The 57,671-nt window shown below is 39.2% G+C and carries 45 protein-coding genes, 2 pseudogenes and 2 CRISPR repeat arrays (1 of these 49 running past the window's edge); of the genes and pseudogenes, 20 read left to right on the top strand and 27 right to left on the bottom strand.

Annotation, left to right across the window (positions count from 1 at the left end; all coding sequences use genetic code 11):
- The 6 genes in view from RMZ95_RS02860 to RMZ95_RS02835 are tightly spaced (at most 4 nt apart) and all read right to left on the bottom strand, a layout consistent with a single transcriptional unit that may run on beyond the window.
- Window positions 1-698, bottom strand: the 5' end (the start) of a protein-coding gene (locus tag RMZ95_RS02860; RefSeq protein WP_322685722.1) for a hypothetical protein. The gene continues 841 nt to the left of window position 1, outside the view; the window shows 698 of its 1,539 coding nt (coding positions 1-698); the start codon lies at window positions 696-698; the stop codon falls past the left edge of the window.
- A 2-nt stretch (window positions 699-700) separates the two neighbouring features.
- Window positions 701-2,311, bottom strand: a complete 1,611-nt coding sequence (locus RMZ95_RS02855; RefSeq protein WP_322685723.1) for a hypothetical protein — start codon at window positions 2,309-2,311, stop codon at window positions 701-703.
- A complete protein-coding gene (locus RMZ95_RS02850; protein ID WP_196521746.1) occupies window positions 2,304-2,714 on the bottom strand; it encodes a hypothetical protein in 411 nt (136 codons plus the stop codon). The genes RMZ95_RS02855 and RMZ95_RS02850 overlap by 8 nt, the downstream gene beginning before the upstream one ends.
- A 4-nt stretch (window positions 2,715-2,718) precedes the next feature.
- Window positions 2,719-3,555 carry a type III-B CRISPR module RAMP protein Cmr4 gene (gene cmr4 / locus RMZ95_RS02845; RefSeq protein ID WP_322685724.1) on the bottom strand — a complete coding sequence of 279 codons (837 nt, stop codon included), beginning with the start codon at window positions 3,553-3,555 and terminating at the stop codon, window positions 2,719-2,721.
- A gap of 4 nt (window positions 3,556-3,559) precedes the next feature.
- Window positions 3,560-4,552 (bottom strand): CRISPR-associated protein, encoded by a 993-nt coding sequence (locus RMZ95_RS02840; protein WP_322685725.1) that lies wholly within the window; start codon window positions 4,550-4,552, stop codon window positions 3,560-3,562.
- Complete coding sequence (locus RMZ95_RS02835) at window positions 4,537-6,102, bottom strand: Cas10/Cmr2 second palm domain-containing protein (RefSeq protein WP_322685726.1); 1,566 nt, start codon at window positions 6,100-6,102, stop codon at window positions 4,537-4,539. Before RMZ95_RS02835 ends, RMZ95_RS02840 begins: the two co-directional genes overlap by 16 nt.
- Before the next feature lie 636 nt (window positions 6,103-6,738).
- A CRISPR array of direct repeats spans window positions 6,739-7,563; the repeat unit is 36 nt; unit sequence CCCTACCGATTGGGTTAAATCGGAATTAATGGAAAC.
- Between the two features lie 148 nt (window positions 7,564-7,711).
- Between RMZ95_RS02835 and RMZ95_RS02830 the strand changes: the two genes are divergently transcribed.
- The 4 genes from RMZ95_RS02830 (at window position 7,712) to cas2 (ending at window position 13,104) form a co-directional block, all read left to right on the top strand.
- Window positions 7,712-9,784 (top strand): WYL domain-containing protein, encoded by a 2,073-nt coding sequence (locus RMZ95_RS02830; RefSeq protein WP_322685727.1) that lies wholly within the window; start codon window positions 7,712-7,714, stop codon window positions 9,782-9,784.
- 65 nt (window positions 9,785-9,849) lie between these two features.
- Window positions 9,850-11,226: a CRISPR direct-repeat array (repeat unit 36 nt; unit sequence GTTTCCATTAATTCCACTTCTCGTTGGAGAAGCGAC).
- 296 nt (window positions 11,227-11,522) lie between these two features.
- Window positions 11,523-11,786, top strand: coding sequence for a CRISPR-associated protein Csx18 (gene csx18 / locus RMZ95_RS02825; protein WP_322685728.1), 264 nt, complete (start codon window positions 11,523-11,525; stop codon window positions 11,784-11,786).
- A gap of 46 nt (window positions 11,787-11,832) precedes the next feature.
- Window positions 11,833-12,825: a CRISPR-associated endonuclease Cas1 gene (gene cas1, locus RMZ95_RS02820; protein ID WP_322685729.1), complete on the top strand. Its 993-nt coding sequence runs from the start codon at window positions 11,833-11,835 to the stop codon at window positions 12,823-12,825.
- A complete protein-coding gene (cas2, locus tag RMZ95_RS02815) occupies window positions 12,826-13,104 on the top strand; it encodes a CRISPR-associated endonuclease Cas2 (protein ID WP_322685730.1) in 279 nt (92 codons plus the stop codon).
- A 386-nt stretch (window positions 13,105-13,490) separates the two neighbouring features.
- Here cas2 and RMZ95_RS02810 read toward each other — a convergent pair whose 3' ends face one another.
- Window positions 13,491-13,754 (bottom strand): helix-turn-helix transcriptional regulator, encoded by a 264-nt coding sequence (locus tag RMZ95_RS02810; protein WP_322685731.1) that lies wholly within the window; start codon window positions 13,752-13,754, stop codon window positions 13,491-13,493.
- Window positions 13,755-13,850: 96 nt separating this feature from the next.
- Between RMZ95_RS02810 and RMZ95_RS02805 the strand changes: the two genes are divergently transcribed.
- The 7 genes from RMZ95_RS02805 (at window position 13,851) to cas5 (ending at window position 20,664) form a co-directional block, all read left to right on the top strand.
- Complete coding sequence (locus RMZ95_RS02805) at window positions 13,851-14,162, top strand: hypothetical protein (RefSeq protein ID WP_322685732.1); 312 nt, start codon at window positions 13,851-13,853, stop codon at window positions 14,160-14,162.
- Window positions 14,155-14,439, top strand: a complete 285-nt coding sequence (locus RMZ95_RS02800) for a helix-turn-helix domain-containing protein (RefSeq protein ID WP_322685733.1) — start codon at window positions 14,155-14,157, stop codon at window positions 14,437-14,439. Before RMZ95_RS02805 ends, RMZ95_RS02800 begins: the two co-directional genes overlap by 8 nt.
- Window positions 14,440-14,621: 182 nt before the next feature.
- Complete coding sequence (locus RMZ95_RS02795) at window positions 14,622-15,845, top strand: hypothetical protein (protein ID WP_322685734.1); 1,224 nt, start codon at window positions 14,622-14,624, stop codon at window positions 15,843-15,845.
- 899 nt (window positions 15,846-16,744) lie between these two features.
- A complete protein-coding gene (gene cas6 / locus RMZ95_RS02790) occupies window positions 16,745-17,437 on the top strand; it encodes a type I-MYXAN CRISPR-associated protein Cas6/Cmx6 (protein ID WP_322685735.1) in 693 nt (230 codons plus the stop codon).
- A gap of 63 nt (window positions 17,438-17,500) precedes the next feature.
- Entirely contained in the window at window positions 17,501-19,033 is a 1,533-nt protein-coding gene (cas8a1, locus tag RMZ95_RS02785) for a type I-MYXAN CRISPR-associated Cas8a1/Cmx1 (protein WP_322685736.1), read from the top strand.
- Between the two features lie 22 nt (window positions 19,034-19,055).
- The gene (locus RMZ95_RS02780; RefSeq protein WP_322685737.1) at window positions 19,056-20,027 is read left to right on the top strand and encodes a DevR family CRISPR-associated autoregulator; all 972 of its coding nucleotides are present in this window, start codon (window positions 19,056-19,058) and stop codon (window positions 20,025-20,027) included.
- 4 nt (window positions 20,028-20,031) lie between these two features.
- Window positions 20,032-20,664, top strand: a complete 633-nt coding sequence (gene cas5, locus RMZ95_RS02775) for a type I-MYXAN CRISPR-associated protein Cas5/Cmx5/DevS (protein ID WP_322685738.1) — start codon at window positions 20,032-20,034, stop codon at window positions 20,662-20,664.
- Between the two features lie 571 nt (window positions 20,665-21,235).
- On the opposite strand, the gene RMZ95_RS02770 is transcribed toward cas5, so the two are convergent.
- The 5 genes and pseudogenes from RMZ95_RS02770 to RMZ95_RS02750 all read right to left on the bottom strand — a co-directional run.
- Window positions 21,236-22,195: a TnsD family Tn7-like transposition protein gene (locus RMZ95_RS02770; protein ID WP_322685739.1), complete on the bottom strand. Its 960-nt coding sequence runs from the start codon at window positions 22,193-22,195 to the stop codon at window positions 21,236-21,238.
- A gap of 5 nt (window positions 22,196-22,200) precedes the next feature.
- Window positions 22,201-23,946, bottom strand: coding sequence for an ATP-binding protein (locus RMZ95_RS02765; RefSeq protein ID WP_322685740.1), 1,746 nt, complete (start codon window positions 23,944-23,946; stop codon window positions 22,201-22,203).
- On the bottom strand, window positions 23,930-26,197 hold the full coding sequence (locus tag RMZ95_RS02760; protein WP_322685741.1) for a DNA-binding protein: 2,268 nt from the start codon (window positions 26,195-26,197) through the stop codon (window positions 23,930-23,932). The genes RMZ95_RS02765 and RMZ95_RS02760 overlap by 17 nt, the downstream gene beginning before the upstream one ends.
- 63 nt (window positions 26,198-26,260) lie before the next feature.
- Window positions 26,261-27,070 (bottom strand): TnsA endonuclease C-terminal domain-containing protein, encoded by an 810-nt coding sequence (locus tag RMZ95_RS02755; protein WP_322685742.1) that lies wholly within the window; start codon window positions 27,068-27,070, stop codon window positions 26,261-26,263.
- Window positions 27,071-27,849: 779 nt separating this feature from the next.
- Window positions 27,850-28,116: pseudogene (locus RMZ95_RS02750) on the bottom strand (magnesium chelatase domain-containing protein); the annotation flags it as partial.
- A gap of 114 nt (window positions 28,117-28,230) precedes the next feature.
- On the opposite strand from RMZ95_RS02750, the pseudogene RMZ95_RS02745 reads away from it, so the two are divergent.
- Window positions 28,231-28,758, top strand: a pseudogene (locus RMZ95_RS02745) (TRAP transporter large permease subunit); the annotation flags it as partial.
- A gap of 398 nt (window positions 28,759-29,156) precedes the next feature.
- Here the strand turns inward: RMZ95_RS02745 and RMZ95_RS02740 are convergent.
- From RMZ95_RS02740 to RMZ95_RS02710, 7 genes are all read right to left on the bottom strand, one after another.
- Window positions 29,157-29,645, bottom strand: a complete 489-nt coding sequence (locus tag RMZ95_RS02740; RefSeq protein ID WP_322685797.1) for a type II toxin-antitoxin system VapC family toxin — start codon at window positions 29,643-29,645, stop codon at window positions 29,157-29,159.
- 94 nt (window positions 29,646-29,739) lie between these two features.
- The gene (locus tag RMZ95_RS02735; protein ID WP_322685743.1) at window positions 29,740-29,874 is read right to left on the bottom strand and encodes a hypothetical protein; all 135 of its coding nucleotides are present in this window, start codon (window positions 29,872-29,874) and stop codon (window positions 29,740-29,742) included.
- Between the two features lie 165 nt (window positions 29,875-30,039).
- Complete coding sequence (locus RMZ95_RS02730; protein WP_322685744.1) at window positions 30,040-31,266, bottom strand: pentapeptide repeat-containing protein; 1,227 nt, start codon at window positions 31,264-31,266, stop codon at window positions 30,040-30,042.
- Window positions 31,267-31,845: 579 nt separating this feature from the next.
- Window positions 31,846-33,813, bottom strand: coding sequence for a response regulator (locus tag RMZ95_RS02725; protein WP_322685745.1), 1,968 nt, complete (start codon window positions 33,811-33,813; stop codon window positions 31,846-31,848).
- Window positions 33,813-34,289 (bottom strand): response regulator, encoded by a 477-nt coding sequence (locus RMZ95_RS02720; RefSeq protein ID WP_322685746.1) that lies wholly within the window; start codon window positions 34,287-34,289, stop codon window positions 33,813-33,815. The genes RMZ95_RS02725 and RMZ95_RS02720 overlap by 1 nt, the downstream gene beginning before the upstream one ends.
- Window positions 34,286-37,420, bottom strand: a complete 3,135-nt coding sequence (locus RMZ95_RS02715; protein WP_322685747.1) for a PAS domain S-box protein — start codon at window positions 37,418-37,420, stop codon at window positions 34,286-34,288. Before RMZ95_RS02715 ends, RMZ95_RS02720 begins: the two co-directional genes overlap by 4 nt.
- 4 nt (window positions 37,421-37,424) lie before the next feature.
- Window positions 37,425-37,664, bottom strand: coding sequence for a helix-turn-helix transcriptional regulator (locus RMZ95_RS02710; protein WP_322685748.1), 240 nt, complete (start codon window positions 37,662-37,664; stop codon window positions 37,425-37,427).
- A gap of 40 nt (window positions 37,665-37,704) precedes the next feature.
- Here RMZ95_RS02710 and RMZ95_RS02705 point away from each other — a divergent pair, with 40 nt between their 5' ends.
- Window positions 37,705-38,010: a hypothetical protein gene (locus tag RMZ95_RS02705; protein ID WP_322685749.1), complete on the top strand. Its 306-nt coding sequence runs from the start codon at window positions 37,705-37,707 to the stop codon at window positions 38,008-38,010.
- Between the two features lie 494 nt (window positions 38,011-38,504).
- Here RMZ95_RS02705 and RMZ95_RS02700 read toward each other — a convergent pair whose 3' ends face one another.
- Window positions 38,505-39,980: a pentapeptide repeat-containing protein gene (locus RMZ95_RS02700; protein WP_322685750.1), complete on the bottom strand. Its 1,476-nt coding sequence runs from the start codon at window positions 39,978-39,980 to the stop codon at window positions 38,505-38,507.
- 359 nt (window positions 39,981-40,339) lie between these two features.
- Window positions 40,340-41,050: a pentapeptide repeat-containing protein gene (locus RMZ95_RS02695; protein WP_322685751.1), complete on the bottom strand. Its 711-nt coding sequence runs from the start codon at window positions 41,048-41,050 to the stop codon at window positions 40,340-40,342.
- Window positions 41,051-41,307: 257 nt separating this feature from the next.
- On the opposite strand from RMZ95_RS02695, the gene RMZ95_RS02690 reads away from it, so the two are divergent.
- Window positions 41,308-42,522 carry an FAD-dependent oxidoreductase gene (locus RMZ95_RS02690; protein ID WP_322685752.1) on the top strand — a complete coding sequence of 405 codons (1,215 nt, stop codon included), beginning with the start codon at window positions 41,308-41,310 and terminating at the stop codon, window positions 42,520-42,522.
- Between the two features lie 244 nt (window positions 42,523-42,766).
- On the opposite strand, the gene RMZ95_RS02685 is transcribed toward RMZ95_RS02690, so the two are convergent.
- Window positions 42,767-44,587, bottom strand: a complete 1,821-nt coding sequence (locus tag RMZ95_RS02685; RefSeq protein ID WP_322685753.1) for a tetratricopeptide repeat protein — start codon at window positions 44,585-44,587, stop codon at window positions 42,767-42,769.
- A gap of 165 nt (window positions 44,588-44,752) precedes the next feature.
- Between RMZ95_RS02685 and RMZ95_RS02680 the strand changes: the two genes are divergently transcribed.
- Window positions 44,753-45,067, top strand: a complete 315-nt coding sequence (locus tag RMZ95_RS02680; protein WP_322672695.1) for a hypothetical protein — start codon at window positions 44,753-44,755, stop codon at window positions 45,065-45,067.
- 322 nt (window positions 45,068-45,389) lie between these two features.
- On the opposite strand, the gene RMZ95_RS02675 is transcribed toward RMZ95_RS02680, so the two are convergent.
- Window positions 45,390-48,560, bottom strand: a complete 3,171-nt coding sequence (locus RMZ95_RS02675; protein WP_322685754.1) for a plasmid replication protein, CyRepA1 family — start codon at window positions 48,558-48,560, stop codon at window positions 45,390-45,392.
- Window positions 48,561-49,135: 575 nt separating this feature from the next.
- Between RMZ95_RS02675 and RMZ95_RS02670 the strand changes: the two genes are divergently transcribed.
- The 3 genes from RMZ95_RS02670 (at window position 49,136) to RMZ95_RS02660 (ending at window position 50,994) form a co-directional block, all read left to right on the top strand.
- Window positions 49,136-49,648: a hypothetical protein gene (locus RMZ95_RS02670; RefSeq protein WP_322685755.1), complete on the top strand. Its 513-nt coding sequence runs from the start codon at window positions 49,136-49,138 to the stop codon at window positions 49,646-49,648.
- Window positions 49,649-49,725: 77 nt separating this feature from the next.
- The gene (locus RMZ95_RS02665) at window positions 49,726-49,908 is read left to right on the top strand and encodes a hypothetical protein (RefSeq protein WP_322685756.1); all 183 of its coding nucleotides are present in this window, start codon (window positions 49,726-49,728) and stop codon (window positions 49,906-49,908) included.
- Window positions 49,909-50,193: 285 nt separating this feature from the next.
- Window positions 50,194-50,994: a hypothetical protein gene (locus tag RMZ95_RS02660; RefSeq protein WP_322685757.1), complete on the top strand. Its 801-nt coding sequence runs from the start codon at window positions 50,194-50,196 to the stop codon at window positions 50,992-50,994.
- 862 nt (window positions 50,995-51,856) lie between these two features.
- Here RMZ95_RS02660 and bchB read toward each other — a convergent pair.
- Window positions 51,857-53,383 carry a ferredoxin:protochlorophyllide reductase (ATP-dependent) subunit B gene (gene bchB / locus RMZ95_RS02655; protein WP_322685758.1) on the bottom strand — a complete coding sequence of 509 codons (1,527 nt, stop codon included), beginning with the start codon at window positions 53,381-53,383 and terminating at the stop codon, window positions 51,857-51,859.
- 546 nt (window positions 53,384-53,929) lie between these two features.
- Between bchB and RMZ95_RS02650 the strand changes: the two genes are divergently transcribed.
- Entirely contained in the window at window positions 53,930-54,619 is a 690-nt protein-coding gene (locus RMZ95_RS02650; RefSeq protein WP_322685759.1) for a Uma2 family endonuclease, read from the top strand.
- A gap of 268 nt (window positions 54,620-54,887) precedes the next feature.
- On the opposite strand, the gene RMZ95_RS02645 is transcribed toward RMZ95_RS02650, so the two are convergent.
- The 3 genes from RMZ95_RS02645 to RMZ95_RS02635 form a co-directional block, all read right to left on the bottom strand.
- The gene (locus tag RMZ95_RS02645) at window positions 54,888-55,265 is read right to left on the bottom strand and encodes a DUF2358 domain-containing protein (RefSeq protein WP_322685760.1); all 378 of its coding nucleotides are present in this window, start codon (window positions 55,263-55,265) and stop codon (window positions 54,888-54,890) included.
- A gap of 53 nt (window positions 55,266-55,318) precedes the next feature.
- Window positions 55,319-55,882, bottom strand: coding sequence for a hypothetical protein (locus RMZ95_RS02640; protein ID WP_322672688.1), 564 nt, complete (start codon window positions 55,880-55,882; stop codon window positions 55,319-55,321).
- Window positions 55,883-56,045: 163 nt separating this feature from the next.
- A complete protein-coding gene (locus RMZ95_RS02635) occupies window positions 56,046-56,720 on the bottom strand; it encodes a HupE/UreJ family protein (RefSeq protein WP_322685761.1) in 675 nt (224 codons plus the stop codon).
- A gap of 193 nt (window positions 56,721-56,913) precedes the next feature.
- On the opposite strand from RMZ95_RS02635, the gene RMZ95_RS02630 reads away from it, so the two are divergent.
- Window positions 56,914-57,671: DUF416 family protein (locus RMZ95_RS02630; RefSeq protein ID WP_409882136.1), on the top strand; the 758-nt coding region annotated here is incomplete at its 3' end.

Genomic DNA, 57,671 nt, shown 5'->3' with positions numbered 1-57,671 from the left:
TTAGAGCTTTCAATAGCTTCTGATTTAGATTTATGTTCATAATTTTCATCAAAATATTCATTACTAACTAAAAACTTAACTTTCTGAAATCTGCCTAAGCTAACGAATTGTACAGCAGAAGATATCGCTGGTGTTCCAGCTTGATGACTAACATAAACAGATTTTAGTGGATTAAAGTCTAACTTGCGGAATGCTTCTTCTACCAAAAAAAGGGTTTCATTCCAATTATCTATACCTTTATCATCAGTTTTTGGTGCAAGATATAAAAATTCTAATTGACAGTCAAATTTTCCTTGCAAATACCACTCTAATAGAGGCTTAAGTGTACAAGTGTCTTGCCAGTAGGGGCATTTCTCAAAAATTATTTTGTCTTGATTGAATATTTGAGATTGGTCTGTGAGCAGAATTATAATTTTTTCCGGCTTGATACTTTGCTCTACGAAATATTGATAATAAGTATCAAGCAGTGGAAACTTTAAATCTAACTCGTAATAATCAGGCTGATTTTCATATACTAGACCTAAAACCCTAGCAGGTATTGTATATCCAGCCTCTTTATTATAGGGGTCTTTTTGGGTAGGTGAAGCAAACTCTGTACACTCCAAATCATATCTGACTTCATCATATAAATTTCCCCAACTTTTATTATGCTTGAGGAGGACATCGCTATTACCCGTTGTGATAATCCAAATACTCATATTTACACCCCCCAAAGTTTGGTAAATCCGCTGGTTGCTAAGAAAGCTAAAAATTCTTCTGTTCTCTCATCTTTTTTATCAGGGAAAATGGTGAGTAGCTCTATAAAATCTTTTCCCTTACGCTTCATTTCTCCTTCTTTGTTTTTGATATAGCGCGGGTACATACGATGCCAAATTCTACCAATTTGACTCATCTTACCTGTAAGATTTGAGCCTTTAATTGATTTGCTTCCTTGGTAATTACCGTGAAACCATCTCACGGCTAAACTATCATCTTCATCTTCTGCAATCCTTCCCCAAACTTGAACTTTCTGTGGATGGAATGATTCGCGCCAAGAAGTTAATTTATTAATTGGGGTTTTATCTTTTAATTTCAGCCAGTTATTTACAGTCTTATGAATATCATTCAGGATATTAGTAATGTGACTGAGGCTGTTTACTGGAAAATAATATTGATTTGATTGCTTGGGGAATTCCCAATGACAACCTATCATGGGTTTACCATTTAAATACTCTGGAAAGAATAGGCGATGGTCAATTCGTCGCCAAGATTTACCAAAGCCACCAAGCAGCATAGCAAATCTTAAAATTTGTGTTGCTAATGTTTTTAATTCTTTTTTATATTCTTTTGAGGTATTACCCATGCTAAGAATATTTAAAGTTCCTGCATTTAATTCATAAATAGGCATGGTTACATTCCCATACCGATATACATCCATTTCTAAATCAACAGCATTAAAAGCAATTCCTAACTGCCCGACAACAGCACCATTTCTCCCTGCAAATCCGCCCCAAAGTTCTCTAGTTAATTCTTCGGCTGTATTTTCATCAGTAATGCCACTAAATAACCGCAGGGTGTGACCACGTAAAGCAGCTTTAAAAATATTGGGACGAAACTCGCCTGTTTTATCAATTAATTGTGAGGCTAATCCTTGTCCACGCAGATTAACAGAGACTAATTTAGTTTCTGGGTGATTTATCGGTTGACCATAACCAGCACTAACTCTAGAACCAATACCTCGTTCAATAGCTTTATCCCAAATACTCCAGATAATCTCCCATTCACTAGCTTCTAGTGCTTCGGTGCTAGAAATGCCAAATATTAAGGTAGGTTGATAGAGAGATATCTGAATAAATGCTGAGTGGCTACCGTTATTTTTAATTTGCCAATCTTGTTGAGGATGAACTACATCAATTAATGGTTCTTCAGCCCACGTTGCATCTTTAGGATAACCCCCATGAAAGCGAAGAATTCCTGGTATGGCATCGTTGCTAGTTAGTTTACCACCGCAATACCTTACACCCTGTTCTGAGGTACAAGCACGTAAAAAAGCACCTTTCATGCTTGCGCCTGGGTAAAATGGAAATCCTTTAGCGGCGATGACTGGCCGAATTATATCTTCGTCTTGCCCACTGTTAGAAACAAAGCGCCAAGTTATTTTATATTCTTTTGTTTTAACATTGGTGTTAAATGTGGGAGGGTCAATTGCAGAACCTTCTACCCACTCATCAACCCATCTCTCAGACTGTTCGGGATTTCTGATATATTGAATCTGCCCGCGCCCTGAGATTTGCGCTTGAAACATTAATGGAACTTCATTACTATTATTCATCTGCAAATCCTGATTTTTTGTAGCGCTGAGTCCACCAAACCAAACTGTCACAGAATTGAGTAAGCACAGCTAAACAAATTCTTTGATCTTCAATGGGAAGTTCCCATAATTTGGCGGCGAACTGCTGAATTTTTGGAGTGTCATTATTGCTGACATCTTCTTGAGGAAGCTTAATTCCAGCCAGTTGCATGATTTTGACAAAGCTTTTCCATGTATCGCGCCAATATTCGCCTTTGGCTTTTTCTTTGTCTAAAAGTCGCAATTGCTCTCCCCAAAACCTCTCTAAGCCGTAAGCTACAGTTATTCGCATTTTGTGAGATTGACCAATAACGCCTTTTTGGTCGCGGTGTTTGAGGACTAGGCGTTGTGCTTCTTGGTCTAAGTCGTAAGATTTCCAAGTCATATATTCATACCCCATTTAAAGTTAAACTACAGTGACCAAAACCAATGGATTCTAAACCGCCAAGATAAATATCTGTGCTTTGAGTACCATTTAATGGTTCCCATTGCTTCCCTGATTTATCATCTTTGATAGCGATAGGAAAGACTAAAATAGTTCCTTCTGGTAAGGCTTCAGTGTTAAAGAAGCCACCACCATCGACAACCTTTTGATCAGGTTTTAAGCGCACGCGACTTTGACGATATAGAGCCATGTCATGAATCATGGAAATATCACTATCGTCTACTATTACTGCTGGCTTTTCTTTTCCTGATGGGAACCAAGGGGATAAGTCTACGATTTTGTTGATAGTCAAAAATCCTAAATTGAAAAACAGGGTCTTTTTACCTTGGGATTCTCGTGCTTTTAAGTTCTTGGAGCCTGTATAGGGGTCTGGTATATCTATTTCTTTGAGAGATTTACCATTAAATTTGACAGTATCGCCAGCAATTCTTTGGTAGCGTTGGAGTAAACGTGGACTAGTTACCCACACAATTGGTTGACCGGGACAAAAGACTGGTAGCCAAAGAATAGAAGCGTATTCAAATTTGATAATAGACTCGTTATTAATTTCTGATTGTTCTGAACCTGCTTCATTGCCATACCAATAATTTGCTGCTTGTTCTCCATCTAGCAGACGCATTTCTGAACGCAGGCGACCGCGAATCGAACTACCGGGAAGAATACCTGTTTGAGTAAATTGGTCGCGGAAGATGAGGTTTAAATTACCGCTTTCTTCTCCAGCAGTTGCACCGACGTGCAGAGGTGCTAAAGTTTCAATAACTCCATAAGCTTTTTTGTACATTTTTTTAGGCGACTCCTTTAATTTCTGTTGGCAAACATAAACCGCATCCTACACGTTTAAGGCTGTAACCTTCTTTGGGAAACCATGCTTCATCCCATGACCACCAAGGTTTATTTAAAGGTTCTGCAAGCACATAAACACTACCAGCTGGAACCGCGTAACGTCCCCTTCCTAAATTCCCTTTGGCGCGGTAACGGTAGGGTACTGGTTTATCTGTTAGCATTTCTACGGTTTCAGGGAAGCTTTCATGTTGAGGATGGCGGTGAGAGAAACGGTTAGAACCCCATGTAGCTGGTGTAATTAAGGCAAAGGTGCGTTCTATTGGCTGATTTAATAGATTTAAAAATTTCTTATTTTTGATTGACTCACATTCTATTTCGACAACATGATTTTCACCACCAAAACGATACCAGCCGTTTTCTATAGGATACGTTGATAGATAAACTAAACAGGTATCGTCTGCCATTTGGACAGAATTTTCTAGAAAAAGTCCATCGGAGTTTTCTACACACCGTTCAGTTGATTTAATTTTGGGATGCAAAAAAGAAACGTATTTCCAAGGATTATCAGCAACAGATTTATAGTCATTAGTCCTGATTGCTTTAGCTGGAGTTCCCCAAGAATCGATTGTTTGCCAACGATAATCTGGTTCTAGTTTCTCACTCTTATTTTCTAGCTCCCATTTACCATCCTTTAATTGCCACTCATCAACGGCTTTTTTGGCAATTATTTTATGCCAAGGGATAGGAATATAAAAATTTTGTCTTTCGTTGTATTTCGCCCAAAATGGGCCTGCAACGCATAGATTAGTACTCAACTCACTTTGAGGAAACTTTTCTGTTGTCTTATTAACGCTAAACATTAAGCCTGAGAGTGTCGCAGCTTCTGGCGGGAATTTAGCACCAGAACGACCCACTAGATTTTCTGGTGAAAGAAATGCACCTGCACTTCCATACATTAATCCCAAGGGACGAATAGTGATTAGGTATTTGAACATAAATGCCAGCCTACTTTAATTAAATTGCTAATCCAATCAATTGTGGCTTTTGCTCTGTCATAAGGAGCATCTTCATCATCAAAACCCACAAGATGTTTAGCACGTTCATAATTTAGTAATTCTTTGCCTTCACCTGGAAAGTAAATGTCAAAGAATTCAATAGCGAATTTTTCGACAAAGCTCTTTTTATCAAGATTAAAAGCACGTCGGGATTCTAATTGAGCTAAATCTTGATAAATGTGACTCCAGTTGGCTTTTTCCTCTCTGTCTTGATACTTGGTCAAAATATTTAAATAATCCCAAGGACAAGTCCACTGCACATATTGACCACTGTTAAAGACAAGTCGGATGGTGACTCGCCCACGCCCTGAAGATTTAGCTAGCTTTTCTGCCTCACGACAATGTTGTAAAATATCTCTTTGAGGGACGCTAGAACCTGCCCAAACAAATCCGACGCTTAAGCCTATCTTTTGATCATGTCTTTCCCAAATTTGGGGTAATGTGATTAACCATGCAAAAGCTTGCTGGGCTGTAATCGGTTCTTGATCTTTGTCTCGATAAATTACGCCTAAAAAATCGTCTCCACCTGCATAAACTACCCGACCGATTTCTTGGGGGAAGTCTTCGGTAAAGTGTTCCCCCCAGTGACGCATCGCTTGACTAAAATTTTTCAGTTCGTCATCACCATTTTCTAAGTCTGCTAATTCCTTTAGGTGTTTCCCAACTTCATCGCCATCACCCATAAACCAACCTGTCCAGCGTCCTTTACCTTGCTCATTTTTGGCTTCGGGGCCTCGATAAATTTCGCTGAAGCTTTCTAGTTTAGACATCCCTAAATTGTTGGCAATCTCTGGCAGGGTGACTAAACGTTTCACTAATTCAGGAACACTTAATTTTTCATTGAGTGCAAAAAACTTACCCTCTGGTTCTGCATCTTGAGAACGATTTTCTAATACACAAGCAAGGCGTTTATAGAAGGTTTTAATATCGTCTTTTTCTATAGTCCACTGGCGATTTTTAGGATTTCGCTCTTCTCCACCTAATCCGGGAAATGCAATTCCATCCGTACCTGTTAAACTAGAACTCTCCCCAATCCAGTTGACGGCAGTCCACCCACGGGAAAGTTTACGGGTTTCTAAATCATCCATCGCTGCTTGAATACTATCGCCTTCTCCCCAAAAAATTTCCCAGGCGTGGTTTCCCCAGTTTGCCCACTCCCTCTCCCAGTGGTATTTATAGTCAGGTAATTTCTCCTCTATCCAGCATCGACATTCCTTCAACATTCCCTTCCACACGGACAATAAGGTTTTTTCTACCTCTGATTTTGAAAATTCTCCTTTAATAAGAATGCGATTTGGCATTCCTTTTTGGAGGTTAGGGATTGCTGGGGAAATGACTGTTGTAGTTTTTTCAGCTTCTTTTACTAGCTGCTGGCTGAGATAGGAGAGAATCAGAGATGCACCATACAAGTCTCGGAGTTTACGGGATTTCTCGATAAACCCTTGCACCGGAGCAAAGGTTATTGCTGTATATTTGGCCACGTTTACCATAGTTACTGGATGCGGTCTTGTCTAAATTACAGTAAGAAATTGAACTTGTACTCAGTAGTTATACTTTGTAATAATTCTTGTTTTGTCAATTAATCGCTTAATTTTCAGAGGTAAGCTAGGAATAAAATAAGCCAATTAAGCACATATAGTATTTAAGGTTTTGTGCAAGTTTGGAGTTATGTAGCACTAGGGGAATTACTGTGACATTTACATCTTCTCGGAAAAATTGAGAATGTAAATACCTTTTCATGCGAATGACGAAATATTTTTTGGATGTCTGAGTAAGATTTAATTGTGTACCCTGTTAAGGTATTGCATTTTTGTGAGATGATTTATGTCACGCAGAGGCGCAGACGTAAAGAGAGGATAAGGAGTTTTAGATTTCAATACATTAATTGCATCGCTTGTTTATGCAACGCCACTATTAACTCTTAACGGGAAGTTTGAGATGTTCATCTACACACCTCGCCGAATCGCCGAAACCCTATATTTTTCGTTGAGGTGTGTCGATGCCTTACATAACAAGGGTTTGAGGTGTGTATTTTACTTAATTTCACATAAGATATATACTCTTTTTCAGAGGTGTGTCGATTTGTTGGCTGAAAGCCTTACGGGGCAAAGCCTCCTAGACGAACTCCCTACCGATTGGGTTAAATCGGAATTAATGGAAACTTTGCCTTTGCTTCAATTATTACTTTTTGGAAAACCCCTACCGATTGGGTTAAATCGGAATTAATGGAAACGGTTTATACTTTGGATTTGGAATTGTTATCCAGATTTTTCCCTACCGATTGGGTTAAATCGGAATTAATGGAAACATCTTGATCGGGATCGAGAATTAGTTTATACAAAATGCCCTACCGATTGGGTTAAATCGGAATTAATGGAAACAGTTTTAGGCTGAATAGGCCTAACAGACTTTTTGCCCTACCGATTGGGTTAAATCGGAATTAATGGAAACTTTCTTCAGGGGTTTTTGTGCCCCCTGTTAAACCCTACCGATTGGGTTAAATCGGAATTAATGGAAACCTACTGTTGTTTCGGCAAAAGCAATACCAGACATCCCCTACCGATTGGGTTAAATCGGAATTAATGGAAACGCTAATAGAATTCTCTTGTCCATGATTCTCCATTTTTTCCCTACCGATTGGGTTAAATCGGAATTAATGGAAACTTATAGTAGATAGGCATCTATCAACTTCACTATTAACCCTACCGATTGGGTTAAATCGGAATTAATGGAAACGGTATGTTCCGCTTGTAGTCCTTGACCTTTAAGAGACCCTACCGATTGGGTTAAATCGGAATTAATGGAAACGACATACCTGAATTTGGTGTAAAAACGCAAGAGACCCCTACCGATTGGGTTAAATCGGAATTAATGGAAACTTAAAGAAGGCTTTGAGAGGTTCTGCGATAATATGGCCCCTACGGTTGGGTTAAATCGGAATTAATAGAAAAACAATCCGATTACTTCGCTTTTCTATTTGAGAAGCAGATATTAATTAAACCCTTAATTAATACCGTCGTCATTCGCTTGAAAAGCCTAGACAACAAACAAATAACAGTTAAAAGTTAAAGTAGACAAACTTTTATCCTTGAACTCTTGATGATCTGTCACTTCCTCATCGGCATCCCCGGTAGTGGGAAAACCACATTCGCGGTCGAGTTAGCAAAACTAGGGAATTATCGTATTATCTCCACTGATACAATTCGCCAAAACCTCTATGGCGATGCAAGTATCCAGGGTGAGTGGAGTCAGATAGAAGAAAAAGTAATTTTTGAGATTGCTGATGCAATAGCTCAAGGTGATTCTATAATCTATGACGCTACCAATGCCAAGCGTGTATGGCGGATGGATTTGTTAAAAAAGCTAAATTCATCTGTTGCTTGCCTTGCAGAGCATGGGGAAGAGGTTTTGTGGATGGGGTGGTATTTGCAAACTCCTTTGGCAACTTGCAAAGCTTGGAATCAACAGCGCACCCGACAAGTTCCAGACACGATCATTGAGAATATGCACAAATCTCTCCAAGACTTTCCTCCAGTAGCAGTAGAGGGATTTGCATCTGTCAAAGAAATCGATGTCACCTCTTCCAAGTTCGACATTCAACAAATTCCAACCCAAATCCAACAGCTTCCTCGTACCCTTACTAACCGCGCTAATCGTAATCGCCACATTACTTTACACGGTTATAGTAAGCTGCTGGATTTTGAGCGCTTAATGCATTTAATTTCTCTAATTATTCGCTATCCAGGAATTGGAAATCTGCAAACCACTAACCACAGTTTGCTGGAAAGCATTTTGGGTAATGTTCCTCTGTTTGCAAGTTCTTTAGAGGAAGTTACCGCTTTCATGGATAAATTATGCGGTACTATTTATGCTAATAAAAATGCCATCGAATCTGATTTACACTGGCTACAACAAAATTCCCTCATTGGAGCCAATAGTATTGCCCCTTCTTCTGGCATTACCGTATCACCCGATCGCTCAATTACTCTATCGACTTTTGTAACTCATGCTTATTCTGACTGCGACAGCTTTCGGAGGTTGATACAAATCATTCGCTTGATTCTCCACCACCCATTTTTGCAAGATACAGGAAAGGGAAGTCTACAAACGCTCGTGTCTGCACTCAGAGAAAATGGGATTATCGATGGCGATGGTTTAGATATTGTCCGCAAGGACATAGAAAAGGTTCTCAAGCCTTATAAAATATTGCCAGAATTTCCCTTGAGAGATGGGTATTTTGCAGGGACAGCGATTTTATCAACACATGAATTAACTAAAGTGTTTGATGTTCTCCAGTCTCAGGCTAAAAGCCTTGATGATCCTGTAGCACTGGAGATTTATGAAATATTTGCCACGCGGATGCTAAAAAGTAAGTTAGGGCTAAATCATGTGTATCCTGTCAGGGCGATTGCTAATCGTAGTATGATTGACCCAAAGTTTTTACCAACCGATGCTCTGTCTAGGAATTTAGAGCAATTGGAAGAGGCAATAGCTAAAGGGCAATTACTGGAATTAAATCGCTTTTCTGGCGGCGGTAAGTTTGTTCTTGATGAAGAAAGTTTTTTTTTAGCATTTCCTTTGCAAATCGTTTTTTGTAACCAAGCGTGGTATTTAGGTTTTGAGTGTGAAAGTGGAAAGTATGCAGGACTGTTCCGGTTTGAGCGTTTGGATAGATTGTTCATAGGTCAATTTCAAGGAAGATTCCGTTCTAAAGAGAAACAGGAAAAATCATTACAGAAATTACAGAAGCTTTCTGCTGCTAGTGCAGGTATTTTTTTGGGGTATAGTGTGAGTGACCAACGTCAGTTTCTCAGCCACGATAAACAAGAACGTTCTCAGGCTTGTGTGACAGTGGAACTGTGGTTTAACGACGCTATGTTCCGATTTATCGCTGAAGGCACTAAGAGATTCCCTGCAAGACAAATGAATATGTCTCCACCTGTTGAGGGCGGAAGATTAATGTTACCTAAGTCAATTTTCTGTCTGAAAAAAACCACAAGTAAACAGTTTCCCAATCGCTTCCGGGTGGTACTGCCTACATGGTACTTGGATGATGTGGAGTTTCTGCGGTGGATTGTCGGTTTTGGCGGTAATGTTAAGGTAGTGCAGCCAGAGGAATTGGTAGCTAAGGTTAAGGGAATTGGTGAGGCGATTCTTAAAGTTTATGAGTAGTAATAAATAAAAATATATATTCCAAAATACTTTTAAAGGTCAGGATATTACATCTCGACCTTTTTGTTTAGAAAAATTCCATTTCTCGTTGGAGAAGCGACGAGCGTGGGGCGGATGGTCATGGCAGTCCTTTCCATGTTGTTTCCATTAATTGCACTTCTCGTTGGAGAAGCGACTCAAAACCCAGATTATCTCGTAGAACTAGAGGCGCGTTTCCATTAATTCCACTTCTCGTTGGAGAAGCGACTCTAGAGTCACCCGCTAGGAGCAAGTATCTAGAGTTTGAGTTTCCATTAATTCCACTTCTCGTTGGAGAAGCGACTAGTAAATAAACCTCAGAAGGCCGCAGAAACTTTAGTAGTTTCCATTAATTCCACTTCTCGTTGGAGAAGCGACTTACTTTAAATGCTGCCCTATATGGAGCGTACACTGCTGTTTCCATTAATTGCACTTCTCGTTGGAGAAGCGACTACCTCCAGGGAGAATAAAGGATTATTTGGCTGGTTAGTTTCCATTAATTCCACTTCTCGTTGGAGAAGCGACCTTACCTAAATACCGGAGATATCCACATGGGTCTTTTAAAGTTTCCATTAATTCCACTTCTCGTTGGAGAAGCGACTTACCTCTCTTATATCAATGATCACCATTGAAGGAGTACCACTACGTTTCCATTAATTCCACTTCTCGTTGGAGAAGCGACCGTAAGAGTTGCACCTGAAAAAGTCCGTACTTTTGGTTTCCATTAATTCCACTTCTCGTTGGAGAAGCGACCCCCCTCCCCACCACCCGCTTCCGAGGGGGAGGTGGGTGGTGTTTCCATTAATTCCACTTCTCGTTGGAGAAGCGACTGGCGTAATCAAATGCTAGGGGATTATCATTTGGTGTTTCCATTAATTCCACTTCTCGTTGGAGAAGCGACACGATAACCGAGGCTACGAGAAACTGACCTCAATACCGTTTCCATTAATTCCACTTCTCGTTGGAGAAGCGACCTTTGTATTCTTCTTTTGTAGCTCCTTTGGTTTCTAGAAGTTTCCATTAATTCCACTTCTCGTTGGAGAAGCGACTCTACAGAAGACCTATACCTGGAACCTACAAATAGAGAAGTTTCCATTAATTCCACTTCTCGTTGGAGAAGCGACCTGTAAAAGGATTACGTGATGATTGGCAGTTAATTCGTTTCCATTAATTCCACTTCTCGTTGGAGAAGCGACTTTTATTAAATCTACCTATTCCAAGTTAGTAACGTACCTGTTTCCATTAATTCCACTTCTCGTTGGAGAAGCGACGACTATTGTTATATTGGAGGGCGAGACGGATACGTTGTTTCCATTAATTCCACTTCTCGTTGGAGAAGCGACTTGTAAAGGTTATGAAGCCTGCTTAATAAAACAAATAAGTGATGAGTTTCCATTAATTCCACTTCTCGTTGGAGAAGCGACCCCTCTTATTTAAACCCTTATGGTGTCTGATGTCCAGATGCCCTTTGCGACGGGGTCGGTGAATAAAGAAATTTTTACCTTTACAAGGGAATATAAAAACTCTGAAATCCTTGTACAGAGGGACATCGGCAGGGTCAATGAGAACATAAGCATTTCCCAGTTTTGCCGACCCCGCCGCAGAGAAAGTAAAAAACTTAGTAAATTTGTCATTCGCATGAAACCACTAGCACGATCTCAAACCAGCACTTACTTTTGAGGTGTAGAGAAAACAGAAACAACTATCAAACATCATATTTATGTATATCTCTTCCCGCGCTGCATTAATCCGTAATCTTGGGATAGCCTTACTCAACGGTGCTATCACTCTAATTATCCTGTTAATAGCACCTTTGGGGCTAACAGCAGTAATCATCAATACAATCTTGATCGCCGTCGCCAGCTTTGTCAACGCTACAGTAGGTGATGCTGTAGTGAATTTTTTGCAACCATCCCAAATTAAAACCTTGCAAGCTGAAATCATTACCCAACAGTCACAAATGACCAAAGAAAGTAAAAAATAACTAGCAATATTTTAACCGTTTTCCTTTGATATTATCTTAAAATTTTATGCGGACACTGTACGTCTCCCGACAAGGTTGTTATATCAGTCTCAAAGCAGAAACCCTAATCATTAAACAAGGAGAAACTATTCATGGCGAAGTACAATTACCATTACTGGAACAAATACTAATATTTGGTAAATCTCAAATCACTACTCAGGCGATTCGTACTTGTCTATGGCGAGATATCCCCATCGCTTATTTATCCCGCATGGGATACTGCTATGGTCGGCTCATGCCAATTGAACGAGGATATCGTCAATTATCTCGTTATCAGCAACAATTAACAGCAATCGAACGCTTGTTAGCAGCTAGAAAAATTGTCCAAGCCAAACTGAAAAATAGCCGCACATTTTTACAGAGACAACAACGGCGTAACCCTTCCGGAACGGCTGAAATTGCCATCAAAAGTTTAGAAGTTTTGGGACAAAAATCAGGAGAAGCTGAAACGATAGAGCGATTGATGGGATTAGAAGGGGCTGGTGCAGCACAGTATTTTTCAGCCTTCGGTGAATGTTTGAATCATCCTGATTTTGTATTTTTAGCGCGTAGCCGCCGTCCTCCAGGAAATCCGGTGAACGCGATGCTGAGTTTTGGCTACCAAATCCTATGGAATCACCTGTTGACAATAATTGAACTCCAAGGACTAGACCCTTACTACGCTTGTCTACATCAAGGCACAGAACGCCATGCTGCTCTTGCTTCCGATTTAATTGAAGAATTTCGCGCCCCAATTATTGATTCTCTGGTACTTTGGTTAATCAATAGCAAAGTCATGGATACTCAAAACGATTTTGAATATCATGATGGAGGTTGCTATCTGAATAACTCTGGTCGCCCAAAATATATTAAATATTTTTTACAACGCTTGTCAGAAGAAGTACAAAATTCTCAGGGAGAAAAACAACCTCGTTGGGATTTAATGACACAGCAAATTAAATCTTTTAAAGAATTCGTTTATCAGCCTAGCAAACTCTATAAGCCTTATGAAATTCGTTGAATGCTATTTTATGTAATAGTATATGACATACCTTGCGATAAAAGACGCAAAAAAGTGTCTGATTTATTAGAAGGATATGGTCAACGAGTGCAATATTCAGTATTTGAATGTGTTCTTGACCAAAATAAATATAATGAACTGCGAAAAAGACTCCATAAACAAGTGAAAGTTTCAGAAGACAGCGTGCGGTTTTATCCCCTCAGCCGACACACGTTTAACCAAATTGAAACTTGGGGAGAACCACCAGTTACAGAACTCCCAGGTTCAACTATTATCTGATTTACTCCTCTTCGCTCACTCTGAAGAGAAGGAAAGTTCGTCTCCATGATTACCATATTCAGTGGGTATTATTTACGGTACTACAGGCGACAAAATCATTAATTGACGTAATCAAAATAAACTGTCAATGGAACCACTGGAATACTGCCGTTTGTACATTAAAAGCCCAAAGCCACCAGAAAAAAGAGGATATACAGGTGCATACGAACGCCGATCGGGACTAAAGGTCTTGAAATTTCAACATCATCGTAGCTGAATGCAAGCCTTAGCGCACCAAGAAGCAATGACCGTTTGTTCCTGATGAATTGGCACTTTATTGGATAGCCTACTCAAATGTATAAGGGTCTGAGTTTTATGATGAATCATGAAATGCAGTATGCAACTGCTCAACAATCCTTCCCTGGTTCATTCTCAACCTGAATGCCGTAATTAATGAACATTGCCGGAATGGATATGTCTAGGGCGTTTGCTAGCTTTTCCATAGTTTCTAACGAAGGATTCAACTCACCTCTTTCCAGGTTGGATATGTAAGTACGATGAAGTTCAGCCCGTTCTGCTAGTTGCTCTTGAGAAAGATCCAGTTCACGCCTACGTCGTCTGACCGCTTTGCCAAAGCGCTGTTTAATACTTAGTTCATTTTTTTCGCTCACTGCACAATGTTCAAAAAGTGCAGAGTATAAGTCTACATATTATAAATAACTCTTTGTAGTGTATAAATAACATTAGAGATTGGTACAAAAAATTTTATGCCTGAAATACCCCTTCAAATACCGCCAGTTGCTTTACCAGAGCTTATTCCCAGCGAATTACCCCAGCAGAAATTTCATCTCGGTGAATGGGTACGATGGTTTCAAGTACCCAACGGCGATTTTGGTCGCATCATTGGAGTCTTATACACCCAACAAGCTAGTTGTATTGCCACTGGCTTACATTACTTGGTTCTTTTAGATGAGCGCAGTCCCTCTCGTGAAATTTGCATCTGCGACTTCGCTTTCGAGGATGATATCGAACCTTTAGATAATTCATCCTTGGAAGGGCTTCAGGGCAATCATGTCTGAAGCTCAACAACATCAGCAGTTACTAGAACTGCATAACCAAATGTTCATGTCCCCTCAAGATTTTAGCTATCGTTGGGGATTGGGTTACGAAGAATTAGCAAAAATCTGTGCCATCTCTAAATCTACGGCTTATCACTGGTTGGGTGGACAAGCCAGCCGTCGAGAAGCTGGATTACCTTACCAGAGAATTATGGCTGTGGCTGATTTTCTTTTCACCAACGCCGAAGTAATTAATCCTCTCTTGGAACAGTGGCATAATCCTCAACACCCGAATTAATCTTTCAGTTTTTGCAAATTGACAAAACTTTTCTTCATCTCCTTGACTGACATAAAAAATAGGTAGTAGGGTGCAATTTATCGTCACCAGCCTAGCCCTGCTCCATGAACCGTTCCACCAATGATTCCTATTACTTGCCCTCCAGTATTGAGTTGACCCAAAGCCATGTCTTGATTCATCGCATGGCAATCCCTCTCAAAAATGCAATCAGCTACTTACAACAATTTCCCCAGTCAGAATACGAGGATATTTGCCGGGATGCTTTTGAGTTAGGATTTCTTTGCTTGCAAACTGCTCAAACTCGTCATGGCAACGAATTAATTAAGCAGCAGATGGAATCCTTGTTGGTGGAGTTTCAGCAGGCAGTCAAGGTAATTGCAGAGTCTTTCCAGCAGGAATTAATTAATCAAGTAGGGACAGAGAATGGTCAATTATTAGCTCCCCTCCAAAATCAAATTAATCTGACATCAGCCATTCTCACTGAAAAACTCAATAGCGTCAGCACTTTGCTCACACTCGAAATTGATCCCGCCAGAGAAACTTCTGTTGTCGGCCGCTTTTTGAATTCATTACGTCAACTCTTAGATGCCAAACGCTCTGATTCTATTCAAGGCGCATTTAAAGCAGCATTAATAAATGCCACAAAGGAAAATGGTACTCTAGCTGCGGCAGTTAAAAATGTGGTTTCTGAGTCTGTCAAACCATTAACCGAACAAGTGGAAAAGCTGACCAGAGAAATTCGAGATCAACAGGTGACACAACAAGTACTTGAGCAGACAACTGCAAAAGGCATCAACTTTGAAGAATTAGTTGTTGTCGAACTACGAAATTGGGCAAAGTTGAGTGGTGTAGAGGTGGAGCATATTGGTCGTGATGGGGATACTGGCGATATTCTCCTAAAGTTCACCAGTAAATCGTTAGCTGTAATTGAACTGTCAATAGTGATTGAAGCTAGGAAACGACCCTCAAAGCCTTTTGGTCGCCAAGCAATCACTCAACATTTACAGTCAGCAATGGTGCGGCGTTCTGCAAACTCGGCAATTTTCTTAAGTTATTCCCGCGAGGGATTAGCCCAGGAAATCGGTGATTGGGCAGAAGGAGTTTCTGAGTCAGGTTATTGGATCGCCACAACCCATCCATTTTTAATCATTGCTATCCGCTTTTTGGTGATCCAGCAAAGGTTAAATAAATTACGTAGCTTTGAATCAGAACTGGATGTAACTGCTGTTGAACAACAAATTCAGCAGATCCGCACAGCTTTGAGACGTATCAGGACTATCAAAAAATCCCTAGCAGAAGTCAGTAAGAGTGTAAGTACTATTCAAACTGAGGCAGATGCTTTGAACGCAGATATACAATCAGCATTAAAATCAGTTGAACAAACACTGAGTATAAAGTTAACTTAGGCTAATTTAATAGACTGTAACAATCTTAATACTTAAGACAGGAAAATAATGCAACTTTTCTGATAGTACTATCAAATTGAGATTGCTTAAATGCTTATTGAATAAGTATCTGATGTCAGTAGTGTAAATTTAAATCATTTATTACTTTGCAAAATGCATAATTATTGCTTTTTGTCAAACTTTTGTTTTTAATACTTGATAAAAACTTGATAAAAAAATTATTTGATTGCAGTAAGTCGTTTCAATATTGAAAAATGTGCATTTTATAAAATTTCGTTCAGATGGTTGATAACTTTATATTGTTATGAGTAAAAATAAAAAAATATAAGAAAATATAACAGCTTAAGCCTTAAAAGGCTTATACGAAAATACTTATAGATGTATAAGCTAATAGCTTACGTAAGCTACTGTGTAAAGCAAACTATTTGAAAAAATATTAATAATGGGCTATATTGTTTTATCACTAAAACGCTATACTTAAGGTGTATTTATTATTGCTAACTTATTTAATAAAGTTCAGTAAAAATTCTCATTTAAATAAAGTATAGCTGTTCTAATTTGTTATTAATCTAAAGAACACAGGAATATCTTGATGCCTGAATATTTTCAACCAACCTCTTACATAGTAGACATATCTTGTATGGATATTTGTCTAGTTGATAATAATAATGGTCAGATTGTACGTCCTTGGGTCACAGTAGCAATAAATCCTGTTTGTCGTACTGTATATATGAGCTGGATAAGCCTAGAGCCGCCAGGGATAGAAGAAAGAAATTGAACATTGGCTAAGAAATTAAAAATGTAATATGCATTTAATATATCTGTTATCAGATAAATTGAAATATGCCAGCTTAGTCTGGAGGAAAAAATGCTTTTAAAAATTTAAAAAAGGAAAATATATGACAATAGGTTACGGTCTAACTGTTGATAAACCTTGTACAGAAACTTTAGCCTGCACCAATATAAAAGAACTTTTAACCTGCCAGCTTCAGCTTATATATGCAGATTTAAGTTTTAGAACAATTGGTCAGATTATAGCAATAGATCATTGCTATCACTTGTATTCTGGAATTTCTAAGTTTCAACCTAAACTCCATGATTCAAAAATAGTAAGAATTTGTCGTATTACAGGTAATCCCGATCAGTTTGGTAAACTTTATCTCAATCAAAATTCGAGATTACGGATTCGCCTACCTGTGGATAAAATACCATTATTTTATTCGCTAGCAGGAAAATCACTCAGAATTGGTGAAAATACTATTAGATTAGGCATTCCTCAAATTGAGCTACTTCAGCCTACAGAAAAATTACGCTCACGCATTGTATTTATCAAAGGTTGCCAAGAACCCAAGAGCTTTTTAAAAGTAGCACAGCGCCAAATAGAACAACTAGGGATTAAAGGAACCGTTAATATTCAAACTAATCTTGATGGAACTCCAAAACGTAGAACTATTAAAGTTAAAGAATCTACTTTAGTGGGATTTGGATTAGAAGTAAAGCATCTTAGTGAGGAAGATTCATTAATATTACAAGCATATAGTATTGGTGGAAAGCATACAATGGGATGTGGGTTTTTCGTCCCACTCAAATAAGTATTAAAAATTAGAAAAAATTTAATTTTATCTCAAAAAAATGTTTTACGAAAGCATCATAGTATGGCTATAACGAAAAGTTCACTTAAATCAAGAATACAATTAAATCTGAGCGATCCAAGCATGACTATATTACACAATGCTGGATTAGCAGGATTATGGATGACACTAGGACAACTAGAAAAACTATATCCTGAATCTACAAAGCGTCCTAGTAATTTAACTTGGTCGCGGACTCCTCATTCTATAAGTCTCGACTGGGATGGAGAAGAAGATTTCATAGTTTTAGACTGGTTACTTAAACAATCATTTAAAATTAGTGATGAGGGTTTAATTGACCTGCCTGGGGTAAATTCTCAACCAGGGAATATTCTAACCAAAATAATTAAGCATCTAGGAATAACAGGAACATTTCTTCAGCATAACAAGTTTTTTAAATCCGCTGGGAACGTATCTACAGTGCTAACAGTTGATGAAATGGAAGCTGTTGTCCATTATAAAAAGGTAGATGAATATGCACACCAAGTTTTCGCAAAACACCTATGCAACAAACAAGGTCAGCTTTTAAAAGAGCCAATAGGTATAGTAGGTTGGCTTTATCCGGGAGCAGTAATTCGTCATGAGGTTTTTCGTGAAAAAACTAAGTTTTATGAAAAACCGGAACTGGCTTTAGCACTGTTATTTGCTCCTGTTGCTTGTCAGTATTTCGTTTTGGGATCTCACTTGGAACGGGAAAAGCCCCATTTTATCTTAGTAATACCCCAAGTAGCTGACTTAGAAGCTTATGCTCAATATTGTTGGAATTTAACTGACTTAGATTATAACTACTTTTATGCATCTAGTTTGGGAGATGCAGGATTAAGATTCTTGACTTATGAAGCAAATGTACAACAGACTGCATTTGATCCAGTAGAACGATGCCAGGTAATATTATTTGGAAAGGCTGCTTGGTCAAAGCAGCAAAAAACTCGTACAGAAACAGCATTTTTGCAGGCAAGTGAAACAGTTAATTCAGTTTATAAACTTAGTTGTATATTTTTTCCAAACTACCAAAATTTTAAATCTAAAAATGAAACACCTATTATTGCAAATATGCTTAGAGGAATAATTGCAGACAATTTAGCAAACAGCCTGCCTTGGTGGTTTAATTTATCTACAAAGCTTCAAGATAATCATTTATTGGAACTCAGTAATGATGATAATCAAGGAATCTACAAAATGATATCTAATTCCCAATGGGATGTAGAAACTCAAAAACTCTTCATCAAATGTGTTCATGAAACATTAAAAATAAGATATGCGAAAATTTATGCTCGAACTAAGCAAGATGAATATGTTCAAATTGAAAGAGAAAATGCACGCATTCTATCTCAATTAGGACGTTGCACAAATGCTGCAAACTTCCGAAAATTTATTGCAGAGTTTTGGGGTAAAGCAGGGCATAATCAAATTTTACAAGCAAATTTAGATGAAATACTATCCATAACTTCAGGAATAATGGATTGGAAAATAGCGAAGGATTTAACTTTTATTGCTCTTGCTAGTTATCCAAAAAGCAAAATCGCAGAATTAAATATATCGGAAGTGTGTGATTAATAATCGATTTAGGAGAATTTAAATGTTTCATTTGTTCAGCAATATTTTGACTAGTTACGGAACCGCAGCTAATAATCGTGGGGAAAATGAGGGTAATGTAACTCCCTTACAAAAATTAGATTGGAAAGGTGAAGTTTATACTACAGTTTCATCTGAGGCTATTCGTTGGGCATTACGGTACTCCTGGCAAAACGTTGGGTATGCAGTGAATCGACGTTGGGATGAAAATGCTCAACCAGTAGCGGATCATGTTTGGCAAGACCTCAACTTTGATGATATTCGCTTCATTGATGATGATGTTTTGGGATTTATGCAGGCAGAAGCAGCAAAAATGGAAGCGTCAGATGAGTCTGGAGGCGATGCCGAGGAAGTATCTCAAGATGATAATAAAAAAAATTCTAAAGGTAAGGATGAGCAAACTTCTCGACGTAAAGGCAAGCAAAAGCCTAAAGGTAAAATAACTGCTAGACGAGGTGTATTAGAAGTTACTCGTGCAATATCAACGATTCCCTACAGTGGAAATATTACCTTTAATAGTGCTAGTGGGCTAAAAGGACGAAATTCTCTTTATGCCACAGAGATTCATGCTACTCGTTATCAATATGGTTTTGCATTGACACCCAATAGCCTTAAAGATAAATCTCGCATCCTTGCTGTCTTAGACGGCTTGATTTCGATTGGTGAAGTGGCGGGAAATCATGCTCGTTTTTTATATGATTTCTCACCTGAAAGTATTGTAATGCGATGGACACATGATTCTTCCCCTCGTTTTTTATATTGCTTTGAAGAAGATGAACTAAGAAATATCACAGTTCCAGATTTAGTTCGACGTGTCGAAGCTGGAGATATTGATCCAAAAGAATTATGGATAGGAGGAGCTATATCCAAGACTCTAGAAGATTTAGGAGCAAATGTCTTTCCAGGAGTGAAAGCCGTAGTAGAAGCATTAAAACAGGTTATAGCAGAAGATTTGCAGTTGGCTTTGAGGAGCTAAGAACATGACGACAATTGCTTTGAAAGTTGAAGTACCTGTGGCTTGCTTTCGCCAATCTCGTGCCAGAGAGTATGTTGAAACTTATCCAGTGCCACCACCATCAACAGTGTATGGGATGTTGCTTTCTATGATTGGCGAGATGAATCGTTATAGGCACTGTGGAACTCAGTTAGCAATTGCACTCCTCTCTGAACCTAAAAAATCTACAGTAATTCGGAAGTTTCACCGATTCAAAAAACTGGATATACACGATCCTAGCAACATTAAACCTGATTATCAGGAATTATTGACGAATATCGAATTTGTTGTTTGGATTATTGCAGGTACAGATAAATCAAAACCAACTTTGCCAGAACGTCTACATTTTGCATTGACTAACCCTGCTTCTATCAATCGTTTTGGTGGACTGTGCTTGGGAGAGAGCCGCGATCTAGTTAATTCTGTTAGCTTCTTTTCTGAAAAATATGAAGGCGAGTCGTTTGAGTGGTTAGTTCAAAATGAAGAGGGTTTGCTAACTCTACCTTATTGGGTTGACCACGTTGGGTCACAGGGAACACGATGGCAGCGTTATATGCTGCAAAAATCCTTGGGGAGGCAACCACCTGAATTATCGTGGACTGTAATCCAGACAGCTTAGATAATATTCATCTCCAATTACATCTCATGTTACCTTGCCCAATACGGAAAAATTTTTCAGAGGTGTATTGTTTCAATTAACAAGAGAGTATGTCAAACATTTTTTGCAAGTATGCCTGTTTGTAGAGTCAGGACAAGAGGATAAAGCATCTGTGTTCCTTGCTAAATGGAGTATTCAGCAGTTTCAAGCTGATTTAAGGAGCTTGCAATCTCTTGAAACACTAACAGGATAAGCTTTTTTAGCTTGAGATAAAGGGTTAAACCATTTCACTGTGTCAATTTCGAGATGTTTTGCGGCAGGTGCTTGTAATCTTACCTGGAGGTAGCTATGAATCAATAAGTTTAGGGATTACCCTGCTTCAATATTAGATTGCCTTTAGGCGTTGATCACACTCAAAGAATCAAAATAAAGGCTCGATACTTGAATGATGCCTCAATATTAGATTGCCTTTAGGCGTTTAAAAACGAAATATTGTGATTAATTTCACTCCTGCTGATTTAGCTTTTCAATATAAGATGTCTTTAGGCGTTTTAGCATAATAATTGTTAGTTTTTCAACAAAGAGCTAACAATTATTGTGCTTTAAAAAAATCTTCAATAGAATTAGCCAAAAATTTGATCAATAAGATATGCATCACACGGTCTATTATTGGATTAAGGTCACAGGCAAGTAGACAATTACTCAAATATTTGTCTGGGTTTTTTATTCTTTTTGGATTAATGGCTTCTAAAAAATCTTGTCCGTAATATGCCAACACTGCGTTATAAAATTCTTGCTCATGAAATATAAATTTATCTTTAGAGAATACGGTTATAAAGTTTTTATTAGTTAAATAGGTCTTATACTGGCTACGAAGCCAGGATAAACCTTGAAAAGTGAAATTATTATTAATCAGCCATTCAATATCATTAGCAAATACTAATAGCTTTTGTAGAGTTTCATCATTGTAAATTGTTGTGCTGGTGTTAAGTGGGCAGTTCTTCTCACTTGGAGTATGATAATGTATTTCTTTAGTTTCTATTGGGACTAAACTATTATTTAAAGGTATTCGATGAATGGGACAAGCAATTACACCAGGGATTTGGTGAAATCTATGCCAATAAGGTTCTCCATACTTTTGTGTATCTTCTTCTATACAGTAAAGACAAAATTTTAAAAATGTTTTTGCTTCTTCTTTATTATTTCGAGGATATTTTAATATTTCAGAAAGGGAAACATTAGCTTTTTGCTCCATATAATTTTTGAGTAGCAATGCTTCCTGTGGAGGTAAAAAACTTGCATAAAATGGGTATAAGGTATGATGATAAATTAAATCATTTATATTTAGCTCGTAGAATAAATGCAAACGTATTTCTCTGACTAAATGATTTAGATTGCAGGGTAAAATGACTCTGTACATTTGATGCGATGCATATCCAAATAATTCCATATCTGATTGCTGAAAGCTTTTGTAAGCGTTTCTAATATGATATCTAGCAATCACACTATATAAAAGTTCGTCAGGATAAATTAGAGGAAAACCATTCAGCATAATTATTACTGAATTTTAGTTATATCATCTGAGATAAATTTATTAAGTGTCTCCAATCCTTCATCCGATTGAGAATTTTCACTTAAATTTTGCTTTTTATTTGTTTTTTTTGCTGCTTGCCGTTTTTTATTAGTTGCTGGTTTTGAACTAGACTTCCTCTGTATGCTTTCTTGGGATTTACTTGTCTTTACTGAATCACCATCCAAAGCAAGAATTTGAGCATTTTTGATTAATGTCAAAATATCGTCATCTTCCTTGCTGGAGTTTACAACTTTTTCCGCATATTCTATAGCTTTATGAAAATCTAACCCTAACTTTTCAGTTCTCAGTAGTTCCGCTGTTATCGCACTTACCTTTGGTAAAATGCTTTCTCTGCCCTGCTGCCTCCGTACCGAGTCACGAATTTCTTGTTGTTGTCTCCCTATTAGTTCAGATATACACTTTTCTCTATAATTTGTGACATATTCATCAAGTAGTGCAATGTCTCTATACTTTTCAATATCTTCTTGCTTTCCTGAACGAATAGCATCCAGCATAGGCTGGACTAAAATCAAGCCTTCTGCGGCAACGTTATTGATCAATTCTACGGTAATCTCTTCTTCACCACCAATCGCTATTGCTTTCCACTGAACCATTTTGTAAAGCTTAATGGTAATATCAATAATCCCCTGACTACAATTATAAAAAGTATCATAAAATTCTTTTTCAAATTTAACAGATGTCTTTGTCCATTGATAAAGCCACAATCCTGTTATAAGGTAATAAAAATCCGTTTTCTTCCAGGAATCATCTTGTTTATTAGTTACTCTAGTTAGTCTATGCCACTCAATACATTCTCCTCCTCTTCGTGCATTTCTAAAATTCCCCATTAGAATCGGCTTGGCTTCTGGTGTCCCAATGCGAATTATAGGTACTCCTATAGTGTTGCTCAAATCAACTAAGTAATTTAATATATCGTTTTCATTTGTTTTTGTATTTGCAAGATTTTGCATTTCATCAATAACTAATACTCCTAAATTAATAGTGTTAGCTACTTGGGCAAGTTCAGCCAGCATATAATCTACAGAGTTTCTTGGGACAGCATATTTTTGGTATTTTTCATCTTTTAAGATTCTGCTTAAAGCAAAAAATATATCGCTACATAATCCCTTCAAAGAGCCAATGGGAGAACAGTCAACTTTGACCCAAACAACCTGATAAATACTATAGTTTGGGTGAACGATTACCTGTGGATAAAGAGAAAGTATACGCTTAATATCTGTTGACTTACCAATCCCTGAAGGGCCGATTAATGTTAAAGCTGAAGCCGATATGCGAAGACTGATATATTTTAATATGTTTCTTCCATCACCGTCTTGCACAGCTTCATTAATTTCTCTTGAACGCTTTGCATATTCTGAAACCAAAGGATTACGGTGTAAATAGCCCCGCATAATTAATGTAGAGACTAAACGATATAATGATACAGTTTTACCTAATGGCTCAAAATAAAAATCAGATAATCTTTCAACACAATGAAACCTATCATGTGCTTCCCATATTATCTCTTCATCAGATAAATCAGGTTCCAAAGTTACTTTGTTAAGAAATTCTTGATTAGAAATAATTTCAGGAAGGGTTTGTATTAAGGGATTTAGATTATATTCTGTATGTTTATGTTCCCTATATCGTGCTATAGCTACTAATCCACCATTAGGCAGGGCTTTCCAATCCCATTCATGATATATTTTAAAATTAACTGCTTCGTCCACGTTTACGCCCCTCCCGATTTTGCTCAAGAATATTACTATAATCTGGTACTAATAACGTGTTAGAATTTGTATCTTCACTTTGTACTTCATCTTTGGAATCGGAAGTAGATTCGCTTTCTGTTCTTTGTAGCTCAAACCCTTCATGTTCTCTTCTTTGATTTTGTTCATTTTTTCTCTTCTGCCCAATTTTAGCTATCTGCTGTGTTTTAGTAATAGTACTATCTTGGTCTAGTTTGAAATTATCTTCAGCAGTATTAACAATATTTTCGATATCTACAGTAACATCAATTTCTTTTTGTAATTCTTCTCCTTGTGTTTCCTGTTTTTCTAAATCTTCTTTAGTAAGCTTATAATCAATGTCATAAAAGCTTTTATTACTGTATATTTCTTCTGGATCTATAAGCGAACACTTTTCAAAGCTTCTACCATCTCGAGAAGGTAAATAAATAAAATTAGGTTTTCTGATATCGTAAGAAACAGTTATAGATTTTTCTTCTTGAGTAAGTAAACCACTTCTTGCTTTCGTAAACCATTGTTCTTTTTCTGCTTTTTCACAAGTGTAGTACAAATAATTACCTTTAAGTTTGAACAAATTATTCAATTTCCCATTTAGTTTGATACCTTGGGAAGTGATAGTTGCCTTGATAATGGGTAACAGATTGAGTTTAACCACATCTTCATCATAAGATTTCAACCTGCCAGAACGATTTGCAATTCCCCATTTCCATAGTTCTGTCGGTATAGGAAGTACATCATCAGCGATCATATCTGTATCTCTTTGATATCTATTATGACGACGATTGTTATGTGAAATAATCAGATTAATAACAATTCCAGTAAAACTATCAATATTTAGTCTGCTTCTAAGACGGTAATCTATTCCTGTCATTTGCTTTAGTTCTTGATCAACAAAACCCGGTATAAATGGTTTAGTTTCATGATGTAAAATATGAAAGCGACTTTCTACTAGCCCCTTCCAATCCCCTCGCTTAGATGCTGCATTTTCAATGCGAATATATAAATTAGGGCTTAATGTATCCTCTGGTGGCATTCCTATTAGTTCACCTCGGTCGCCTAAAATACAATCTCCAAGCTCCTTACAAGGCCATTGCTCCTCAGAAATTTCAATACCATATTCTTTGCAGAATTTAACTTTATCAGTTACTACATTAGCTAGAGCCATCATTGCTCCTATCCAAGATGGGCCTTCCAAACCAACATATACACCTACTATCATCTGGCTAAAAACATCAATAACTACATAGATAACAGGCCTCCCTATTATCCAATTGATGTTATAAACAGAACGTAAATAAAAATCTACTACAGTAGCGTCAATCTGATACCTGGAACCTGGGCCAGGGGTTTCGCTTTTTGACGTTCCTAAAATTGGCCTATGTTTTAAAGCATAAGTCTTAGAGCCTTTTCTAGATATAATACTTGTTTTAACATCCTTTTCAAATTCAATATTATACCAATATTTAAACTGTGTATATGTAGGCTGTTGACTTCTCGGTATTAAATTGAATTTCAATTTTCCGTTCTCAATATAATCTTGATAAGTATAAAAATCTTTTAATGTTAGTTTATATGCTTGATTGAGAGATATATTTTTTTTGTTTTTATAGTAGCTATCTATTCCTATCAAGATGCATCTTCTATCTTCTTCCGTAATATTTATGCCTTCACCAATTTCATTAATGTGTTTATAAGTTCTAGGTTTTCCTCTTTTAGCTTCACTATATGCTTTAGTTTTACCTCTCCCACCACAATTAATATAATCAGGAATTAGAGAATTTTTAGTTTTACCTCTTTGCCAGAATTTTCTTAAGTATCCATAAATGGTTTTAGGAATTAATTTATTGTTCTCTTCTCTTGCGTTATATTTACCGATGGCATCCTGAACTAATGACCCACGAGCTTTTCTCTCATAAATTAATGGTTCCTCTAGAACAAGCTCCGAAATAATATTCCATGCTTTATCTCTAATTACTTTTTCAGTATCCCGTAAATCTTCCTCACGAATTACCCGTGCCCAGGGATCTACTCTTTGTTTAAAAGCTAATCTATTAGAAATTTCTTCTACAATTTCGGAAACTTTCTTTAGTTTTGGTAATCCTTTATTTGTATTAACATCTATTAAAAAAGCAATAGTATAATCTTCATCAATCCAAAGAATTCTTTCTAATACTTTATTCCCTGAATCTGATTCCCATTCAATTAAATCGTTAACATATAGGTTTTCTTCCATTTAATTACCTCCTATGTATTGCTGTATTAATTGTTTTAATAATTGCAATTAATATATTATATTTTAAAAAATAATTTTTTTAATTAATTGAGTTGAAGGAGATTTAAAAATTTGAGTTTCAAACATATCCATAATTACTTCTTTTTTAGCAACTAAATACTTAAACAAGTAAAGCGATGTTCCAAGTTCTATATCATTTTCTTTGTCTAGCCTAGTTGTTATTTTGGTTACAGTACTATCATTATCTCTCAGCATTAATTTTAAAACTTTTGCTAGTTCTAGTAGCTCTGAAATATTCAAATCCCTGGTTGGTTCTAGCCAGTATGCATTGTGAACCCACTCTACATTTTTAGCAAACACTTTTGATATTACTTGCTCTGTAACCAATTGCCATTCAATTCCTTTAGCAGCCCAATAGCGTTGTTCCAATAACAACCTATTGCGAACAGATCGTTTATTTAACTGTTGGTGAGACTTAACTGCACGAGCAACATTGACTTCTTGCCCATGAAGGTTCATCGTAAGCATGAAATCAGTTGTGTAAATATAAGGAACTTTAGTTTTTGGATCTCTGAAGTTTTGCATTCCCTGTTCCTTTGCTATTGTCATAGCCAGTTCTACATCGAACATAGGAAATTGTTCTCTGATATCTAATACTTGATCCCAGAACTCATACATATAAAATGCATATCTTTCGAGGTCTGAGTGGAAATGATGCACTCTACCAGTTTTCCAACCAGGTTCTCTAGCAGACCGGCCACTAGAGGATTGATCTCTTACTGTTAGCCAAGGTTTATACTGTTTGCCAACACCCAGCCCACGTTGATTGTTCAATCTGCGATCAATCGTGCTTAAAGTCCATCCTTTACTCATAAAATAAAGCCCATCTAAAAAAAAGCAATTTCTAATACTTTTCCTTATATCGTAAAGCTTTTAGGCTTATTGTTTAACTTTTTAATTTTGTCACCGCACGAGTAGAGAGCGTCTGAATCACTACTATCGGGACTTAAACATTTTTGAGGCAAAAACAAGCCTCAAATCCATGCAGAGCAAGGAAAATACACCAAAGGCTCAAAAATGCTTGAAACTTAGATATATAAATCAACTAGGCTTAACGACGCCAAACTCCCTCTGCATAGAGGTTTGATGGTTTTTTTCCTGGCTACTTTTTGTCTAAGCCCCATTAGTAGTGTTACTGTTTATTTGCGATCGCTCCAATCCCTAGCTTGTTGATGCTGTTGTTCTATGGGCTGCAATTCTTAAGGCTTTTAAGGTTTATGAGTGCAATTTACTGCGACTTCAAATCCTTCCCATCTCTTACCATCGGTTTTGACAAGGTGGCGGCAGGCAAGTTTTTACTTTCCCTTATAAGGGAAAGCTTTTAGACTTATTATCCAACTTTTAGAATTATTATCCAAGTTGGTTATCTCGTCACAGTTGTTCTATAAGCTGCAATTATTAAGGCTTTTAAGGTTTATGAGTGCAATTTACTGCGACTTAAAATCCTTCCATTTTCCTATCGGTTTTGAAAAAGTGGCGGCAGGCAAGTTTTAATTTTCCCTTATATGGAAAAGCTTTTAGACTTATTATCCAACTTTTTGTTTATTATCCAACTTTTAAAATTATTATCCAACTTTTTTATCTCATCACACCAAAATTCCTACACTAATAGGCAAATCGAAACAGGGGCCTTCTTTGCGCAAATCTGCCGGAGTTAAATTAATTACTATCTTTCGCATCGGAAAGGCAAAGCCAGTATTTTTCAAAGTTGCTTTGACTCTTTCTCTTGACTCTTGAATCGCTGAATCTGGAAGTCCCAAGACAACAATTCCCGGTAATCCCCCTGACACATCGACTTCTACGCCTACTTTGACGGCATCGATGCCCACAATTGATGCACTCCAGACTCTAGCAAGCATTGCTTATATAATAGTAAACCTTTAGGATCTCTAGCAGATGAGTTGGTAAATTGGCATTAGTGAAACCACATAGATGATTTTTCTCAATTACAGCAATTTTCATCCACATTTGATTGTGGTGGTGCGATCGCACTGGCGGCTGCTAATCGTAAACTTACCTTAGAATATCTGCGTCAAGTTTGTGATACTACTTTGTGAATCACCAGCATGGTAGTTTTTATCCTATTTGGTTCCACAGCTTTTAGTTTAGTCTGTCGAGGGTTAAATAGCGATCGCTTTATGTTCGATGTTCTCGCCAATCTCCCCGGTGGTAAAACTGGCTTTTTGGTTGTCAGCATAGCAGTAGTATTTATCCTCGGCTTTTTCGAGATTGCCTTTATTGTCGTATCATTGTTTACACTAGTTGCCCAAAACTTAGGTATTGACTTGATTTGGTATGGTGTAGTTTTGGGAGCAAATTTGCAAGCATCTTTCCTCACACCTCTTTTTGGCTTTGCGCTGTTTTACCTGCGTGGTGTCACCCCACCAGAAGTTACGACAAAGGATATCTATCGCGGTGTAATACCGTTTATTTTGTTGCAACTATTGGTGGTGTTAATTATTGTTTTTCCAGGATTGGTATCAGCTCTAAAGCCTTGGTGAATTATCTAAAATATACTGCTCCTGGTTTTGTTTACAGCAAGGAAAAGGTCATATTGTCTTGCTCTCATAGTATAATGGTATTTTGACCGTCTTGTGTGGCGATCGCGCAATATCAAGAAACGCGATAATGTTTAAAAAGTCAGATTCCCCAGTAGTATCAAAGCTGAACTGACTCGCACAAAGATGCTCTACGCTAAAGTAGACACGCTCTCAGTTTGCGTCGGGTGCAGTGATTTGTTAGACCGACGTTTGATCGGAAGTTTTACAACTTTACGCCCATGAGCAATCTGTTTCTTTCGTAGATCGTTAAAGATTGCGTTCAGGTCATAGTTAAATGAGCTAGCGTATTCCTCTCTGTACTTGTGAATTTCCTCTAAAATTTCGTTTTTATACATAGATTATTCTCCTGTAAAATCGTATCCCATTAACTCATAGGGTGTACAGATGACTGGTAATTCATATCCAAGTTCAGAGCTAATTTGTGATAGCTTTCTCTGGATTTGGGCGTTTGCCATATGCTTACAGTTCCATGTTAACAGGTAGTCTAAACCGTAAACTGTTGCTAATGAGATATGCAAAGCATCATTAGAGGCTTTTGGTGGTAGGTTGCTTTGTTGCAAAAACTCTTGTGCAAGCTCTATCGCTTCTTCTGTGAGATCGAGAAACGTTAAGGACTCTAACAAATTCAGCCTTTGATCCGCGATCGCTGCATCTCCCCTAGCCGCTTCATCTTCTACAATCTCAGAAGCATAAAGGACAAAAGAACCGCGACGAATATTCCACCAATCTTGCGTGATTTTCATGTTTGCTGCCAGAATCAAGTTATCTGTCGATCTGGCAGTCAAGTATCCCAAAATACTAGTTTCAATATAGACGGTTTCGCTCAGAGAAATCTCTAGAATTTATTTATCCCTCATCCTACAGCGTTTAATTCTCCTTCTGAGGGTCTTGGATTTTCTTCTGTCAACCCAATCTATAAGATCAGCGATCGCTCAGTGGCAAAACTACCATAACCTTATAATAAAGAGGGGATTTACCAGCTTGGCTACAGGAAACTAGACTAGCAGCAGTTGCAGTGGCGATCGCAGCTGTGTTAAAAACCTCTCGCCGTTTCATAATTGTTTGTGATTTAAATTGCGAAAAATTTAGGCTGATAGAGAATATTTATCAGGTTTTTAGCAATTTTTTAGCTTTGGGTACTAAATTAAACACGATAGGGACGCATAACTATGCGTCCCTATCTTGTAATCTAGTTTTAGATGGTGAAATTTTAGCTTGTTATTACCGCCAGTGTTGGGGTATTTTCAAGTTTTCCGGTAGGATTGTTGTGCGATCGCCAATTGCTTGTTCAATCTGCTGTGATTCTACATTTTCCGAGCCGCTCAAGTTGGCTCCACAGAGGTTAGCTTCTTGAAAATTAGCTTCTTGGAGGTTAGCTGTACTAAGTAATGCACTTTCTAGATTAGCGCCAGCAAGTTTTGCCCCTTGCAAGTTACTGCCAATCAAGTTTGTATCTTGGAGATTGCTACCCTCAAAGTTAACTTCTTCTAAGTTGGCATCACAAAGGATTGCTCCTTCCAAGTTGGCATCACAAAGAACTGCTCCTTCCAAGTTGGCATCACAAAGAACTGCCCCTTCCAAGTTGGCATCGTAAAGGATGGCTTGGGAAAGGTTCGCTTTTCTAAGAACTGCGCCTTGGAGATTGGCTTCTGGGAGGATTGCTTTTTGCAGGTTGGCTTCATAAAAGATTGAGCCACAAAGACAGGTAACAGATAAGTCTGCTTCAGAAAGGTTTACTTTGGTAAAATTGACCCATTGCAAGTTAGCTCCGACAAAAATTGCTTTAGAGAGGTTAGCATCTGTTAAGTCTGCCTTGCTAAGGTCTGTATTGCGTAAATCAAGTTTCTGATTGACTGGATCTTTAGATGAATCGCGTCTGCCAATGACAGTTAAGGCTGTTTGAATATCTGTAGGAAGTTTTGATGATTGTAGTGACTCATCCTCATATTCCCTATTTACTGGGGCATTCTCGCGGATAAAAGCAGCAAGGATTTCCATGATTGTCCAATGATCTTTCGGGGAATCTTTGGCAATTCGTTCTAAAGCATAAATTGCCGCAAATCGCGTTTCAATCTTTTCATTTCCCAGTTGTTCAATCGCTTTAGAAAAACGTTCAGAAACAATTTCTTGGGGAGTTAGTTGTGTCTGATTGATACAATTTACGATATTGTTATCCCAAGCTACTGTTCCAGTTAGTAGTTGCGTTAACAAGCTGTGATTCTCATCTAGAGAGAGTTTAGAGGTATAGTAAGCATTAAGAATTAATGCCAATCCCCCAATAATTATGGCAATTGTTGTTAATGCTTGAGAGATGTATTCAATTTTTTCTTGATTTGAAAATCCTTGAATACTTTCAAAAAATAATATAATTAGAGTGAATGATAAAATAAATATAACCGAGACAAATGCCAACAAAGTCGTGAGTCCATTGGTCTTTATGAAAGACATGTCATAAGTCTTCATATCCGACTCCTTACGGAAATAAATTTAGGTTGATTCTAAGAGTATCCGTAAAGTTATGATAGAGTACAAACACGGATAAAATTGGCGAACTATTAAATCCACTATATAAAAATTATCTATATAACAATCCCGAATCATTTGTGAGGAACAAGACCCTTGACTTTCTAGAGAAGCCAGGGAGGTGATTATTCACGAATGATTAGATATCTGATGAAATTAAATATGCTGTATCCAGAAACCTTGTAGAGACTTAGTACTGCTACATCTCTACACTCTTTTTCACTCAGATTTATTTGATAAAATTTTCAGGTATTTAGCCCACGATCCAGACAGGGAATGAAAAGTAGTGTAGTTCAATTACTTGAAAAATACTGTCAATAGGGTGATATAAATTTTTGACAAGAGAATAAACTTTTTATATCAACACGCTGTTGGGGCACAACATTTTTCTGTATTACCCGGAGTATTCCAGACAATTAAAAAGACCATATTACTTGTGAAGAATAGTTTAAAATCTGTAACCTGAAGCCAGTTCAATTACTCAGATCGATCGCCAATCCTAACTTAAGTAGATTGGACTAAGTTAGAAATCGCCACGAGCAATTCCTCTGGTGCTACAGGCTTAACGATGTGCTGTTGAAATCCTGCTCTTAGTGCGTACTGCTGATTGATTTCGCCTGCATAAGCAGTCAGAGCGATCGCAGGTATCTTTTTTCCCCCGACTTTTGCTTCTAGAGTTCGCACTTGTTGCATCAGCATATAGCCGTTCATTTCTGGCATTCCAATATCGCTGAGTAAGATATCTGGCTTTGACTGGGTTAGCGCTTGTAATGCTTCATCTCCTGATGCTACTGCGGTGACGATCGCGCCAAACTGTTCCAGTACAAAACTAAAAAAGTCGCGGGTATCATCATTGTCATCCACAACCAGCACTTGTAAACCCATCAGGGGAGAGGAGGGAAAAGCGGTAGTTGAGGAATCAGTATTTGTGTCATTTTCGCTCGTCGTACTGTCTTCGATCAACGGCAACCTAACTGTGAAAATCGCTCCTTTGTCCTCACCAGGACTTTTTGCCCCAACCGTTCCGCCGTGCATCTCAATTAAGTGACGAGCGATCGCTAAACCTAACCCTAATCCACCAAACCTTCTAGTTGTTGTACTGTCACCCTGACGGAAATAGTCAAATACATGAGGTAAAAAATTAGGATCAATGCCCTTACCTGTATCGCTGACGGTAATCTGCGCTTGAGCGTCGATGCGCTCCAATCGCACATTTATTTTTCCCTTAGTCTCAGTAAACTTGACAGCATTCGATAAAAGATTCCAGAAAACTTGCTGTAAGCGGGCTGGATCGCCCAAAACTTTCCCCACATTTGGATCGAGCATCGTCTCAATCTGAATAGTTTTAGCCTCTACTGCTAAATGCACTGTTTCCATTGCGGCTTCAATGGTGGATACCAGATCGACTGGGATCGTGTTGAGGCTAAGTTTGCCTTGGAGGATGCGAGAAACATCTAGTAAGTCTTCAATTAGTTGAGCTTGTAATTTGGCATTGCGCTCAATAGTTTTCAGTGCTTTGTTGAGTCCTGCCTCATCAAATTTCCGGCTCTGCAATAGTTTTGCCCAACCAAGAATCGGATTCAAGGGCGATCGCAATTCATGAGAAAGTACTGCCAAAAACTCATCTTTGATTCGGTTAGCAGCCTCAGCTTCCGCCCTAGCTGTTTGCTCAAGTTGCAAAAGGCGATCGCGTTCTGATTCGCTGCGTTTGCGATCGGTGATATCAGTTAGCATGGCGATCGCACCCAAGCACTCACCTCGTTCGTTCAAAATCGCTCTGGCAGAAATCAGTGTCCAGATGTACGAACCATCTTGGCAACGCAATCGCCCTTCTTTGAGATCGCTCCCTTCTCCTTTGAACCACTCCAGTTTTGCTTCATCGGCGATATCATCAGCCAGATCCATAAAATCAAATATAGAACGACCGAGTATTTCTGCTGCCGGATAACCCAACATCTGAGATATCCGCTGATTCACAAACTCTGTTCGAGTTTTGGAGTCAATCATCCAGATTCCTTCATAAGAGGTATCAACAATTCGGCGATACTTGGCTTCACTCTTTTGTAAAGACTCCTCTGCTTGCTTGCGCTTACGCCGCTCCTTAGCTTCCCGCAATGCGCGTTGCACCGAGGGAACTAACCGCCCTAGTCGTTGCTTTAATACATAATCGGTTGCACCGTTCTTCAAAGCTTCGATCGCTAATTCTTCACCCAGCACGGCAGAGACAAAAATAAAAGGAATCTCAGGACAAAGATTCCGGGCAATTTCCAAGGCAGAAATTCCATCAAAAGAGGGCAAGGCATAATCGGCAAGAATTAAATCGAAAGTTTCTGTTTCTAAGGCAGCTAAGAAATCAGCACCGGTTTCGACTCGGATCAGTTCGCAATTAATTCCCCCTTCGGTTAATATCATTTGAGCAAGCTCTGCATCTAACAGGCTGTCTTCCAAAAGGAGAAAACGGAGAACATTCATCAGTTGCTCTCCTTTTGAAGATGAGGAGCCGGAGGTAAAGCCCCAACTGGAGGCTGATTGATCACTGCCCAAAACAAGCCAACACCTTTAATAGAATCGGCAAAATCACGGTAATCTACTGGTTTGACAATATAAGCATTGACCCCTAACTCGTAGCAGCGAACTAGGTCAGGCTCTTCGCGAGAAGAAGTCAGTACCACCACTGGAATTACTCGCATTACTGGGTCAGATTTGAGTTGTGCCAGCACTTCTAGTCCATCAACTTTAGGCAGTTTCAAATCGAGCAACACTACAACAGGATACCCTTCCATTCGCAACCGGAACAACCCCCGGCGATAAAGATAATCTAGTGCTTCTTCGCCATCACGTACCACCACTACTTCATTGGCGAGATGGTTTTCTGACAAGGCGGCTAGGATTAACTCTGCATCGTTGGCACTGTCTTCAATTAGCAAAATTCGCTTCAGTTCTTTCATTCACTCTCCTTGTTGGACAATTTAGGCAGCGAGAAATAAAAAGTGGCGCCACTGTCAACTACAGCCTCTGCCCAAACTCGACCATTATGCCGATGAATAATGCGTTGCACGTTTGCCAATCCAACACCAGTGCCTTCAAATTGTGGGTCGCTATGCAGGCGTTGAAATACTCCAAATAGCTTGTGGACATATTGCATATTAAAGCCTACGCCGTTATCTTGTACAAAAAAGATAACTTCGTTTTCGTTGTCAATACTGCCAACAGTAATTTCTGCTGGGTTTCGAGTCTGGCTATATTTTACGGCATTGCCTATCAAGTTGCGAAGCACCAGTCGCAGCATGGAGGGATCGCCCTGCGCTTCTGGTAATGGGTCTATGTGCCAATGGATTGTCCGTCCTGAAGTTTCTGCAATTAAATCGCGTTTTACCTCATGTACCAATTCCTCCATATTTAAGTTGATGTAGCGCATTTCGGTGCGCCCCATCCGAGAAAATGTCAGCAATTCATCGATCAGTATCCCTGCCTGTTTGGCAGTGTCGGCAATTATTTTCAAATAGCGCTGACTTGTTTGATCTAGGCTTGTTGAGCTATGGCGCTTCTGAAGCAATTCGACAAATCCGGCGATGTGGCGCAGTGGTGCCCGTAAGTCGTGAGAAACTGAGTAAGAGAAGGATTCGAGTTCTTTATTAGCGGCTTCGAGTTGGGCAGTGCGCTCTTGAATTCGCTGCTCTAGCATTTCGTTGAGTTGTTGCAGGGCGGCTTCGGCAACTTTGCGATCGTGAATGTCGCTGGCGATGCCCACCCATTTGATAATCTGTCCGCTTGGATCTCGAAATGGTAAACCCCGGACAATATGCCAACGATAGCTACCATCAGAAACTTGACGAAAGCGAATTTCTATTTCGTAGCTGGTGGCGTTAGCAACAGCCTGCATCGAACTTTTAAAGACGCGATCGCGGTCATCGGCGTGAATGGCATAAATCCAGCCATAGCCTGTAGTCTGCTCCATTGTCAGTCCGGTGAAATCCAACCAGTGTTGATTGCAATAGGTAATACCACCATCGCGATTGCCCATCCAAATAGCTTGCGGTGACACCTCCGTTAAAATTCGGTATCGCTCCTCGCTGTCACGTAGCGCTTTTTCTGCTAACTTGCGATCGTGGATATCAACACAAGAGCCGATATAGCCGAGAAATTCTCCTGTTGGTGTCAAGCGTGGCACACCAGTATCCAAAAGCCAACGGTATTCGCCATCAAAGCGTCTGAGGCGATATTCCATTGTAAATTTTTGTCGGGCATCAAAGGCATTGATGTATGTATCTAAGCAACGCTGAAAATCATCGGGATGTACACCTTCAGCCCACCCATTGCCCATCTCTTGCTCCAGAGTCCGCCCGGTAAAATCTAGCCAGAATTTATTAAAGTAGTTACAAAGTGTGTCAGTGCCGGACATCCACACCAGTATGGGAGTGGTGTCTGCCATCTGACGAAAGCGCGATTCACTTTCGCGTAACGCTGCTTCTGCTTGGTTGCGATCGCGTAGTGCAGCTTGCTGTTCGCTGATGTCAGTGACCAACGCCGCATACCCTTCAACAATTCCCTGTCTATTAAACTGGGGAACGTAAATGGCATTAATGTAACGCGTGCCACCATCTTTATAAGGAACTTGACTTTCAAATGTTACCTGCTCTCCTGCCAGTACTTGTTCCACATAAGGACGAAGCACTTCATAAGCGGATTCACCCAAAACTTGCCAAAGATGCTTTCCATAAACTTCTGCCGTTGAATGCCCAAACCAATCTTGATAGGCTCGGTTGTTGAAGCGGTAGCGTTGTTCTGAATCTACAAAGGTAATCAGAACTGGCAGCGTATCTGTAATTAAACGAAGTTCTGTTTCTCGTTGGCGCAGTGCTTCTTCTATGAGCTTACGGTTGGTGATATCGCGCCAACAATCTATTGCACCAATAATCTCACCTTGGGAATCTCGAATTGGTACGACATTGGCGATCGCTGTAATTGTAGTACCATCTGGACGTTCAATGATACATTCTTCATCGCGGATCGTTTCACCATAGCGCGTTGCACGATATAAAGGTAGTTGCTCTAAGGTGAGGGGCGTTACACCATCAGCCAAGAATAGACTGTAAAGCTGAACATAAGATTCAGAAGACATACCAATGAGAGATTCATTCGGTCTGCCCAAAAGTTTTTGCGCGAGTTTGCTGTTAGCGATAATTGGGAAATCAGGGGGGCCACCAGCGATCGTAATTCCCTCTGGGACGTGTTCTAGAAGCATTTGCAAAATGCTCTGGGCTTCTTCTGCTTGGCGGGAGCGATGCTGGGCTTCTGCTTGGGCTTGTTTGCGTTCGCTTAAGTCAAGTACAAAACCAATGATTGTCCGATCTCCCTGTTTAGCAAAACCAACTAGAACGGGAACTAAAGAGCCGTCTTTGCGGATGTATTCCTGCTCAAAGGGCTTACAACTCCCAGTTATTGTTAGTTCTTGAATTGCTCGCTCGCTTACCTCAATATATTGGAGTGGAACGATCTCGCCCCAGCGGATACGACCAGAGCGCAAATCCTCATGGGTATAATTGAGCATTTTGAGAAAGGCATCATTGGCTTCAACGATTAAGCCGTTCAGATTAGCCACAATCATCCCAATAATATTGGACTCGGTTAAGCGACTAAACCGAGCTTCACTTTCGTATAGTGACTTCAGGCTTGCCTCTACTTGCCGTTGGGCTGCGCGGCGTGATTCGTTAAGCCAGCTGATTAATCCTGCTGTCAGGATGAACACTACCAAGGGAACTAGAATATTCAGATTTGTAATGTTCTGCGCATCGAGTGGCTTAAAAAAGAAGTAATTGACTGCAAAAGTAGACAAAAGGGTAGCAAGTAACCCTGGCCCCAAGCCACCGTACCAGGCACTCACCATCACCGCAGCAAAAAATAGTGCCGCAGGCGTTGGCATGAGATATGGATGGAGTAGCAGAGTTGCCAATAGTGCTAAGGCAACGGATAGAAAAGCAACACCATAATGCAGCAGTTTCTCCCGGATGAATGCGCCCTTGTCTCTACCGCCAGCAAAGATTGTTTGAGATTCAGATGCCCTTGCCTTACGACTCATAACCCTACTCTGCTTCTGGAAAATACTGAGTTAGCAGTCTTTTGCCAGGTTCACCCATCTTCCGTAACATTTCTTCTATTAGTTTTAGCGCTATCAGTGAAGGGACTGTATGCCCATTCTCCCAACGGTTGACTGTTTTGAAAGAAACTCCGACTTTAGCAGCAAACTGTTTCTGAGAAAGATTGAGCTGCTGACGAAGTTCCCGAATTAAATCTAAAATTTCCAGCTGCTTTGTTAGAGACATCTCTGTGTTTTATCCCCATAGGATAATTAGCGTAGGACAGATGTCTTATTCATTGTCTCTTACTCAGGGAATATTTTCTCTGTTTCCGTCTCTAACTGAACCGTTTGAGTTCAAAGGTTCAACGGTGAAGCTCAGAGGTTCGGCGATGAAGCTCAAAGGCTCAACGATGAAGCTCAAAGGTTCAACGATGAAGCTAAAAGGTTCAACGATGAAGCTAAAAGGCTCAACGATGAAGCTAAAAGGTTCAACGATGAAGCTCAAAGGCTCAACGATGAAGCTCAAAGGCTCAACGATGAAGCTCAAAGGCTCAACGATGAAGCTAAAAGGTTCAAGTTTCAGTATCTAAGGGTGAGAGGATGAATGAACAAGTATTTTTCATCACATCAAAGCCTCGGAAACCTAACCCCCCTAGCCCCTCTTCCCTACTCTACAGTGTACACACAAGTCGAATTACCCCCCTCAATCCCCCCAATGCATTGGGGGGAAGCCGGAAATCTAATTCCCTCCCCAATACATACGGGGAGGGTTAGGGTGGGGTAAAACCCTGGTTAATCAGCTATTTCAGACTTGTGTGTACACCGTAGCTTCCCTACTAGGGAATGGAGGTTTCAAAGCCTCTCTCCACTTGCCTAACGGCAGGTTGACGCCAACGGGGAGAGGAATGGAAGTGGGGTTTATAGTATACTTTACGACTTTTCAAACATCCTCTGAAACTTGAGCTTTCCAATGTTCGGGTAGTTGAAGATTTTTTGGTGATTTTTACGGAGAATTTTGGTAAAAACTATGGCACTAAGTGAAAACGGTAGAATACGCCCAAATAACTAATGATGCTGCGATCGCTTAACTCGATTGCCGCCAATGTGTAGGTGCTTCGATATAATCAGGTAGGCGAGTGGTGCGATCGCCAACTGCCTCTCTAATCTGATGCAACTCTAAATTTTTTGCTCCTGTCAAAATTGTCCCTTCCAATTTGACATCATTGAGATTAGCTTGTGAAAAGTTAGCTCCCATGAGGTTTGCCTGAGTCAGGTTAGCTTGATAAAAAGTTGCCCTATACAGGTTTGCTCCAATTAGATTAGCCTGATATAAGTCAGCTTCCGTTAAGCTAGCTTCTGAGAGGTTGGCAAAATAGACTTCTGTTTGGTGGAGTTTGGCTGCATTCAAATTAGCCCCAGAAAGGTTAGCTCCATTCAGATTTGCCCCACAAAGATTAGCACCAATCAAACCCGTTTGCTGCAAGTTGGCTTTACCCAATTTTGCTCCTTGTAAATTAGCTAAAAACAACTTTGCTCCAGAGAGATTAGCAGCTTTTAAGGTCGCTTGTTGCAAATTAGCTTTATAAAGGTTCGCCCCTTGTAAATTAGCTGCACGCAGACTTGCACCAGAGAGGTTGGCTGAACGCAGGTTAGCTCCAGAGAGGTTAGTACGATTCAGGTTAGCCCAATAAAGGTTGGCTCCATATAAACTAGCTTTTATTAATTTTGTTTCATAGAGAATCGACCTAATGAGTTTAGCGCCGCTAAGGTCACATCCACTCAAGTCAGCCCCACGCAGGTCAGCCCCACTCAAGTCAGCCCCACGCAGGTCTGCTTGTTGCAGGTTGGTTTTTAGTAGGTCTGCTTGTCTAATATCGGTGTTACGTAAATCAAGTTTTTGATCTTTTGGGTCTTCGAGTAAATTACGCCTGCCGATAACAGTTAGAGCTGCTTGAATATCGGTGCGTATTTTGGGAAATTCTTCATGGAGATTTTGCTCTAACTGCGGTGTCGGACGCGACCCACTTCTACGCCGACTTGAGTAAATTGCTCCTTGATATTCCGGCTTTTGTTGCTCGCCTTTTAGGTGCTGGATGGGTGCATTCTCTCGCACAAAGGCAGTGAGAATTTCCATAATTGTCCAGTGTTCTTGAGGAAAATCCTGAGCAACCCTTTCTAAAGCATAAATTGCACCTGTTCGAGTTTCCACCTTTTCATGGCCAAGCTGGGCAATTGCGCCCATAAAGCGCTCTGCAATCAATCTATCTTGATTGAGTTTGGCATTTTGCAAGCCAATTTCTAAGTTTTTCTCAGATGCGATCGCACTCTTGTGCATCGCTTGGGCACGCCTTGCTGCATAATAAGTATTAAACATTGCTGTCGATGCCAGAAAAACTATTGCAGTAGTTGTTAAAGCTTGGTTTCTAAACTGGATTTTTTCTTGAATTGACAATTCTTTAATATTGGACAAGGCAAAGAAAATTACAGTCAACGAACAGCCAAATATAGCTGTTAAAGTTATCAACCAATTCAAAAGAGCGTCTGTCTTTTTAGAAGACATGGTAAAAATTTTCCTTACAACCTAGAATTATTACTTAGATGTTGAGGAAAAATAGTATAGCATTTAGCAGAAATTTATAATAGGTGTCAAAACACTTATTGAACTAGGGAATTATATCTAATATAATTTTACGTCACACATCAAGAAACGCTTGCGCTACAAAAATTACGAATTACGCTGAAAATAGAGAATGAGAAGAGACGCAATTAATCACGGCTCTACTAAAGAGTAGGGAAAAATTTTTCATTGACTTGCATTCTTCTCTTTAATCCCCTCTTTAATAAGGGTAGGGAAGACAAAGCGTGGTTTTGCTGGGGTGGAGTTTTTAGCGTTTAATAAGCAATCAAGCGGATATGATATTACTCAGAGAATTTGGTTTCTCTGAGGTTTGCTTCATCAAGTATGGTGTCATAAAGAATTGCTCCATGCAAGCTAGCTAGATATAAACTGGCACGATGCAGGTTAGCTTTAGAAAGATTAGCTTTCTCTAGATTAGCTGCACTGAGGATTGCTCCTTCTAAGTTCGCTAGATATAAATTAGCTCCTTCTAGATTAGCTGCACTAAGTATTGCCCCCGCTAGATTTGCTTTTCTAAGATTAGCCCCAGCTAGATTAGCTTGATAGAGATTTATCTGTTGGAGATTCGCCCCTTTCAAGTTTGCTCCTCTGATATCCGTGAAGCTCAAATCAAGTTGCTCATTTACTGGGTCTTTGTTTGCATCTCTTCTGGCGATAACAGTCAGCGCGGCTTGAATATCTAAACGAATTTTTGTTGACACGTGGCTCGTTACTTCCTCTTGGGGTATATAAGGAGCATTTTTTCGTACAAAACTAGTAAGAATATCTACAATCGTCCAATGGTACTGTGGATAGGTATAAGCAATTTGTTCTAAATCATTGATTACAGCTAGACTGATTTCTAGAGTGTTATTTTCTAGCTGTTGGCTTGCTATTCTGAAGCGTCGTTTTAGCGACTGATGCTGATTTTGTTTAACTTGTTTCTGGAAAACAGGTATCCGCAGGAATATTTGGGATAGCTGGATGTGACTTTTTGATAAAATCTTTTTCATGGCAATAAAAATATTAATAAATAATGGAAAAAATCTCAAAATCTAATTTTTATGGAATAAATTATTTACAGTTCTCCTTTTTCCATACATATTTACTACTGAAATTTATTTATGGAAACTACAAAATGGAAAATATAACTTCCTCCTTAAGTAGACATTTCCAATAATCAGTTGTATTCACTAGTCTTTAGTCTTCACGGACAATTAACTCTGGTCATGATAATTTTGATTTATTTATAATCATTGATTAACTAAAAATGACTATTAAACCTCAGCAAAATATACAATCAATAGTTAAAAATATGGTGTTAATTGGTGGCGGTCACAGCCATGCTATTGTTATAAAAATGTTCGGTATCAAACCGTTAACAGGAGTACGCTTGATACTGATTACCACAGCATCAGAGACAGCCTACTCTGGGATGTTACCAGGACATATTGCCGGATTTTACAGCCACAATGAATGCCATATTGACTTGCAACCCTTGGCGAACTTTGCTCAAGTACAATTGTATATTGACACAGTAGTTGCCCTTGACTTAAAAAACAACAAAGTTCTTTGTGATAACGGACTTGCGGTAGATTTTGATATGCTGTCTATTGATATTGGCAGCACTCCGGCCATACTGTCTGTATCAGGTGCGGCAGAATATGCGATCGCAGCTAAACCAGTATCGCAGTTATTAGAACATTGGTATGAACTAATTGAAACCGTAGGTAAAAATCCTCAAGAACCAATTAGGATTGCGATCGTAGGTGGTGGCGCTGGTGGTGTAGAATTAGCGCTATCGATGCAATCTCGTTTACATCGGATTTTGGATGAAACTCAACAACCTATTCAAAACCTAGAAATTCATTTATTCCAGCGTGGACAAGAACTGATGCCCAATTATCATCAATCAGTACGGCATCAACTTCAGCACATTTTAACTTACCGAGGTATTAAGTTACATCTGGGGGAATCTGTGTGTAAAATTGCACCTAAAACCCATAATGAAGCTAAAGAAGTATTTGAAATTAAATGTGAATCTGGTTTGACAGTAGAGTTCAATAAGATTTTTTGGGTAACACAAGCATCAGCACCCGAATGGTTAAAAAATGCTGGACTAGCAACTGATGAGCAAGGTTTTATTTTGGTAGAAGACACGTTGCAATCTCAAACGCACCCGCAGGTATTTGCTGCTGGTGACATTGCCACAATGGTAAATCATCCGCGTCCGAAAGCTGGGGTATTTGCTGTTAGACAAGGTAAACCTTTGTTTGAGAATTTGCAGCGAATTTTATTAGGCAAGCCACTCAAACCTTATAAGCCACAGAAACAATATTTGAGTTTAATTGGTACAGGGGACAAACGAGCGATCGCAACCAGAGGCATCTTCACTTTACCACCCCACAAACTCTTGTGGCATTACAAAGATTGGATTGACCGCCGTTTTATGGAACGCTTTCGCTTTGAAGAAACAAAGGAGTAGAAAGTGGGGAAGAAGCAGGGGACTGGAGGGAGAATAAAATTACCTCTTCCCCCTCTGCCTCTTTCCAATGACAAATGATATCATGTTCGCATAATTAGTTATGATTTCCACAGTCATTGCACCCCACCCCTTAATCCCCTCCCCGCTTGCGGGGAGGGGAGACGAAGCGTAGCTTTGGCGGGGTGGGGTTCTTCAGATTTAATAAGTAATCAAGCGAACATGATATGACAAATGACAAATCCCCTCATCTAAGCTGTTCAATTAGCTCAATAATTTGTTGATAATACTGAATATTCCCTTCTTGGTAATATAAGTCTGCGGATTTCTGAAAATCTTTAATTGCTCCCTGAGAGTCTCCCAAATTCCGGTAGACATCTGCCCGAAGAATGTAAGCTGAAGCCCAATTAGGCTGACGCTGTAAGGCTTGGTTTAAGTCTGCAACCGCTCCTGGTAAGTCTCCCAACAGAGAACGGCTACGGCCCCGATTGTACCAGTCTTCGGCAAAGCTGGGGTCGATCGCGATCGCTCGACTGTAATCTTCTATTGCCCCTTGATAATCTTCTAGGGCATAGCGAGCATTAGCGCGATCGCTATAAAATGCAGCAGATTGGGGATTTATTTGCAAAGCTTGGGTGTAATCTGCGATCGCACTTTCATAAGCTTCTAAAGCATAATGAGTGGAACCTCGGTTGTAATATGCTTCAATTAAATCAGGATTAATTTTTAATGCTTGGTTATAATCTGCGATCGCTCCTTGTTCATCTCCTAAAAGACGACGAGCATTTCCTCGATTGCAATACGCTTGAGAAAAATCAGGAACAAGCTCTATGGCTTGAGTGTTATCATCAATTGCTCCCTGTAAATCTTGCAGGGCTTCACGAGCAATACTCCGACCATAATAAGCTGCGGCTAAGTTATCATTAATTTGCAATGCTCGATCGTAATCTTTAATTGCGCCTTTATAATCTCCTATAGAACGACGAGCCGCCGCGCGATCGCAATATCCTTCTGCTAAATTAGGATTGAGTTGTAATAGGCGATTACTATCTTCAATTGCACCTTGATAATCTCCCAATCGCCGACGAGCATTAGCGCGAAAGCCATATACTAAAGCTAGAGTCGGATTTTCTTGTAATGCTTGGTCATAATCTGCGATCGCACCCTGATAGTCTTCAAGAGTACTACGAACCAGACCTCGCTCACAATAAGCTTGCACATCATCAGGATTCAGCTTTAATGCTTGGTTAAAATCTTCAATTGCTTCATGATAGTTTTTGAGGTGAGCAAGCACCAAACCCCGATTATAGTACGCTCCGGCAAAGTTGGGATTGATTTTTAGGGCGCGGTTGTAATCTGCGATCGCACTTTGATAATCTGCTAAAGCGTAGTGAGCATTACCTCGGTTATGATAAGCTTCCGCCAAATTAGGATCTAATTTTAATGCTTGATTATGGTCAGCGATCGCTTCTTGATAATTGCCTAAAATATGGTGGATGTTACCGCGATTGCTGTAAGCTGCGGCAAAATGGGGATGCCATTGTAAAGCTTGCTGAAAATCTGCAATTGCTCCTTGACGATCGCCACGTTCAAAACGAGTTACGCCGCGATTATGATAAGCGTTAGCAATATCAATATTGATATTATCAGCTAATTGGGTACTCATTTCGATTGTTTGGATATAATCTGCGATCGCTTTATCGTAGTTTTCCAAAGCAAAGTAGGCATTCCCCCGGCTGTGGTAAGATTGCGCTAGATTGGGATCGATTTGTAATGCGACGTTATGATCTGCGATTGCGCCTTGATAATCGGCTAAAAAGTAACGAGCATTAGCGCGGTTGTAATAGGCTATGGCAAAATTAGGATTAATTTCGATGGCGCGATTAAAGTTAGCGATCGCATTGCGATAATCTTTGAGTTGACCACTTAAAATCAGCCCTAGATTATGGTAAGCTTCGGCATAGTCAGGATTTAACTTGATTGCTTGGGTGTAAGCTGCGATCGCGGCTTGATAGTCTCCTTGCAAATTTTGGTTTAATCCTTGGTTAAAAAAATCTTCTGCATTCATATAACTTTTTTGGCTTTTGACATTCTCTAGCCTAAAACATTGGGATTGTTAACGATATGTTTTTAAAATTATTCCAACTACTATTGTGCCGGTTGCTAGCATTTTTTGTTTCAATCGCGCGAACGGGTTTCATTTATTTGAAAGTCTAATTAAAGCTTAAAAGTTATGAACAGCATAATTCACCCCATTAGGTTTCGAGTCATTGAGCGCAAAATCACACCCGAAAGGTCTTACTGGCATTTTAGAAAAGGTAAAACTTTTTACAACCCATTAAATTTACCAGATGGCGATATTGAATTCATGTTTGGCACAACTAAAAAGAAAGTTGTTGTTGAGTTATTTCGGATTAATGGCGGAAAAGTTGGCTACTATCTAGCAGACTTACGCCAAAAAAAATACTACTACTGCGGGCAAGATTGGGATAGTGTAAGAGTGCAGTTGCGCGAGCTTGGCATTGGCAGAGACGATCCAATGGAGTAGGCGATTACAAAAATCCTCTTGAAAAGTTCTTCAGGAGGGGTTTTAGTTAGTTCTATTTAGCTTTCAAGACATCAACTAATCGCCTATGGTCTTTATCTCGTTCCCAGTCGGAGACTGGGAATGCCGTCCTTGAGGCTCTGCCTCAAGACTCGCAGCAGAGCAGCATTTCCCGACTTTGCCTGGAAACAAGGTTTTAAAGGAGTTTCAGCTTAAGTTGACACTAATGGCAAGATGCCCACCCCACAATATTGGATAATTTCTTTTTTGGAGTTCCCTGATTACAAACCCTAAAATGCTTTTGCGATAAAACAATTGATAATTGCTATATCTGAGATAAAGACAGAGTAGATGTAGAAGATAATTTATCGTCTACCTTTTCAGAGTTGCTCTGCATAATTTCAAATTTGCAGTCTGAAGAATAATCAGGTAACTCATAACCAACACTCTTAACATGAGCCAACATCAACTCATCTCGTTTATGCCAAACAGCAAATATTTTCTCCCTACCATCATGTAGTGTTTCTAAATCAATTTGATAAACCTGATTCACTAGTTTTAGCTTCAAACCTAATAGATTTAGTAGTCGCCCAAGTATTTTTATGGCTGAAACTTTTTCTTTCTCGCCGACTAAATTAATACCAAGCGCTCTTTTAACATGCTTACTATGCTGAAAAGCAATATTTTTCAGCAATATCAAATCTGTATCGTTTTCATGAAATTCGCGTTTTTCTTCGAGAAACTGAAGCATCCCTAATGCTCTCATAGCTTCAATCTTGAGCGTATAAGTTTTTAAATCTGGAAGAAAAACTTTTCCTTCACCCCAAGACAATTGCTGATGCCATTCTTGCTCATCTCTAACGTGAAAATACTCGCTCTCGTGAGTTAAATAATAGTGAATTAACAGCTGACGATAATATCCTTGTTCATCCTGTAATTTCAGCCAAGGAGTAATTTCTACACCATATCTTTGTCTAAGAACATATTTATTAATTTGGTTGCGTTCTCCATCCGTTAGGGAATGCTTAACTAACATCTGCTCATATTCTACATAATCGATATCTTTAGCATTAGCGACAGCAGTAGCTACCGATAGTTGGTTTTGCTGCTTAATTTCTTTAATTTTACGTTTAATTTCTTTAGCTTTTTGGCGACTTTGTGCCCAATCTTTTTGAACTTTAACAATTTCTAAGATTAACCTTTTGCGGGTAGCTAAATCATCGGTATCGGTTGCTAAAAAGGCTAGGCGTAAATCTCGAATAATATTATTGTGAACCGCATTACTCCGCACCTGAATTTGATGCCCATCAGCAATCAAACCATCTTGCATCGATTGCCGATAGAGGCGAATAGAAGCATTTACCCTTGCAGATAACTTTGCCCAAGTTCGCAAATGAATCGGGTCATAAACTAAGGGTAAATCCACATCTATTTTATGTAGGGGACTCAGCAAAGCTAAGTTTTCTTTTTGATTTTCTTGATACCAATCAGATAACAAGCGATAATTTGTACTTCCACTACCAATTAAACCAATACCTCGTTTAGCACACCAGACAACACGCGGTACATCATCCCGGACTCTTGCTAACGCTTGTCTTGCTTCTGAGTCAGGAATTACCCCTTGAAAAATGCCATAAACTCGATCGAAATGTTGGACATCAATACTAATTCCTGTACCAAGACTAGGGGTAACAAAAACGCCGTCATATTCAGATATTTTTTGATTGATTGCTGCAATAAAATCAACTGCTGCGTGACCAGGTGTATTTGTTGTGTGACTACTAACCACCAGAGTTTTAGGAAATTGTCGCCGTAATTTTTGTAGCCTTTCTTTCAAATAACGTTCAATTGTTTCACAACTATAACGCCCAGCCCGACTATCGGTAGTAACATAACATTTACGTCCAGCAAGTAAATCCAATTCTAGTTGGTGAATTAGCGGTGTTGGATTCGGTGAATCATAAAAAGTTATGTCCCAACCTTGCTGAGGTTTCCACTGGTTGAGAACTACCCAAGGTGTTAATTTAATTCCTGCCAATCCCTGTAAATATTCAAGTGAAACATCTGACAAATCAGCATCTTGAGCAATTACTAACCCGCCACTTGTTAAAACTGTCGCTATTAGTTGCTGGAATAGTTTTAATATTTTTACACGTTTGTGCTTACAAGTATTACTGTTTAACAGATGCCATAAAGATTGCTCTACTTCATCTAAAATTACTATTGCTCCCCGCCAATGTTCTGGGTTAAGTTTCCAAATCGAATCAACGCACAAGCCGAGAGATTGCTGAGGGAATAGAGAGCGCAGTATAGGAGGAGCAGGGGTAAGTGTTTTATTAATCTTTTTCTCCCCATCTTCTTTATGTGTTCCCCATTGAATACCAATTTTTTCACACAAGAATCGTCCAAGTAGGATTCTGTGAGTAATTAACAAAACGGGTTGATTTCGACTTTTTGCTTGTTGAACAACGCCTTGTAGTGCCGTAGTTTTTCCCGTTCCTTTCGCTGATTTGACTCCTACTAATCCAGAGGTGGGGAAAGGTATTTCACCTATATAAGGACGGTTGAAGATAAGTGCAGCAGGAATACTTAACTCGGTGTGGGGTTTGGTTTGAGCAAGATAGATTTCTAAATCAACACTTTGTCGATAAACTCTCTCAAAACTATTTGCACCCTTAGCAACAATAAACTCATCAACCCCTTTTTCTATTCCTGGAAGTTCGATGACTTTTACAGGGCAATTTTTTTGCTGAAATAAACAGCCAAGTTGAGAAATAGCATTATTTACAGCAGCAATTGTCTTGGGTTGAGTTTCAAAATCAAAGCAAATGTAAAAGCTGCGCTTTGTAATTGCAAACGCGGCTAAATCGGGAATTAGCTGACGACGGGTAACTTTACCAAATTCATCTTTCACAACCCGATAACCACTGGTAATTCCGGGAATGGCAATGGCTACATATCCTTGCGTCAACAATGTGGCTGCTTTCTTTACACCCTCGCAGATGATAAGGGGAATGTTCTGTTGCATCACCCATTGCCAAAAGCCTTCAGCCTCGCCATCAGGAGTAATGGTGATATTATCAGGCATGACCAGATTGTAACGCCCAGCGACTTGCTGCCACACTTGCAACGTTACCCGCAAACAAAACACCCGCGTTGACGTGCTAGGGGGATGCTCGTACTTGATGGATTTGCCATTGTGATTTTGTCGGGGTTGGTTTGGCTTAAAGCATCCCCATTCCATCATTTGCCAATTATTCAGAGGGTCTAGTCCCGAACACCACCAACCACCTTCTGTAATGTGAGCGTAACGCTGCAACCAACTACTTTTCACCATTCCGGTATTGGTGCGGGGGAGTAGCTCAGAAATCAACAGGTACTCGTAAGCTGTTACACCTTGGAGCGATCTAAAATTGAGATGCACTAAGTGTAAGTCTATACCACTACTTTTGACTAATTCTTCAAGGTGTTGGGGGTGTAAATAGTGCAGATGCATAGGGAAAGGAGCGAAGGGAAGACAATGAGATTAAAACAGTAACATGCATCTGCTTTTTTTTAATACGCGAGATTGCGAGGCTTTTGTGATGCTTTTTTTACTTCGTTGCTGGAGACACATCGGTTAGAACTGTAGTGGGTTATTCTGCCTATTAGATCCCCGAAGTAATAATTTTGTATTGTGATATTTGTTCGCTTTTAATTTTTATTTATCAGTAAATTTCTGCGTTAAAGAATGCGATCGCCCTATAACATCGCTATGAGGTAATATCTTCATATACTTCAGCAAAAGCTTTACACTGAGCATCCACCCTATACTACGCCTGTAACCTCTCTGAATAAATACAAAACGCTCACTCTACATAACCCTTAAACTCCGCTCCAAAGGTTTGAGATAGTCTTGAGTATTAATTTTTCTTTGCGATCGCAGCTAATACAGATACCTCAACGTAAAACTTTTACTCCAGTAGCACGGTAACTTCTTAAGCTGATTGGAGGTAAAATAAACAACAACTTTTAAAATTAAGTTCAATCTGCTTTATAAACCCTTTGCTTTTAGTTGCGAATGTAGGAAATATGGCTTTGTACTTTTTCATTTTTCCGTGTGTTTGTTTCATCACTGGCTATTTTTTATTCAAAAATAGAAATAATGAAATCTCACATTTAGTAACTGTATTTGCAGCTATCAGCCTGATTTTTGGTTTAATGTTAGCTCCTTGGCAGATTTTACTTCTACTATTAATTCTTATTCTTATCAGTGCAAGCTATGAGTATTATACAAATAAAATAGTCAGCAGAGAAACACAATCTACACAACAGCCAGTACTCAAATCAGAACCAGATTATCACTTAATCTACCGTGGAGCTTCCTATCGTCATGACCTCAACCCCAAATTAGATGGGGAAACCACAGCATCAGTAACCCATAAGTTGAGCTTTCGGGGATGTACTTATGTTGTTGGCGCCGATCCTAATATCCAACCGACTGGAATCATTACACCACAAGCAACTCATAAGTTGAGCTTTCGGGGAAGCACCTATTCTATAAATAGAACTACACACAGAGAAATTAAAGAGCAAGGTAGTTAGAAACTTGGTGCAAGTCTTTGAAAGTTTACATTTTATTGGCTCATATCTTTCAAATCCAAGAGGCGATACAATGGGCTATGACAATCTCTAACACTACACTACCGATGAGGTACTGGTGCTATTTATGCCAAATTCTGCTATGGCACCTGCAATTTAATGTCATTTATAGACTTTATGTTCAGCAATATGCGATACCAAAGGAGAGCCTAGCAGCGATCGCACATCCTCGACTATTGCCTACCGAACTCAATGCTATTTGATTATGCGATCGCTATAAATCATCACCATTTTAAGAAATACCTCATACAGATACTTTGAGAAATAATATTAATATATGGCTTTGTCAAGATTCCTAAACCGCAAATAATGTTAAAAAATAAGAAAATATTGTGGAAACTACTATTGAGAAAGTTTATTTTTTATATAAGTGAAGTGGAACTTCTTTAGTAAAAGAGATATCTAGTTAGTTTGATTATTAACTATTCACTCCTTGGGGAGGCGGTTAGTCTCCAGAAATAGACAACATATTTTTAAAGTGTAAAATTATGTGGAAATCAAAGTTAGTATTTAGATTGATACTGTCGGCTGCGGCGATCGCCACTAGCATACAGCTAAGTTCAGCCAGTAACTATGCTATTACTCAAAGTACATCTTCCAATCCGATTGTTGAATCTGGGCAACAAAATCAAGCTTTAGAAGATGGCAAGGTTGCTATGGCAGGAGTTGGCATAGGAGCGATCGCAGGCTTACTAGTTTCTGGTTTATGGTATCAGAAACGTCGTTACCGCAAAATCCAGTCACGTGCCAAAATAAACCGCTTTCGTGAAGAGTTTCTCTGCGGCTCTTTAGCAGATTATTACTTATCTAATTCTAAAGCAAATTCTTCACCTACAAATTCTCGGAAAACTTTACCAACACCCACTAAAGAAGAATTCCCTAATTATAAGGAAATTTTCGTAACGCCAATTAAAGAAGAAATATCCGATCCCTCTACCTCTGAAAAAAATAATTTAGCAGCAGATATGTCAACTGCACTATCTGACTGCTACTATAAGTTAATTGAGGAAATTGTTAATACTGAGCTTAAAGGTCAAATCAGTTCTAAAGATTATATATATCGTCAATTAGTAGAAAATGTGAGCAGTGGTAATGATGAAATCTTTGAACGCTGTTTGAGCGATCGCTTGCATTCCACCCAATCTGAACTACATAAAGTAATAAATTCTCCGAGTTTATTCCAAAAAGAGACTCCTGAGTTCAAGAAAGCTCGTTTAAATCGTACCTTAAAGACATTACAAAGTATTCAAGGAGAATGGGAACAAATCCAAAAACAAACATTAAATTAAGCTTCAGTTAACCCAACTGTGCAATAAATTCTCACAGACTCAAAAGCAAGAAACTTTTCAGTCTTGTTACCAAATATAACTAGCATTTTTAGTAATGATATCGAGTTACTTTTCCCAAATCCAATTGAAGTTCATTACTGAACTAATCAAAACACTAAACAAAAAGACTAAGTAGTTTGCTAGCTCTACTCACATAACAATATCAGCAGTCAACTTCCAAGGCTGACTGCTGATATTGTTAAGCTCTGAAACTAAGCCCCTACAGCTTCCTTCGCGGCATACAACATCTCAGCGTTGATTTCTTTGAAACCGCGATCGCGGGCAAATTTCTCAGTGCTACACTAGATTTATATTCTCTTCGTTCTTTACAGCTTGGGGACGTTGTAACAGCACGTTTTCCTCAACAAAACTCTTTCAATGTATGATTTTCCTCAGTTATTATTCAGGCCTTGTATTCCGTTCTATACGGCTTAATAGGTCAATGATTGCTATTAAAGCTGCTGTCAGAATATATATAATAATACAGGGAATAATCACATAAATTAAAGGTAATAAAATAAATATATTAGTTCCACCAAAACTTAAAGCTCGACCAAATATTGAAAATATTATAATAAAAAAAATGACTACAATAAAAAAGCCGACAAACTGAAGTATCTTGAGTGTAGTAACTAATCTGGTGTACAGTCTATTTTCGTTCAATCTGCTGCATAATTGATTATTGTTCATAAATACACCATTTTTAATAAATTAGTTTATGCAAAAAACATTATTTTATAATAAGTAGAAGAGTGTTTATTTGAAAAAACACTCTTCTATGGAATTCTAGCTATCAGTTTTATAGCTGATCGCTGAATTATTATTAAGCTCCGACAGCTTCCTTCGCGGCATATAATACCTCAGCGTTGATTTCTTTGAAACCGCGATCGCGCGCAAATTTCTCAGTATTACGCTTCACTTTCCCGCGCACAAATCCCGGAATCTTATTCAATTCTGCTTGACCATCTTTTGTCCAATTCAAATCAGAATCAGCAGAAATTCCCCTAGTAATAACTTCTTTGGTATCGTGACCGCCAAAGATTTCTAATAGGTGATCTTCCATTCCCAAAGTGAAGGAATTGTAGATCAAATCTGTAATCTGATTCGTCCCTTCGTAACCCATAAATGGTTTGTAACCAATGGGGAAGTTTTGGACGTGGATGGGTGCAGCAATTACACCGCAAGGAATATCTAAGCGCTTACCAACATGGCGTTCCATTTGCGTGCCGAAAATGGCAGAGGGTTCGACACGAGCGATCGCATCCCCAATTACACCATGATCGTCTGTAATCAGCACTTCATCGCAATATTCACTAACCTGTTCGCGGAACCAATCTGCATCATATTTACAGTAGGTTCCAGCCCAAACAACATGAATTCCCATTTCTCGCGCCAGAATCTTGGTAATAGCGGCGGCGTGGGTATTGTCACCAAAGACTACAGCTTTTTTGCCAGTCAAGTTTTGACAGTCAATCGAACGGGAGAACCAAGCAGCCTGAGATACATGGAGGGTTTGCTCATTGATGAAGTCTTCATAGTCAACTTCTGCGCCTTGAGCGTTAATTACCTGCTGAATCTTGCGAATACAACGGGCAGTTTCCACTACGCCCATTGGAGTGATGTCTATATAAGGTGTGCCAAATTGTTCTTCCAGGTAACGGGCTGTGGTCAAACCGAGTTCGCGGTAAGGCACTAGGTTAAACCAGGCTTGGGGCATCTTTTTCAAGTCATTTACCGAAGCACCTTCGGGAATTAAGGTATTTACCTCAATCCCCAAGTCAGCCATCAGTCGTTTGAGTTCGGTGCAGTCGTGATTGTTGTGGAAACCGAGGGTGGTAGTACCGATAATGTTAACTGAGGGTCTTGCTGTTTTGCCCTCTGCCAATTCGCCCCGCTTCCGGGCTTTTTCAATGTAGTATTGGACAATTTGATCCAAAGTGCGATCGGCGGCTTGCAGTTCGTTGTAGCGGTAGTGGTTCACATCCGCCAGCATTACATCACCTTTCGCTTCCAACTGCGCCCGTTCGACAAAGTTGTGCAGATCCTCTTGCAAAATGCTGGAGGTGCAGGTGGGAGTTAACACAATCAAATCTGGGTGTTCCTCAGCATCCTTGCGGGTGATGTTATCTACCACCTTTTCTTGGGAACCGCGTGCTAAAACGTTGCGATCGACGACACTGGTTGTCACCGGAGTAAAATCCCTTTCCCGCGATAGCATAGAGCGCATGACGTTGAAATAATCATCGCCAAGTGGGGCGTGCATGATCGCATGAACATTTTTAAAAGAACTAGCGATTCGCAGAGTGCCGATGTGGGCTGGGCCAGCATACATCCAGTAAGCCAATTTCATGTTTGTGTCTCCCTTTTAAACTCAAATAACTAAGTAAATGGGCGTAAAAAATATAAGATAGAGCTTACCATCAACCCCTTTGGTGCGTAGTTTACCGCCGTAGGCATCGCCCAGTGTGCCGTTGGTAGAGAAGGGGAGAGGTTTGGAGAGAGGTATTATCTTTAATTCAGCCCATTTACTTATAACTGCTTGATTATTAAATCGTTTCTGATTTTCTCAAACCTGCTGGCTGAAAAAAAATAAGGTTTGTTGCGGGTTTTAGGGGAGGCGATATGGCTGAAATCTATTTACTGCTTGGGATACAGCTATCAATTTCAACAACATTGCTGGTGATTTTGTAAAAAAATCTTAATGTTTCAGTAAATTAGACCTAACAAGAACAGCCCCTTCCCTACTAGCCTTGGAGAGTAAAATTCAAAGCCTCTCTCCTTTTAGGAGAGAGGAATGGACGTGAGGTCAGAAGTCCCTCATTCCCTAGTCGGCAGCGTTTTTACCTAATTCGCTAAGATGTACACAAGCTCATTTTCACAACAATTATGGTGAAATATGGTGAAAACACCCTCCCAGCTTTGGACAATTCCTCCTTTGGAAAATGGCGACAAACTCACCCGCTACGAATTTGAGCGTCGCTATAATGCCACCCCTAACCTGAAAAAAGCTGAATTAATCGAAGGGATTGTCTATATTATGCCTGCTGCTTTGCGTTTCCGAAGTCACGGTCAACCGCATGGTTGGATTTTGACATGCCTTGGTACTTACGAAGCTGCGACTCCTGGTGTAGCGTTGGGAGTTGAACCTACCGTCCGCTTAGACTTAGATAACGAACCTCAACCCGATATTGTTCTGTTGATTGAACCGGAAGCAGGTGGTCAAACGCGGCTGAGTGAAGATGATTATATTGAAGGTGCGCCAGAGTTAGTTGTGGAAATTGCTGCTAGTAGTGCGGCTATCGATCTTCATGGCAAAAAACAGGCTTATCGTCGCAATGGTGTTAAAGAATATATAGTTTGGCAAGTTTTAGACCAAAAATTGACTTGGTTTTCTCTGGAACAGGGTGAATATCTGGAATTAGTACCTGACAATGAAGGCATTTTACAAAGTCGGGTATTTCCAGGGTTGTGGTTAGCGGCGACGGAGTTATTAGCAGGTAATATGCAGGGTGTGTTGAAGGTTTTACAAGCAGGTTTGCAGTCTGCTGAACATGGGGATTTTATCCAGAAATTGGGTAGTGATTAACCCTTTCTAAATAGGTAAAATATCTTAACCAATTATGTTTGCACACCAAATTCTTCTGCTTTAGTATGTATAGTTAATTCAGCAGATATTTCAGAATTTTTGGCAGCCGTCATAATAATTCATGGCTTTCGTTATTACATCTAGTGTAATAGCAAGACTTCAGTCCTAATTTTGTTTGCGTAGGATCTCGTCAGAGAAGACTAAAGTCCTCATTACCAACCATGAAGATTTTGATGGTGTTATATTTATTATTTGAATCACCCACTTTTCAAGAGGAAAAATGCTGTTTCACCACATCTAAGCGGGAACAGTTCCAATAATCGATATGGGAGACAATCAAACCATCAGAGTTAAGACCTAATTCACTCCAACCAGGAATAGAGATCCGTGGTTTCCAGGGGAGAGGAGTATTCCAACTAAGTGTCCACTCAGTTTTGATTGTGTCTCCTAAACGTTGAATATTATGTAAGTCCATCTTGGGATTTAAAAACCAAGTTTCGATAAAATTAATCATTGCTTTGTAACGTTTAACACCACGGAATTTATTCATCGGGTCTTGAAAATAAACCTCTGGGGCATAAATGCTGTAAGTTTGATTGACTGGGAATCTTTGATAGTCTTGTTTGAGGATTTCAACGAGATTCATGATAGATAAATATATCTGTAAATTGGTTGAATATGAAAACTGAAAAACTGAAATTAACCCTCATTCCATAAACGTTCTAACTGACGCCGCCAAGCAGTTAAGACTTCTTCTCGTCCTTGTGAAGTTTGATTTATTTCGCCCATCATTCCTTCGGCGTAAAAGCGTTCTAAGCTTTGCATGGTAGCTTGCAGAGATTGTCCTTGCTGTTTTGCTGCCTGAATAATTTGCCGGATGCGGCTTTCAATTAGTTGATTAAAGACATTATCTAATCTAGCCTGATGGAGAGATAAAAGTCGGTTGATTGCATTGGATAAATCTGCACTCACTAAAGTATCAATGTTATGTTGAAATACCCCCCAAATTACTCTTTCATACAAAGCGTAACGTACTTCTTGAGTGTCATCAAAGTTGGCTTCTAGGAACTGTTCTAAAAATGGTTGGGCTTCTTGGATGGGCAGAATAGGCAGTAAAACTCGCAGCCAAGTATTATCTTCGGAAAGCAGCACCAACAGCCGAAAAGTAGGAGTGTCTACTTGCCACGATCCAGGAGCAGTCGTAGTAACAGCCGATGTGTCAAATAATTCTGTAAGCGTAGCCGCAACTTCTTCAGGTGTCATAACTTTTTATTTATATATAGCCTCTAGATTAGCGCAGAGGTGCATCAACATATTCACTAGAATGCTTGCTTGTCCAATCTGAAAACGCAGTGGGGGCGCACAGCTAGGTGTACGCCCCCACGAATGAATGTATTCCACTGAATTGAAATATCTGATTTAAATTTTAAATAAGCGAATTGCTCAAAAACACGATACCGATCGCACACAACGCGAAACCAGCAAGGCTGATTTTCCAGAGTAAAATTCGGTTTATCTCTCCCATACCCATCCCAACACCAATTTCTCTAGCACTCATGGCAACGGCAAACAGAGTTAAGGCAATACCTAGTATGTAGGCAACTACTGATATTGTTCCTGCATTAACAATAGATTCAGCATTAGCGTAACCCTGAAATAAACCAGCACTGATGCCCACCAGAGCAAACACCAGAAAGTTTAGTTGATTTGGCATCATCAGCATAGTACCAAAAACGATGGTAGAAATGGCGATGGCTATTTCTGTGCCTGGTAAATCTAGCTGAAATATATGAATTACAATGCCTAAAACTGTTGCCAAGACAAAACATCCAGCGATCGCAGCACCACGAACAAACACAGATGAGAGTAAGCCAATTGCAACAATACCAACTAAACAATTTAAACTAATTACTGGATCTGCCAATCCCCAGACAAAGGCTTCCCAGCCGTTAGAGATGTTATGGTCAAATGGTGTTCCACTCAATGAACTCAGTAAGCTAATTAAAATTAAAGCTGCGATCGCCCCAACATGGCGAGGCATTAACTTTGAGGTATAAAATTCTGGTGAAGCACGGAATTGCGATAATTTAGTTTTGAACATCACTATATGCCAAATTAGTTTTTTCGGTAATTTATACTACCCAGCTTTCAAAAAAAACTAACAGTTATGTAAAGCCGCAGTTGTAGGAACAGCCCCGATCGTCAACTGTATTAATAATCACTAGCAATTTAAATTTAAGATGCGATCGTTGATTAGCGATCGTTTCAAATGACAATACAACTAAACTATAAAAATGAATCTCAAATACGGTGAATTCGATATATTAGAGCTAGAACTAGAAGCTCTTGTGCCTATGCATCAAGTGGCGTTTGCGGCAGCTTGTTGCGAGAGATTGTATCCACACTATGATATTTACTTGCGAACAATTAGAGAAGATGACTGGGATGGAGAAGATTTATTTAGAGTAGCACTCGATGAAATCTGGCAATTTTTAGCAGGAAAAAAGATTGATGCGTCTAGATTTCGTCAGTTGTACTCTAATTGCGACGAAAGCTACCCTGAGTATGACAATGTAGACACTCCAGAATCACAGAGAGCAGCAGATGCAATTCTCAATGCTTTAGAACTTTGTCTCGAACAAACTCCGCAAGAAATTATTTTAGTAGCAAAAGAAATAGACGAAACTCTTTTTCTATATATAGATTATTTAAAATGCGAGTCTGAAGACCAAAACTCGCAAGACATTCCACACGAACAACTATTACAATTAGAATTTTGTTTAGATCCAACTACACAACAGACTATTTCAGTAGCAAAAGAAATACATGAAACTCTTTTTGAGTATATAGATTATTTATGCCAGTGTGAAGACGAATACTCGGCAGACATGTCCCACGAAGAACTAGTAGAAATAGTTTCCAACCATCCGTTTACAGTACGAGAAATGGCAAAACAAAGCGAAGATTTGCGGTGCTTGCGAGAAACTCCCACGTTAACTGGTGAGTTTTTACAATGGCTGCGTACTTCTTCTGAAAATGGTGGTAAAAGTCT

The organism is Nostoc sp. DedQUE07 (assembly GCF_034530975.2).
Classification (GTDB): domain Bacteria; phylum Cyanobacteriota; class Cyanobacteriia; order Cyanobacteriales; family Nostocaceae; genus Nostoc.
This window is presented reverse-complemented; position numbering and strand designations above follow the sequence as displayed.

Coding starts and splice junctions, on each gene's coding strand:
- RMZ95_RS02855 (WP_322685723.1), bottom strand. CDS start 2,311: ATGAATAATAGTAATGAAGTTCCATTAATGTTTCAAGCGCAAATCTCA.
- RMZ95_RS02850 (WP_196521746.1), bottom strand. CDS start 2,714: ATGACTTGGAAATCTTACGACTTAGACCAAGAAGCACAACGCCTAGTC.
- cmr4 (WP_322685724.1), bottom strand. CDS start 3,555: ATGTACAAAAAAGCTTATGGAGTTATTGAAACTTTAGCACCTCTGCAC.
- RMZ95_RS02840 (WP_322685725.1), bottom strand. CDS start 4,552: ATGTTCAAATACCTAATCACTATTCGTCCCTTGGGATTAATGTATGGA.
- RMZ95_RS02835 (WP_322685726.1), bottom strand. CDS start 6,102: ATGGTAAACGTGGCCAAATATACAGCAATAACCTTTGCTCCGGTGCAA.
- RMZ95_RS02830 (WP_322685727.1), top strand. CDS start 7,712: ATGATCTGTCACTTCCTCATCGGCATCCCCGGTAGTGGGAAAACCACA.
- csx18 (WP_322685728.1), top strand. CDS start 11,523: ATGTATATCTCTTCCCGCGCTGCATTAATCCGTAATCTTGGGATAGCC.
- cas1 (WP_322685729.1), top strand. CDS start 11,833: ATGCGGACACTGTACGTCTCCCGACAAGGTTGTTATATCAGTCTCAAA.
- cas2 (WP_322685730.1), top strand. CDS start 12,826: ATGCTATTTTATGTAATAGTATATGACATACCTTGCGATAAAAGACGC.
- RMZ95_RS02805 (WP_322685732.1), top strand. CDS start 13,851: ATGCCTGAAATACCCCTTCAAATACCGCCAGTTGCTTTACCAGAGCTT.
- RMZ95_RS02800 (WP_322685733.1), top strand. CDS start 14,155: ATGTCTGAAGCTCAACAACATCAGCAGTTACTAGAACTGCATAACCAA.
- RMZ95_RS02795 (WP_322685734.1), top strand. CDS start 14,622: ATGGCAATCCCTCTCAAAAATGCAATCAGCTACTTACAACAATTTCCC.
- cas6 (WP_322685735.1), top strand. CDS start 16,745: ATGACAATAGGTTACGGTCTAACTGTTGATAAACCTTGTACAGAAACT.
- cas8a1 (WP_322685736.1), top strand. CDS start 17,501: ATGGCTATAACGAAAAGTTCACTTAAATCAAGAATACAATTAAATCTG.
- RMZ95_RS02780 (WP_322685737.1), top strand. CDS start 19,056: ATGTTTCATTTGTTCAGCAATATTTTGACTAGTTACGGAACCGCAGCT.
- cas5 (WP_322685738.1), top strand. CDS start 20,032: ATGACGACAATTGCTTTGAAAGTTGAAGTACCTGTGGCTTGCTTTCGC.
- RMZ95_RS02770 (WP_322685739.1), bottom strand. CDS start 22,195: ATGCTGAATGGTTTTCCTCTAATTTATCCTGACGAACTTTTATATAGT.
- RMZ95_RS02760 (WP_322685741.1), bottom strand. CDS start 26,197: ATGGAAGAAAACCTATATGTTAACGATTTAATTGAATGGGAATCAGAT.
- RMZ95_RS02755 (WP_322685742.1), bottom strand. CDS start 27,070: ATGAGTAAAGGATGGACTTTAAGCACGATTGATCGCAGATTGAACAAT.
- RMZ95_RS02735 (WP_322685743.1), bottom strand. CDS start 29,874: ATGAAACGGCGAGAGGTTTTTAACACAGCTGCGATCGCCACTGCAACT.
- RMZ95_RS02730 (WP_322685744.1), bottom strand. CDS start 31,266: ATGTCTTTCATAAAGACCAATGGACTCACGACTTTGTTGGCATTTGTC.
- RMZ95_RS02725 (WP_322685745.1), bottom strand. CDS start 33,813: ATGAATGTTCTCCGTTTTCTCCTTTTGGAAGACAGCCTGTTAGATGCA.
- RMZ95_RS02720 (WP_322685746.1), bottom strand. CDS start 34,289: ATGAAAGAACTGAAGCGAATTTTGCTAATTGAAGACAGTGCCAACGAT.
- RMZ95_RS02715 (WP_322685747.1), bottom strand. CDS start 37,420: ATGAGTCGTAAGGCAAGGGCATCTGAATCTCAAACAATCTTTGCTGGC.
- RMZ95_RS02710 (WP_322685748.1), bottom strand. CDS start 37,664: ATGTCTCTAACAAAGCAGCTGGAAATTTTAGATTTAATTCGGGAACTT.
- RMZ95_RS02705 (WP_322685749.1), top strand. CDS start 37,705: ATGTCTTATTCATTGTCTCTTACTCAGGGAATATTTTCTCTGTTTCCG.
- RMZ95_RS02700 (WP_322685750.1), bottom strand. CDS start 39,980: ATGTCTTCTAAAAAGACAGACGCTCTTTTGAATTGGTTGATAACTTTA.
- RMZ95_RS02695 (WP_322685751.1), bottom strand. CDS start 41,050: ATGAAAAAGATTTTATCAAAAAGTCACATCCAGCTATCCCAAATATTC.
- RMZ95_RS02690 (WP_322685752.1), top strand. CDS start 41,308: ATGACTATTAAACCTCAGCAAAATATACAATCAATAGTTAAAAATATG.
- RMZ95_RS02685 (WP_322685753.1), bottom strand. CDS start 44,587: ATGAATGCAGAAGATTTTTTTAACCAAGGATTAAACCAAAATTTGCAA.
- RMZ95_RS02680 (WP_322672695.1), top strand. CDS start 44,753: ATGAACAGCATAATTCACCCCATTAGGTTTCGAGTCATTGAGCGCAAA.
- RMZ95_RS02675 (WP_322685754.1), bottom strand. CDS start 48,560: ATGCATCTGCACTATTTACACCCCCAACACCTTGAAGAATTAGTCAAA.
- RMZ95_RS02670 (WP_322685755.1), top strand. CDS start 49,136: ATGGCTTTGTACTTTTTCATTTTTCCGTGTGTTTGTTTCATCACTGGC.
- RMZ95_RS02665 (WP_322685756.1), top strand. CDS start 49,726: ATGACAATCTCTAACACTACACTACCGATGAGGTACTGGTGCTATTTA.
- RMZ95_RS02660 (WP_322685757.1), top strand. CDS start 50,194: ATGTGGAAATCAAAGTTAGTATTTAGATTGATACTGTCGGCTGCGGCG.
- bchB (WP_322685758.1), bottom strand. CDS start 53,383: ATGAAATTGGCTTACTGGATGTATGCTGGCCCAGCCCACATCGGCACT.
- RMZ95_RS02650 (WP_322685759.1), top strand. CDS start 53,930: ATGGTGAAAACACCCTCCCAGCTTTGGACAATTCCTCCTTTGGAAAAT.
- RMZ95_RS02645 (WP_322685760.1), bottom strand. CDS start 55,265: ATGAATCTCGTTGAAATCCTCAAACAAGACTATCAAAGATTCCCAGTC.
- RMZ95_RS02640 (WP_322672688.1), bottom strand. CDS start 55,882: ATGACACCTGAAGAAGTTGCGGCTACGCTTACAGAATTATTTGACACA.
- RMZ95_RS02635 (WP_322685761.1), bottom strand. CDS start 56,720: ATGTTCAAAACTAAATTATCGCAATTCCGTGCTTCACCAGAATTTTAT.